The sequence below is a fragment of the Rothia nasisuis genome (assembly GCF_928381405.1).
Lineage (GTDB): Bacteria > Actinomycetota > Actinomycetes > Actinomycetales > Micrococcaceae > Rothia > Rothia nasisuis.
In genome coordinates this window covers 1-57,554 of record NZ_CAKMSB010000002.1, presented here as the reverse complement: position 1 = coordinate 57,554, position 57,554 = coordinate 1, and the positions used below count along the sequence as shown (strand labels likewise).

Here is a 57,554-nt window from a genome sequence, read left to right as displayed (position 1 = left end):
CCTGTAGGCATTGTCTACGGCTTCATGACTCACTTCGATGAATGGGCTGGTTTCCCCGCTATTTTGGCAACCGCCGTCATGTGTCTCTTCCTCTGGTACTTCCTCAAGTTCACCGATAAGAAGCACCCAGATATGCCCTATGAGAACCTTGAAGGCGAAATTGCCGATGGTGCTGGTGATTACGGTTTCTACTCACCCTGGTCCTGGTGGCCGCTCTTTATCGGCGCTGCCTGTACAATCGTAGTCTTGGGGCTCGCTATTGACTGGTGGATTGTCCTGATTGCCATTCCCTTTGCAGCGGCAGCTGTTCTAGGTTGGGTTTATGAGTACAACCGCGGCGATCACGCTCACTAAGGCAACCACATAGTTCCTGCTCTTTAGAGGGGTGGGGCCCGTACCAAATGGTACGGGCCCCACCCCTTTGGTTTGAGCCTGCAAGCTTTTAGATGCACCATGAGAGCGGAGCAGTTTTCTGAAGACGCCCACCCATGATCAGCAGCCGGAGAGAAAGTTAGAGGAGAGGGGCTGAACAGCTCTGGGCTGAACAGTGGAGGTGAGCTGGGCACGGGCTGCACGGAAGGCAGCTGGGCATAAAACTGAGCCGGTTTCTTGGTGGGTCAACCTTGGCTAATCAGGGCTGTATTGAGTTGGGTGTCACCGGCTTCTGGCAAGAGAGCTACCCGGTAGGAAGCTCAGTAGAGGTCACAAGTTGGTGAATCGGGTGGTTGTGGGTTTACGGTCGGTAGTGCTCAGGCTCAAATGCCCCACTTCTTACCGAAAGTGCCTCTCTAGCCGGTACTTTCGGTAAGGGGAGGGACATCCGGCAAGAGCAGACCGCCAGCAGGTGAATTTCAAAAGGTTCGTCACGCTACCCGCTTCTTAAGACAAAAGTGGGGCACCCCTTCAAAGGGGTGCCCCACACAAACTACAACCGTACTTTATTTTTCGATTGATTCGGTCTTATGACCGTCAACCTCATGTGCACCGTGGTGCTCATGGTGTGCTGCTTCGAGCTCCGCGGGGGTTACAGCAACTACACGGTCTTCGAACCAAATCTTTGAGAGACCTGCGCGGGTCTTCTCGATTAGGCCAACCTTGCCCTTCTTGTTGGGCTGAGCCGGGATAGGCTCAGGTGACTCGAAGGAGACCAGAGCGTAGCGGCGGTATTCATCGATGGGCTTGTGAACCTCAATGAATTCACCGTGGGGGAGCTGGACGACCTTGCCGGTTTCGATACCGTGCAGTACGAGCTCACGATCCTTGCGCTGGAGAGCCAGGCAGATGCGCTGAGTGATGAAGAAGCCAATCAGCGGACCGAATACGAAGGTAAAGCGGAGCCAGTAGGCAACATCGTTCAGCGATACGTGGAAGTGAGTTGCAATCAGGTCGGAGCTTGCCGCGATCATCAGGGCTGCGTAGCCGATGATGCCTGCTACGCCCACACCGGTACGGAAGGGGGCGTTGCGGGGGCGATCCAGAATATTGTGGACGCGGTTGTCCTTGGTGACCCACTGCTCGATCCAGGGCCAGAAGACCATGGCCATCATGACTGAACCAGCCATGAGAGCGAAGGGGAGAAGGACGCTCAGAACCCAGGTGCCGCCGAGGAATTCGAATTCCCAGGGCCAGGGCCAGACACCGGGCCACAGGCGCAGGGCGCCGTCACCGAAGCCTACGTACCAGTCAGGCTGGGTACCAGCCTGTACGGGTGAGGGGTCGTAGGGGCCGTAGTTCCAAATCGCGTTGATGGTGAAGGTTGCACCGAGGAAGGCGATGATACCGAATACGATGAAGAAGAAGCCGCCGGCCTTGGCTGCGTAGACAGGGCCTATGGGGAAGCCAACAACGTTGTTCTCGGTGCGGCCGGGGCCGGGGTACTGGGTGTGCTTGTGCAGTACAACCATGAACATGTGGATCGCCACGAGTAGCAGAAGCATGGCGGGGATGATCATGATGTGCAGGGTGTAGAGGCGACCAATCACGGCGGTACCGGGGAACTCGCCACCGAAGAAGAAGAGCGAGATGTAGGTACCAACCAGCGGGATTGACTTGAAAATACCGTCAACGATGCGAAGACCGTTACCTGAGAGTACGTCATCGGGCAGTGAGTAGCCGGTGAAGCCAGCCAAAATACCGATGATGAGCAGGGTGCTACCAACAACCCAGTTGAGTTCACGAGGACGGCGGAAAGCACCGGTGAAGAAGACGCGCAGCATGTGCACGGTCATGGCCATCATGAACATGAGAGCTGCCCAGTGGTGAATCTGGCGCATCAGCAGACCACCTCGAACATCAAAGGAGATATCCAGGGTAGATGCGTAAGCGGCAGACATGTGGGTGCCCTTCATGGGTACATAGGAACCGTCGTAGGTTACCGACACCATGGTGGGGTTGAAGAAAAAGGTTAGGAAGGTGCCTGAGATAATCAGGATAATCAGGCTGTAAAGTGCAACCTCACCGAACATGAATGACCAATGGTCGGGGAAGATTTTGCGACCGAATTCCTTGATGATACCTGAAGCACCAACACGCTGATCGACGTAGTGGGCGATGCGACCGGTAGAGGTCTTTGCCTTGTAATCAGACTGCATTGAAGTCGACATTATGCTTCACCTGCCATTTCCTTGATGTGCTTTGCACGCTCCCAGTAGCCGGGGCCGACGGGTTCGTGGAAGTCACTCTGGGCGACCAGGTAACCTTCGGAGTCAACCGCGATGGGCAGCTGGGGTAGGGCGTGGCCTGCGGGGCCGAAGATAACCTTGCACTCTTCTGCCGCGTCAAAGGTTGACTGGTGGCAGGGGCAGAGCAGGTGGTGGGTACGCTGCTCGTACAGAGCGATGGGGCAGCCTACGTGAGTGCATACCTTGGAGTAGGCGTAGATGCCGTCAACGTTCCAGTTTTCACGGCCGGGGGTGGTGTACTTGACGTCAGCAGGGTCCAGACGCATGAGCAGTACAACGGCCTTAGCCTTTTCCTCGAGGTAGCCGTTCTCGTGAGAGAGGCTGGCCAGGGTCTCGGGGAGGACGTGGTAGGCAGACCCCAGGGTGACGTCGGCAGCCTTGATTGGGGTACCGGAAGGGTCACGCACGAGGCGGACACCTTCGTCCCACAGGGTGTACTTAAGTACCGAGGGGTCGGCTGGCCCCAAATCCCGGAATAGGGTGACGAAAGTCAGGGGAGCGAGAATAACAGAACCGATGAGAGTATTACGGAGGAGGGGGCGACGTTTGATACCCGACTCTTCAATGATAGTCTCAACGATTTCCTGTGCCTCTGCACGGTCTTCTTCTGAGGTGACCGCGTGACGCTCTTCGACCATTTCATGGTCGGGCATCAGTGAGCGTGCCCAGTGGACGATGCCGATACCGATACCGAACATAGCAAAAGCGATGCCAAGACCAAGTAGCAGGTTCTGCAGTCGAAGCATGTTGTTAGCTTCGGGGTTCATGACATCGTAAAAGTTGCCAGTTACCTCAATACCGAAATAGCCGACCCAAAAGAGCAGAGAGCCCAGCATAGAGATGACAAAGAGCAGAACTACCTGTCGCTCAGCGCCTTTGGCTCGTTTGGGGTTGATGTCGGTAAGACGAGGGGCGTGCAGAGGAAGGCCCGGGTTCGGGAACTTCTCAGCGTTAGCCTCGTGAGAGGTAACTACGGCAGCTTTCTCGTGTGCGCCGTCACTATGGTTTCCCATGTGTTGCCTCAAATCTTCTTTGGTACGAAATTGGTGTGTGCGTGAGCTTATGCAGCTCGAGAGGTTAGCCAGAGAGTAAATGCAATGACGATGATTAGGCCTAGGGTCCAAATGAGCATACCCTCAGACACCGGGCCAAGTGAGCCAAGCTTGAAGCCGCCAACCGATGCGTTTACTTCCTGAGATTTCAGGTAGGTGATAACATCACGCTTTTCTTCAGGGGTGATATTTGCGTCGTTGAAGACGGGCATGTTCTGCGGACCGGTGGCCATTGCTTCGTAGATGTGCTTCTCTGAAACGCCCATCAGGGTGGGTGCAAATTTACCGCGGGTCAGTGCACCGCCAACGCCAGCAGCGTTGTGGCACATAGCGCAGTTGGCCAGAAATACCTTGGCACCGTTGGCCGCATCGCCCTTGGAAACGTCAAGGTATTCATCTTCAGGGATGGCAGGGCCGGCACCGAGTGAAGCAACGTAAGCGGAGAGCTGCTTGGTCTGCTCTTCGTTGAACTGGCCGGGCTTCATCTGAGCCTGAACGCCCTGCATCTGCATGGGCATGCGACCTGTACCTACCTGGAAGTCAACAGCTGCCGCTCCGACACCAATCAGCGCGGGGCCGTCTGCTGAACCCTCAGCCTGAGTGCCGTGGCAGGTGGCGCAGTTCGCCAGGAAGAGTTTCTGCCCTTCTGAGATATCTTCTGCTGTGTAGGTGGTGTTTGTCGCCGCCTGAGCCTCGTTAGTAGCCGTGGCAACTGCGTAGAGGCCGCCTGACAGGAGTAGGGCAAGGGCAAGCAACACGAGAGCTGCGAGCGGATGACGTCGCTTTTGGGAAAGTGCCTTCACGTCGTTGTTCCTTAGTGTGTGTGCTAGTTAGTTTACTTTTGCGGTTACCGGTTTACTTCAGGAAGTAGACGACGATGAACAAGACAATCCAAACGACGTCAACGAAGTGCCAGTAGTACGAAACAACAATTGCTGACGTTGCTTCGTAATGACCGAAACGCTTTGCCACATAGGCACGACCGATAATGAGCAGGAATGCGATGAGGCCGCCGGTCACGTGAAGAGCGTGGAAGCCGGTGGTGATATAGAAAGCCGACCCGTAAGCGCTGGAGGCGATGGTCATACCTTCAGCTACGAGGTTGGCGTATTCGTAAGCCTGAACAGATACGAAGAAAGCGCCCATGATGAAGGTCAGAAGGAACCATTCGACCATGCCCCATTCTCGGACGTTAAAGAGAGAACCGGTACGGCGAGGCTTGAGCTGCTCAGCCTTGAAAACACCAAACTGGCAGGTAACAGAGCTCAGCACCAGCACGATGGTGTTGGCAAGAGCTAGTGGGACTTCAAGCAGCGGAGTATTCTCAGCCCAAATATCGGGGCGAGATGCGCGTAGCGTGAAGTACATTGCGAACAGGCCGGCAAAGAACATGACCTCAGAAGCAAGCCAAACCACGGTGCCGACGGCTACCTGGTTGGGTCGATTCAGAGTGGCATGAGCCGACTTACTGGGAGTATGGGTTGCAGTTGTCACATAGACATTATGTCTGTAAAACCGCCCTCGAACCAAGAGATAAGAGGGTGTGCCGGGTGGTGTGTTGTAAATCCTGCCTCTGTCCCCTGCAATTTCGGGGTTTTAGAGCAGGGCGGTCGACACATCAAGGTGTAAAAGTTGCGTAATTGAAGTTTAAAGTATCCCCGAATCACTGCTTGCTTGAGAAAGCATTCGATTGACTCCGTCTCATCAAGTCGCATGACTCCTCTTTGAACCGTATGATGTGAGCTATGGCAAGCTCAATAAGTTGGAAATATCTGCTCAATCAACTCGTGGCGCAACAGGATCTCACGCAGGACGAAGTCTCTTGGGCGATGGATGAAATCATGACCGGGTCTACCCCAGAAGCCATTATCGGTGCGTTTTTGGTAGGGCTTCATGTTAAGGGCGAGACACCGCTAGAGTTAGCTGCGCTAGCCCAAGGCATGCTTGATAAGGCCGAGAGTATAGAAGTTACCCAGGACGCTGTTGACATTGTTGGTACCGGAGGGGATCAGCAAAACACCGTCAACATCTCCACCATGGCCTCCCTCGTTGCTGCCGGGGCAGGGGCACCTGTCATTAAGCACGGCAACCGCGCATCGACGTCGTCAAGTGGCAGTGCAGATGTTCTTGCCGAATTAGGTATCAACCTCAATATGAACATTAAGGATGTTGCAGGGTCAGTAGCTGCCACAGGAATCACTTTTCTGTTTGCACAGGTTTTTCACCCATCAATGCGGCATGTAGCCCCCGTGCGTAAATCATTGGGCGTGCCCACAGCCTTTAACTATCTTGGCCCCATGACCAATCCCGCTAAGGTCCGAGCCTCCGCTATTGGGGTTGCCGATGGTGATATGGCTGAAAAAATTGCCCACGTTTTTGCGTCACGCGGTGACCATGCGCTGATCTTTCGAGGTAGTGACGGGTTGGATGAAATCACTATCACGGGCCCATCGGTCATTTGGGAGACTCATGATGGGGGAGTGACACGTGAAGATTTTGCTCCTGAGAACCACGGGTTTACCCTAGCTTCAATTGAAGATCTTCGAGGGGGAGACGCAACCCATAATGCTCAAGTTGTACGTGAGACTTTGCAGGGGAGTGAGGGCCCTATTTTGGATGCGGTTTTACTCAACGCCGCAGCAGGAATTGTGGCCTACCGACCACAGGATGGCAGATCTTTTGAAGAGCGTTACGCCCAGGCCCTCAAGGATGCTCGCGAGTCAGTCACTAAAGGCAAAGCAGTCAAGGTCTTGAACGATTGGATTGCATATAGCCAGGCTCACTAGAAGTGTTGCAGGCGAGTAGACCTACCACTAGCGTCGACGGGCTACCAGCAAAGCAACTATTCGCCAGCCGCAGAGCAAAACCAACAGGGTGAGAGCTGAAACCACAATAAAAGCTGTTGCCGCAGTGTCGCCCATGGAAAGCCGAAGGCCAATACCTAATACCAGCGTAGTTACCCAGACCATGAAACCTTCCAGTAAAAGGGGAAGGGCTCTACGAGAACCGACGGCCCAAACTCCCAGGTGGGCAGCTGCAAGTGCCAGCACAAAGGGCGTTGCAGTGGGCAAAATTTGCCCTAAAGGTTCGTGATGGCTCGTAAGACCGATGGCTATAAACACAAGGACGAGGCCAACATCAAGCAACATGCGAATCGGCTGAGGTAAAGAGACAAATCGCTTGGTGGAAGTAGTCATGGATACCAGTCTAGTGCCGCTACACAAAGTTCCAGGCTAAAACTAGCCCTTGATTCTGCAGCAAGGAGGTGAGGGGAGCTTTTTAAGCTTTACTTTACATAATGTATATTATCGGCTTTACAGTATGGGTGATAACTGTGGAAACACTGGACTAGCATCACCTCAACCTGGAACAATGAGAGGTACCTATTTCACACGGAGATTCACATGATTCAATGGTTCACCGAGCATCTTTGGGCTTTCTGGTTAATGGCTGCGATTATCCTTGCACTCATCGAAATCCTGATGCTTGACTTTGTCTTTCTTATGATGGCTTGCGCTGCACTCTCTACCGCTGGTGCTGCCACCGTTCTAGATTCCTTTGTGGGCCAGGTTCTTATTTTTGCTGCTATCAGCCTGGCCCTCTTACTGGGCCTGCGCCCACCTCTTATCCGCAAGTTTCATCAGAGCTCACCCAACATATCCATGAACTCAGACGGCCTCATAGGAACTGAAGCCTTAATTACACAAACAGTGACTGCCGACACAGGGTTATCTCGTATTGCTGGTGATATCTGGACAACCCGCCCAGAACAAGATCAGGCGGTGCTCCCAGAGGGTACGCGTGCAACTGTTGTCGCCATTCGCGGTGCCACCGCCTATGTAGCTCCATTAAGCGCACCTAAAACTCACACCTAATACCCCCGAAGGCTCCATCATGAATGTTTCAACCTTAACTACAACTATTATTTTAATTGCCCTCATTCTGCTTGTCCTAGCCATTTTGCTCAGGGCCGTTCGAATCATTCCACAGGCGCGCGCTGGCATTGTTGAGCGTCTGGGCAAATACCACACTACTCTCAACCCGGGCTTCCACGTCACAGTCCCCTTCATTGACCGCGTCCTGCCCCTCATCGATTTGCGTGAACAGGTTGTTTCCTTTCCCGCCCAATCTGTCATTACCGAGGATAATCTGGTGGTAGGGATTGATACCGTTGTCTACTTTCAGGTCACTGACCCCAAAGCTGCAACCTATGAAATCACCAATTACATTCAGGCTGTAGACGAACTCACCAGCGCAACTCTACGTAACGTCGTCGGTGGCCTAAACCTCGAAGAAACCTTGACCTCCCGCGATCAAATCAACACTGAACTCCGCGGCGTCCTCGATAGCACCACCGGCCGCTGGGGAATTCGTGTATCTCGTGTAGATATCAAAGAAATTCAGCCCCCTCACTCCATCCAGGACTCAATGGAGAAACAGATGCGCGCCGAACGTGACCGCCGCGCAGCCATCCTCACCGCTGAGGGTCAGAAGCAGTCTCAGATTCTCACCGCTGAAGGTGACTCCCGCGCGGCGATTCTGCGTGCTGAGGGTGAAAAGCAGTCTCAGATTCTCACCGCTGAAGGTGACGCTAAGGCAGCTATTCTCCGTGCAGACGGCGAAGCCCAGGCTATTCAGAAAGTTTTCCGCGCCATTCATTCTTCGAATCCCAGCCAAAAATTGCTCACTTACCAGTACCTACAAACTCTTCCCAAGCTGGCCGAGGGAGATGCCAATAAGCTCTGGTTCATTCCCACGGAGCTGGGTGACGCATTGCGCGGTATAGGCAACGCATTTACGCCAGCAAACGCTGCCCCTGATATGGGAGATGAGGAGGATGAACAGGACGCGGCCACTCCCCCGGCCTCCCCGCTGGTTGACACTCCCGTAGTCAAGGTAACAGCTGAAGACCTCAACCCCAATCTGGATAAGCTCGATAGCGGCGTTGAAATTCCGGATGAGAACGGGCCTCTTCAACCCTAAATTCTCGTTTAGCGCATTCTGTGGCCCCTAAGGTAGGGGCCACAGCCGTTATAATGGTTTTTTGGCCGGTTGCTTCAGCCCCACTCAGGTTGAACCAGCCTCATCGTCATCGTATGGAGGAAAAATGAGCGATCGTAGCCTGCGCGGTATGCGCCTAGGTTCACAGTCTATGGAAACCGAATCGGGGGTGGAGCCGGCTCCCCGTCAGCGTGTGGAATACCGCACCGAGGACGGCGAACGAGTCTTCGTAACGTTTGCTCAGGAGGCTGAGATTCCCGCAACCTGGACTGCAAAATCCGGCAAGGAGGCATCCCTGGTCTCTGGTCAAGGCAAGGTTGAGGAGAACACCGATAAGCCCGTTCGAACCCACTGGGACATGCTGTTAGAGCGCCGTAGCGTTGAAGAGCTCGAACAAACCCTGCAGCAGCGCCTAGAAATTTACCGTGAGCGTCACGCCCTTTAAAAAATAAATGATGCTTATTCAAAACAGGAGCCTCACTGGAACAGCCCAGTGAGGCTCTTTGTGGAATTCATTTAGATTTTTCTTCCACGGTGGGGCCTGCGGACCCACCGTGGAAATTCACTGATACCATTTTTTGGGAACCCACTGTTGCTCAGCAAAGTTCAGGAGTGCCTGCTCTTGTGCCGGGATAAGCTCAGTATATAGCTCCGCCCGATTAGTATCTTTGTGAACGTTGACTCCTACTACCATCCAGCCATTATTCTCATGGTCATACAAACTAACGGTTGCTTCCTCAGCACTGTCAACCACATTAAACTTACGGAATGAATACCAGGTCGGCGTAGCCTTTAGCTCGAATTCGTAGCTATGCACCGGCCGCGTTGAACCATCAGGTAGCAACAGCAATAGAGGAGCCTTGTAATAATAGTAAGTTTTCGAGTTTTCGATCTTTGAAGTATGACTTCTATCTACGCGGGTCAGATATATCTGACCAATGAGGGCTGGATAATATTCAATCCAGCCGTTCTTCCACGCCGTTGCAATGCGCTCCCCTTCACGCTTTCCTCTGGAACGAAAATACAGGGGCAAGGCTATGAGGATGATGGCGGCCAAGCCAATAATCGGTGCAGCAAGAATTAACCTATTCAGCAGAGAACTAACCCAGAAGAGCACTGCACTTGCAAAAACCCCCGCTAAGCCCAGCATGATGAGAATAACAAAGAGAAATATGCTGGTGCTCGTCGGTGTGCTACCTGGTAGCGGCCCCGTATCACGAACCACCTCAAACGCTCCGCTACGTTCACGACGCGGATTAGGGTTATGGTAATAGTCAGCTTGTTTTGATGGAATCAGGGGGTTATGCGCTTTGACAAGCGGTGAAAGCCGACTTTTAGTGAGGTGTTTCAGCTCTATCATAGGGTGTCCTAAAGTTGATGTTCAGGGCGCACACTAGCTCATGCTTCAACTAAACCCAGCGTACCCTGCCGAGTAGCCGCTACCTTGAACTAGCTCCGTACATACAACATACTTCCAACCATAAGAGCATGTCACGTAGGCCCTTACCGTTTGATAGATTTCTTAAGTTTGGTCAGGCGGGATGTGAGACCCCATCGGGTTACCTTGGTCATGGAATCCACAATAATATTGCCGTCCATCTTAGAGCTACCAATTTCACGTTCAACAAAGGTGATGGGAACTTCTACGATGTTGAGACCCGCCTGCTCCGAACGCCAGGCTAAATCGACCTGAAAGACATAGCCTTTTGAATCGATACCCTCAAGGTCTAGCTGCAAAAGTGCTTCGCGCCGGAAGGCACGATAGCCTGCAGTGATGTCCTTGACCGCGGTTCCTAGAATAAGGCGGGTATACAGGTTGGCGCCGCGAGAGAGAACCTGGCGGTGGATAGGCCAGTTCTTAGTCTTCCCCCCGGGCACGTATCGTGAACCGATAGCTAAATCAGCTCCCTGCGCTATGGCCTGGAGCAGAAGGGGCAGTTGCTCAGGCTGGTGTGAGCAATCAGCGTCCATTTCGACGAGCACGTCATAGTCGGCGTCTAGACCCCATGCGAACCCTGCCAGGTAGGCACCCCCCAGCCCGTCTTTGACGGTACGGTGCAGAACGTTAATGTGAGAGTCAACCTGAGCCAGGCTATCGGCAAGTTCGCCGGTACCGTCGGGGCTGTTGTCATCAACGACCAGAATGTCGCACTCCGGAACCGCTGCTCTGAGGCGCTCTACTACGATGGGAAGGTTCTGTTTCTCATTGTAGGTAGGAATCACGGTTAGTACTCGCATGTAGTCTCCTTGAGATGGACCATCTGGTCTGATGGCTTTTTAAACCAAAGTCTCATTATATAGGTAGTAGTGGCGCGGCGCCCGCTCTTGCCCGCAGCCACAGCGGTGAGTCATCTGAGGGTAGAGCCGCTCCGATAGAGGGCAGTAAGCTGTGGCCGAGGCACATCACTTGACAGGACGGGTAGAAGCGGAGTTCGAGCACGCGGGTCGGTACTCCAGGCAGAGATACGCGAATCAGGCGTTTGCACCATAAGCTCAGTGATAGACCAGATGGCCAGGTGCGCAGGAGCTCCAGGCACAAGCTGACCGGCCAGAGGGTTAGCGACTCCCCCAGCCCGATAGACGGCACGAGTCATAGACTGAAAGGCCCCGCGAGCTGACACCGCAAGCTGTTCAGGTGCATTGACAGCGGCATTGATGAGCTCCCACCCCAGATGGGTCGGCTCTGTGCTCATCGGGTCTGAGCCGAGCATGACGGAGGCCCCTGCCGCCAGCGCCTGCCCGTAGGCCTGGCCTGAGTCTGTGTAGTCGGATGAGAAACCTAGTGATACTTGCAGGTTGATTGCCGTGGTCAGGTTACTTTCGTTAAGGCCCTTGAGCCCGTCAAGGCGAGGGCTAATGCGGACGCGCGTGAGCGGCTCAAGTTCTTTGAGGCGTTGCAGGGCGGCCTCTGCGGCCTGCTGATCTGCAGGAATAATCGAAAGGTTAAGTCGCCCTGCGCCAAGCTCCCCTAAAAGGGCGTCGGTCAGCTGGGCGGGATCATTCACATAAACACCGGCAAGTGAGCCCCCCAGCATGCTCTCAGCAACAGAAAGTTCAACTCGACCAGCAGGTACATAGAAGCGGGGCTCAACTCCCTCATACTCAGTAGGCCCCTCTGTCAGGTCGGTCAAAAAAAGGTTAGCTACGCTATACCCCCTCCCCTGTAGCCGACTCAGGAGGGCCGGGGCGTCCTTGTGAGCAACAGCCACCGCACCCAGCGCGAAGCTGGGAGTCACGAGTTGACCGGCAAGCTCGGTTGAGCTCATGGTGGGGTCAATGATGGAGCGAGCACCGGCGTCCTGGCCAATCCACTCCACCAGGCCACCGTCAATCACGAGGGCCGTGGCAAAAGAATCAGCGGGGCTGTATACAGAACCATCAAAGAAAACGTGGGCGGGCAAGAGGGCATTCCTTTCTCAAACACGATAAGAATTTAAAGCTGGGTAGCTACAACCCCACGGCGTAACAGGTTAATAGCGGCCTCGCACTGGGTACGCAGTTGCGGATGGGACGAGGCTACGTGTGCAATTTGGTCGAGAGAGTCGATTACCTGTTTGATCCAGCGTACAAAGTCGCCGGCGGCTAGGTCGGTACCGTCAATCGCCTGCCCCAGGGTTTTACCTCTGGCCCACTTGTAGGTGGGCCAGACCATACCAAAATCGAGTGAACCGGTGAGTGGCAGGTGGTACAGTTTCTCGGCGTCATTGAGATTGGACCAGTGGTTGAGCGCGGTTAACAGCGCCTGTTCAACACCCCTGTTGGGGTAGCGGGATAGCAGACCCAGCTCGTCCCGTTTCGCCTCATAGATAAGCGCCGATACAACGGCAGCGGTAGCAGCCGGGTCAAGCCCGTTGAGGAAGCCGTCCTCCAGGCACAGGGAGATCAGCAAATCCTTTTCACCGTAAATCCGGCGCAACGAGGCCCCACGGGCAGTCAGTACGCGGCGATTTTCAACCGTCTCAACGTAGCCGTAGGATGCCAGTAGCTGGGTGATACGTTCAAAGACCTGAGCGATGGTGTTGGTACGGCGCTCAATCTGGCGTCTCAGCCCGTCTGTCTCGCGTGAAAGACGGTACCAGCGCTCAGCCCATCGCGCGTGCAGTTCCCGGTCAGAGCACCCGTGGCAGGGGTGGTTACGCAGGGCCTTACGCAGTTCATCAATCTTCACTTCGTCGCTGTTTTCGCGCTGGTTGAAGTACTTTTTTTGCGATCCCTCGCGCGCAGGTAGCCCCTGGTAGAGGGCTTCACGCATGCGCGAGGCCATATCTCGTCGATCTTTGGGGGTTCTGCCGGTGAATTTCTTTGGCACCTTAATCTTAGAAATAGGTAGCACCGGCCCGTCCAAATAGCGTGGGTCTAGGCGGCGGAGTTGGGCCGCCTGAGTCAAGATAGAAGGGCGGGGGTCATCTAAAGATTCAGCACGAGCCAGTACCACAGCGGTACCAGCGTTACGGCCACGAGGAATTTCAATGACGTCGCCGGGTAACAGATCAAGGACGGACGCTACCGCCTGGCTCTGCCGCAACCGGTTTCTGCCTTTCTCGGCTTTTTTCTCTAAATCCGTTATGTCGCGCCGTAGCCTGGCATATTCGGTAAAGTCGCCTAGGTGGCAGGTCATAGCCTCCTCAAACCCTGCTAACGCCCTTTCATTTTTACGTACCCGCGAGGCGATACCTACCACCGACTTATCTGCCTGAAACTGGGCGAAAGAGCTTTCAAGAATTTTCTTGGTGCGCTCAGTGCCGAACTGGGCGATAAGGTTAGCGCTCATATTATAGGTTGGCTTGAAAGAGGAGTTTAGCGGGTAGGTTCGCTTTGAGGCCAGCCCGGCAACCTGTTGCGGCTCAAGACCGGGGCGCCACATGACTACGGCGTGCCCCTCAACGTCAATTCCGCGGCGCCCTGCACGGCCTGTCAATTGCGTATACTCCCCCGGCGTGATTTCTACGTGGGTTTCACCGTTAAACTTGGTGAGCTTTTCGAGCACCACGGATCGGGCGGGCATATTAATGCCCAGTGCTAGGGTTTCGGTAGCAAAAACCATGCGGACTAGGCCCTCAGAGAAAAGAGCCTCCACAACTTCTTTAAAAACCGGTAGCAGGCCAGCATGGTGGGCAGCTACACCGCGCATCAGCCCCTCTCGCCACTCGTAGAATCCCAGCACTGCCAAGTCGGTGGTGTCTAGGGACGCTGTGGCCTCGGCTATGTAGGCCCGGATGGTTTGGGCTTCAGCCTCGGTGGTCAGGCGAATATCTGCACTAATGCACTGAGATACGGCCGCGTCGCAGCCAATGCGGGAGAAGATGAAGCAGATGCCAGGAAGCAACCCGGCCCTATCGAGGGTTCGAATCATCTCGGGGCGGCTGATGCGCTGTGGCCGTGCAGGAACGGTTTCTCTGGGCGCGTCCCACTCCCGGTCGTACCCCAAGGGGCGGGAGCCACTCCCTCCTCTGCCTCTCTTCCCTTTTCCCAGCCGTGAGAAGGACTTACCGCGTGAGGGTCGGGGGCGGCGGCCTACCCTCATCAGCTCAGGGTTGACCTCGGGCATATCGGTGGCCGCAGCCGCGTCCTCGACCGTCGTATCACCGGCAAAAAGGTCCATAAGCTGGTTACCAACCAGCACATGCTGCCACAGGGGTACCGGGCGGTGTTCTGACACAACAATATCGGTCGACCCTCGCACAGCGTCGAGCCAGGCACCGAACTCTTCGGCGTTTGAAATCGTTGCTGAGAGTGCCACAACCACGATGGATTCAGGCAGGTGGATGATGCACTCCTCCCAGACCGCACCACGAGAGCGGTCGGCCAAGTAATGCACCTCGTCCATGATGACAAAACCCAGGTTGTCTAGAGTGGCTGAATCAGCGTAGAGCATGTTACGCAACACCTCGGTAGTCATGACGACCACGGGGGCTTCGGAGTTGATGGAGGTATCACCGGTCAGCAGTCCCACAGCGTCCTCGCCGTAGACTGCAACCAAATCGTTGTACTTTTGGTTGCTTAGGGCTTTGATGGGTGTGGTGTAGAAGGCTTTCTTGCCCTGCGCAAGCGCCAGGTGAATAGCGAACTCCCCCACAATGGTTTTCCCCGCGCCGGTGGGGGCGGCGACCAGCACTCCTCTGCCCTGCTCAACTGCGGCACAGGCGTCCCGCTGGAAGGTGTCAAGGTCAAAGCTCAGCCCCTGTTCAAACTGATGCAGGGCGGTCTTTGAGTGGGCAACGCGCTGTTGAGCGCGCAAATACTGTTCAGCGTAGCTAGTAGCCATAACCCCCATCTTATGCTGTGGGTAGGTTCATCAGAACGCTAAGGCCCATCTTTCGTTTGACTGCGAACAAAATAGCCCCGCCAAAGAGGCAGGGCTACCGTAGAAACTCGGTGCTTACGTGGCCTGTTGGTCCTTACGGCCCAGCTGATTGAGCTCCTCAAGGCTGGTCGGGCGGTTAATCTCGTCGTCGGTGAGTCCCTCAGCCAGCTTGGCGTTGCGGCGGTCGCGGCGCTTGTCATTGAGAATAGCAATTCCAATAGCAAGAAAGAAGAAAAACAAGAGCGGCACCATCAAATACACCATTGACATAATTTCGCCGCCAGGGGCTGCCATTGCAGCGAGTATTGCTACTAGCACAACAACCCAACGCCAGGACTTTAGTAATGTCTTGCCTCGAATAAGACCGATAAAGTTTAGTCCTACTAGGATAACCGGTAAGATGAACGCCAGCCCAAACGCCAGCATGAATTTAACGACGAAACTGATGTATACATCTGCGGTCAGAAAGTTAGTTGCACCATTAGGGCTAAATTGAGTAAGAGTCTGAACAGCTGACGGCAACAACAACCATGCCAAAGCTGTTCCAAGAAGAAACATCGGAATAGCTGTGAAGGTAAAACCCAGGGTATAAAGCTTCTCGCGTTTATACAGTGCCGGGGTAATAAAAGCCCAGAGTTGATAAATCCACACAGGGCTTGCTATGACAAGCCCGATGTATAGAGAAATTCTGATCATCTGATCAAACGGGGAAATAGCAGTTGAATAGTTCAAAGCGGCCGTACGGCCCTCTTCAGTGTTCAAGGCGGCAACCGGGGCGCTGATTGCAGTCATAAAGGGCTCATAAAGAAAGAAGCCAGCAACGGCGCAGATGACCGTAGCGATGGCGGCTTTGAGGAGGCGGATTCGGAATTCACGAAAGTGTTCGCTGAGGGCCATAGTGGCCTGGGGGTTCTTCTTCCGAGACTGTTTTTGAGCCATGATGCCTTCTGATGGATGCTATTTTCCTCCCACACTCGTGCCCCGGGAGGTGGCCGGGGCACGAGTAATTGAGGATTTATCGAACGCTCTAGAGCAGGATTAGATTTGGGTGCCCTTGTTCTGGTCAGGGTTGTTAATGACTTCACCTGATACAACACCGTTTGAATCAGTTGATTCAGCTGATTTCTTACTTGAGTCAGATTTCAGGCCATCGACTTCAGTTTTAAAGATGCGCATGGACTGCCCGAGGCTACGAGCCATACCGGGAAGCTTGGGGGCACCGAAAAGAAGGATGATAATGACTAGGAGAACAACCCAGTGCCAGCCTTGGATATTCACGATTGTTACCTTTCTTGGAGACGTTTGAGGTCTCCGACAAGTTGGGGCTGACCGAGTTCATCACGCCTAGTGTAGCGGCGGCGGGCCCGGTCGAGCGTTCGAGTATTTTTGCCTTGGACATAACGGGTGTAAGCGGCTGTGACCGGTGTAAAGATGGCTGGCTCCGACGCGCTTTCAAGCGGGCGGACGTAACTCGCTTCACCCAGTACACCGGTAATCGTGGCCTCCCACTGGCCCGCTGCGTCAAGCGCAACCTTGGCCTTGCGGAACACCCGGTACAGCAGCCAGGCTAGCAAACAGAGCGAGCCCAGCACGAGCACCGTCCACAAAACTATCCAAAACCACCAAGGCATAGTGACAATTATATAGCCCGTACTGGCGACTTGTAATGTTTATACCTGTGGGCTTGCTTTGTATTTGGTGTTTGAGCTCTCTGTTCACTGAAGCTTATTCAAAAATAATCAGACGAACCCAGGCTCGCAGCGAAGCCGCTGGGCTCCATCCAGCGCGACCCCGGGAAGCCGGGGCGAAGGCACTTTTGAATAAGCCTCACTGGCTGTTCGCTGTGGGTGATGCACGTAGCAGGCTGAGTAGCTCTAAGCAGAGAGCCTGCGGTTCAAGCACGCGGACGGTCGGCCCCAGCTCAATCAGTAGGCTCAAGGCCCATGATGTGTGCGCCAGGGGTAACCGATAGAAAACCCAGTGGGTCTCTTCTGCTGAAGCTGTTGCATAGCGAATCAGAGCAGCCTGAGTGCGTTCACGGTGGGCTGCCGGTAGAGACTTAGGTACGGCCAGGGTCAGCGTAGGGGCTGGGCGTACACCGGTGGTTAGTTCTTGTAACCAGACGCGGGGGGCTGCTGAGGGGTTCGCCGTCGTTTTCAGCCCGAGGGCTAAATGTCTGGCCGTCAAGCAGTTCAATATCGCTGGTCTTGTGGAGGTCGAAGGTGCGGTAGTCCTCAGCCTGCCTGCACCAGGCCCGCAGATAGCGGGGTCCGTTGTCAATCAGCAAGGCCTCCGGTTCAATTACCCGTTTGCTGCTACCTCTACGAGAACGATAGGTGATGTTAAGCGGGACTCTCTCACGCAGTGCCCGGGTGATAGCCGGGTCTACATCAGCGCCGTAGACTGCAACCTGCCTGGCTGGTTGGGCGGCCCCCGAGACTTCACGTGTATCTGGCCAGAGCTTAGCGTGCAGATGCCCGTAATAAGATCCGAAATCTGCGCTCGCAGCAAGATCCAGGGCCAGGCTCAGTACCAGGGATTCTGCCGCCGTCAGGCGTACGCCCGATACCAGAGCCTGATTACCGCTGACGGTGACGTTCCCCTCGGTGTCAATATCCACCGTAAGCGATTCGAAGCCTACGCTGGCAGCCAAACCCTCTAGTTGGGTTTGTGCCTTCGCTTCGGTGGTCAAAAAGAAATCTGCCAGAGTGGCAAGTGGCAGGCTTCCGGCGGATTCTACCAGCGACAGCATAAGCAGTAACCGAATAAGCTGATCTGAGGCTGACTCCCTGTTCCGCTGAGGCACCACAGGCTTCCAAGCCCCTTCCCCCTGTGGAGCTTCAACCCCAACAGCGTCAATGTGCCAGGCCAGTAGCTCTTCGCGTAGCCCCCGCTCAACCTCAATGATTTGAGCCTGATACACCGGGTCAACATCGGCCCACAACCTACGATCAATACAGTGGGTACGCCCGTTCAACACAGCACTGCGCGCTGACTCAAGCACACCAAAAGATTTCTCCACTTTCAGTGCCCTATCCAGCCCGCCCACCGGGCTACCCGCGTCCTCACCTTCTACCAATTCACTCACCCGTACCGTTGCTACCAGCGGCAAAATCTGGGAGGGCAGTGCAGCCAATTCCCGCTCCATCGAAAAATCATCAGGAACTGGCGGACCATCAATCGTCAAAATATGTATTGCGGCCATACGGTCAAGACGGAATAGGCGGCGGCTTCTCCGTGCCTTATCCCAGCCCATCAGGTACCAGTGACCGAATCGTAGCCCCAAGCCCCAGCAGAGTACCTTACGCACCTCACTGCCAGACTGCCCCGCACCGTCGTAGGTAAAACTAACCCCCTTCCCCTCCGCCAGCGCCATAAGACACTCGGCCACACCGGGTGGAGCCGAGAACCGCGGCGGCTCCCCTAGCTGGCCACCCAAACGGAGCCCAGTAGAAGCACCAATTTTCAGTAGCGCAGACCGGGCAAGCCTCTCAAGCTCCGTACCGTCCCAGGCCCGAGCGCAGTGCGTCAGAAGCGCCACATCTACGGCAGAGAACCCAGCTGTAGGCCCCGACACCTGCTGGAGCCGGTACACAAAACCCAATGGGGAATAATCGGCACGGGTTGCAACCAGTTCCACACCCAGTGCTCGCACCACCTGCTTATCACGCTCAAACATGCGCTCAAAAGCGCCTACGCTCCCGGCCCTACGGTAATCAGGCACACGGTCACGAATCTGATCTCGGTCAAGGCCCAGCTGGTGTGTAGAGAGCACATCAAGTAGAGCCACCGCGCGTTCAACTGCTTTAGACGTCACATACACAAAGATAGCCCCCGGCTCTTCCTCACCGGGGGCTAACACGCTGGTCTAATCATGCACAGAGTAACTGTACGACAGCTTGTTATTCTCTAACGTTTGGTGACATCGACCAGATCAACTACGAAAATCAGGGACTCGTTGGGGCCGATGGCAGCACCGGCACCGCGTGAACCGTAGGCCAGCTCACTGGGAATCTCCAGACGGCGGCGGCCGCCCACCTTCATCCCCAGTAGACCTTCGTCCCAGCCTCGAATAACCATGCCAACGCCTACCTGAAAGCGCAGGGGCTCACCGCGGCCCCACGACGAATCAAATTCTTCACCCGTAGAAAAAGCTACTCCTACGTAGTGGGCAGAGACGGTATCGCCGGCCTCCACCGACTCGCCTGCTCCCTCAATCTCATCAATAATGACGAGCTCCTCTGGAAGGCCCCCCTCAGGAAAGTCGACTTCGGGCTTGGACCGGTCAAGTTTTTGCTGGCCAAAAGACATGATTTCTCGTTTCTTAGTGGTGTATGTAAAGGCTAGTTACTGGCTGATTCGCTGGCGGACGGTGAAGCTGACTCGGTGGCAGCTTCACTCTCAGTCTCAGAAGAGGTGGCGGTCTCAGACGGAGTCGCGCTTGCTGAGGGGTCAGCGGTCGCTGTCTCGGTGGGGGTAGCCTCGGCAGTGGAGGTACGTGCAGGAGTTGCCCCAAGAATATCAACGACAAAGACCAGCGCACCCTCGGGCGCACCGGACGACGCGGCATCTTCACCATAGGCCAGCTCACTGGGTATAACCATCAGCACACGGGATCCGACGGTCTTGCCGACAAGGCCCTGCTTCCAGCCCTCAATAACGTTATTGAGCGAAAGAGCTACCGGGGTTGCCCCGTAGTTACCGTCGAATGAAGTTCCATCAGCCCAGGTCACACCCACATAATTGACGTAGAGAGTGTCGCTTTCAGTAACGGCGTCCCCGGTGCCGGTGATGAGGTCCTGGGTAGCCAGCTCGGTTGGAGCGTCACCGCGATCCTCGCTGAGGGTCAAGGTGGCGGTGCCGTCTTCGGCCTGCTCAAAACTCTGCACGCCGGGGGTATCTAGTTCGCTGGCTTCACCCTCGGCTTTGTTCATAATCTTATTGAGTACGGTGTAAACCTCAACGTTAGTAGCCGTGCCCGGTGAGACAGTGGGGGTTGCCTCTGCGGTAGAGGTGGAGTTCGGGTCAACATTGGTGGTGTAGGAGAAGTTCACTCCAACTTTGGATTCAACCAGCATGTTGTACAGCTCAGGTGCGGCATCCTTGAGGTTTTGGTCAACGGGAATCAACATGGGGGAATCGGTGAGGGTGGAGCCCAGCTGGCTGGCGTCTGAGCCATTGAAAACAGTGGCGTCAACGAGCAGGTTGTCGCCGTCAGAGATAGTTTCTCCACTGCCGTCCTCAATCTTGTACACTTCAGTGCCGTTGGCCGCGAAAGGAGTTTCGAAAGCAACCGAGGGGGCCGCGGTCGCACCGTTCATGGTGTAGTTGACATCAGAGAGTTTGCTACCCTCGCTTGAGCCACCGCAGGCTGACAGAGTCAGGGCAAGTATGGCGCTACCGGTAAGGAGTAGGGTTGACTTCTTCTTCACGTGGTTTCACTTTCGTTGGGGGTGCGCTGGATTAAGCAACGCTTTTCTTCACCGCGTACATACTAGCTGAAAGAGCTGGGTGAGGTCTGGGTACGCGCTGTGGTTTTGGTGCTGGGCTTGGCTTCGGGTGGGTGAGCGGCTCCCCTGCTTTGATTAGATAAAGGGTGGGGCCCAGCCCTCCTGCGGTTGAGTGCCCAGTGTAGCTAGAAGCGCATCGAGGGATTCATTCTCGGTGGCAAAGGGGTCTTTACAGGTGACGGTGAGGTGGGGAGCATTGTTAAGTTTGAGATGAACCCAGTCCACGGTGATGGGTTCTCCCGCTGCCCGAGCAGCATTAATGAAGCGACCGCGCAGGGCAGCACGGGTGGCCGGCGGATGCACCGCGGCATATGCAATTTCATCTGCCGCGATGAGTTGCTTGACGAGCCCTTTGCGGCTGAGCAGGCCGAAGACCCCGCGAGCTGGGTCAATGTCATGGTAAGCCAAATCGAGCTGCTGAATTTTGGGGTCATCGTAACCGCGTGCCCCGCGAGCCAGATAGGTATCGAGAAGTTTTTTCTTGATAGCCCAGTCAATTTCGGTATCAATGTGTGAGGTGCCACCGGTTTCAACGGCGGACAGGGTGCGCTCCCACAGGTTAAGGGCGTAGGAGACGTCGGGGTGATGTTCCCCGCGCTCCTCTATGTAGCGGGTGGCTGCGGCCAGGTAGGCTCGCTGGAGTGTGAGCGCGTTGGTTTCGGTACCGTCGGCCAGGGGAAAGGTCGCCCTGCCTGTGAGATCGTGGGAAATGATGCGCAGGGCCGTCGCAGTGTCTTTGATTTCAAAGTTATCTAGGGGGTAGTAGTCCTCGAGCATGCGAAGTACAAGGTCGGTTGATGCCAGTTTAAGCAGTGTGGTTGCCTGCGCCATGTTCGAATCCCCGTTAATGACGTGCATACGACGGTAAAGTGAGGCATCGGCGTGGGGCTCATCGCGGGTGTTAATGATGGGCCGAGCGCGGGTCGTGGCCGTGGATGACCCCTCCCAGATGTAGTCTGCGCGCTGTGAGAAAGAAAAGCTGGGTTTGCCAACTCTTCCGAGCGGACGCCCGCCCCAGTCTGGGGGTCCAGCGGGGTGAACCTTTCCCGCACCCACCAGAATCTGGCGGGTAACAAGGAAGGGAATCAGGGAACGCACCAGGCGGGAGAACTCAACCTTGCGTTCGAGCATGTAGTTTTCGTGGGAGCCAAAGGAGTTGCCCGCGGAGTCCACATTGTTCTTAAACAGGTACAGCGAGCCGTCAAAGCCCTCAGCTTCAAGCTGATCCTGGGCCTGATTGACCAGGTCGTTGAGCAGGAGTTCCCCAGCCTTATCCTGAATCAGTGCGTCTCTCACAGAGGCGGTCTCAGCGGTTGCGTACTCGGGGTGAGAGCCCACATCAAGGTAGAGGCGCCCCCCGTTGGGAAGAAAGACGTTAGAGGAACGCCAGGTATCAACTACCGGCTTGAAGAGCTTGCGGGCGGCCTCCTCAGGGGCCAGAGGCCCCAGCCCTTTGGGGACGTAGCGGATACCGAATTCGGTTTCAATCCCGAAGATTCTGCGTTCCATAATCTTATCTTTCTTCTCTAGCGTCATGCTGGGTGAGTATTGGTTTTACTGGCCTCCCTTTTGCACAAAACCCTTCACAAAGTCTTCGGCGTTCTCTTCAAGCACACCGTCAATTTCAGCCAACAGGTCATCAATGTCGGTAACTGCCTGTTGATTCACTTCGGTGCCCTGCTGGCTGATAGCTACTTCTTCAGTCTGCTGGGTGCCGGTCTGCTCGGTGTGCTGGCGCTGAATGCGTTCCATTTTTTCTCTTTTCTGTGGTAATCAGGCTGTGCTACGTGCTGTGGTAGGTGGCCTGAGTTTCAGGTGTGGTCGGAGAGGAGTGCAAGGAGCTGGTCTGCGTGCGGGAGCCCCAGATGAGGATCAACCTGCTCAGCGGTATAGGCGAGCGGATCATCCATGTGGATTCTCACCAGGTCAGGTGAAAGAGGGTTGCGTACCGAGAGGGTATCCCAGTTAGCGCCCACTACCTCATCGGGCCAGGTGGTGATGAGCCGCCCGCGCAGGTAGGCGCGAGTATCGCGCGGCGGGTGAGTAGCCGCGTCCGCAACCTGCTCCTGAGAGAACAGGGTTTTCATACGGCCCAGGGCGACCAGCTTATGGTAAAGGCTCTTCTGCGGGCGCACATCGGAGTATTGCAGGTCAATGGCGGCCAGCTTAGAGTCCCCCCAGCTACTCCCCTTAGCAACGTAAGAACTCATCAGGGCATACTTGGCAACCCAGTCTAGCCTGTCTGCAAGTGAGAACAAATCGTGCTCCAGCGCGTACAGGGTCTCATGCCAGAGTCCGAGGACTTCGACTGTTGCCGCATCTGCGGTTTTTTCGAGCTGCTGGGCAGCTGCCAGGTAGGCCCGCTGTATCTGCAGGGCGGTCATAGTGCCACCGGTAGCCAAAGGAAGTTCTGCGGTCAGGGACAGGTCATGGCTGACTGTGTGCATGGCTGCAACCGGGTCTGCCAGCTTAATGGTGGGTACGGCACCCGCTTCAACCAGATTCAACACCAGAGACATGGTACCGAATTTCAGAAGATTAGAGTAGTGCGAGAGGTTGGCGTCCCCGGTAATGACGTGCAAACGGCGGTAGCGGGCAGGGTCAGCGTGGGGTTCATCGCGGGTGTTGACCAGAGGGCGACGAATCGTGGTTTCAAGGCCCACAGTGCGCTCGAAGAAGTCGGCACGCTGGGAAAGTTGAAAGCCGGCCTGCTCCCCCGCTACGCCCAGGCCCACGCGCCCGGCTCCCACCATAATCTGGCGGGTGGCAAAGAAGGGAAGGAGGGCAGCAGCCAGGTACTCAAAGTCAACTGACCGGGTTACAAGGTAATTCTCGTGGGAGCCGTAGGACTGGCCCTTACCGTCGGTGTTGTTCTTGTACAGATTGACCGCGGGCATGCTGGTAGCAGGCTCAGTAGCTACCTGTTCGATAGCAGCAACGGTTTGGGCAGCAATAAAATCGCCGGCAGCATCCCACAGGACGGCATCGCGCGGGTTGGTCACTTCTGGTGAAGAGTACTCAGGGTGGGCATGATCCACGTAAAAACGGGCCCCGTTGGGCAGGATTGAATTCATAGTAACCGAGTCCCAGTCAATGCGCTCAGCGAAAAGACCGGCCTCGCTGAGAGCCTCAGCAGCGATGTCTTCACTGGTCAACACATGAGCGGTGTCAGTGAGCTGACTGGGATGCGCCGCTTCGCGCGCAAGCTCAAACCCGCGGGCATCAGCCAGAGGCGACTCCGAACCGTACTCCCACTCGGTCTGGGCCCTGGAGGCTAGTTTCTGTTTAAAGAGGGCGTCGTAGGTATTGACCACAAAAGCAGAGAGCACCACGGGGTTAGCCGAGGGCTTTGACGGAGCAAAAACACCGTACTCAGTTTCTGCCCCCATAACACGTTGAACGGTCATCTCTTACTGTTCACCCCCGGAGTCGTTCGGCTGAACCGCCCGAGCAGGGGCCGCGTTGACCACGCGCAAACGAATGTTGAGGGTGCTCAAAACGTCCTCAATTTCGGCAGCCTGCGGAACCTCAACTTGATCTTCAAACTCGACTCTGGCGGCCTCCAGCAGGTGCTCGGTTGTAATTCCCTCAGACCCGGTAGCCAGGTAAGACTTAATGGCCTGCTTCTTGGCATGATCAACAATATTCCGTATCACCGCGCCCGAGAGAAAATGGCCGCGTAACAGCCAGCGGCTAACCCCGTTTTCAAGGTCAACGCTGATGTAGCGATTCTCAGAGGAGGCTGAGAAAAGCTGGTCAACGACGGTTGAAATCATCTGCCCCACAGCCGCGTTCTTAGAACCTGCCCTTGCTATCTCAGACTCGTGAATTGGGAGCCCTTCAGTCAGGTAGAGGCTGAAGATTTCGGTTGCGCCCTGCTGGTCAGGGCGGTTGACGCGAATTTTTACGTCAAGACGGCCGGGGCGTAACACGGCCGGGTCAATCATGTCTTCGCGGTTGGTTGCACCAATAACAATCACGTTATCAAGCGCTTCAACACCGTCAATTTCTGACAGGAGCTGAGGAACGATAGTGGTTTCAACATCCGATGAGCGCCCGGAGCCGCGGGTTCTAAAAAGGGACTCCATTTCGTCGAAGAAAACCACAACGGGGTAGCCAGCGCGTGCCTTCTCGCGGGCCGCTGCGAAGATGTCGCGAATTTGCCGTTCGGTTTCACCCACATACTTATCGAGCAGTTCGGGGCCTTTGATGTTGAGGAAGTAGCCGGTCTTTTTCTGCCCCTCTGACCGTTCAGCGGCGCGAGCAGCTAGCGAGTTGGCCACGGCCTTCGCAATCAAGGTTTTGCCGTTGCCGGGAGGGCCGTACAGCAGAATTCCTTTGGGCGGGGTCAGCTGATACTGACGGTAAATTTCAGGGTGCAAGAAAGGGAGCTCAACGGCGTCACGAATCAAATCAATTTGGTCGCCCAATCCACCAATCTGGGCGTAGGTGATATCTGGAACTTCTTCGAGTACCAGCTCTTGGGCGTCTGTGGTCGGCACCCGGGAGGTAATCATCTGGATGCGGGAATCGTAGGTGACTGTGTCCCCCATGCGTAGCTCATCAGGGCTCAAATCGCCAGAGATTCTAGCCACGGCTTTAGCCTGGTTAGGCATATCGATGACCACACGCTGGGCATCAAGCACCTCGCGTACGGTGACGACCTCACCGTAGCCCTCAAACCCCAGCGATAGAACGGCCTGGGTTTGTTCGTCAAGGAGGACGGTCATGCCCGGCTTAACCTGGCCTATAGGCAACAGCGGTGAGCAGGTCACACGCACCAGGCGGCCACCCATGAGCACATCAAGGTGTTCTTCAATCTCAGCGGGAGTCTTACCGTCTGCCAGCTCCTGGTAGGTCATCGTAGCACCGTGTACCCCCAGCACCACGGCAGAGTTGAGCGGTGGTGAGACCTCCTGCGCAAGCGCAACCCGCAGGTGCTCAATTTCCTTCTTCGTTTTGGTGAGAGCGGCCACTAACTTCTGATTGCGCTCCCCGGCAGAACGTAGCTGCCGGTCTAGGGTTCGGCGGCTGTCGTTAGCTATGTTGAGCTGCCGCAGGATTCGCTCGTAATCAGCTGCAGAAACGGTTTTATGCTCGCTCATGGTTGCTTCTTTCTTCTGCTTGCCTCAACCAGGGCCGTTTCTCCCTATCAGTAGGCAGCAACGGCGCACTGATAAGTCTACTCGCCAGTCTGCCCTGTGCTTTTTTGCTCCGCGTTTGCCGTCTGGGTGGCAGAGGCAGCCTTCTCAGCCAGGTTCAGGGCATCCCGCCCCGCCCGGCGTAGCTTGCGGTCAGAGACGTTGCGCTCACCTAGGGCTGTGGGGGTCCAGGCGTTCATGTCTTCTTCCGAAAAATCAGTCTTCGAGGCGCGGCGCTTGGGGGCCAGGCGCTCAGCCCCGTCTGCCAGGCGGCGGGCGGTCATCAGAAAGCCGGTATGGGCCACCATGCGGTGGTCGGGGCGGACGGCCAGGCCCTCTACGTGCCAGCCGCGCACCATGGTTTCATGTGACTCGGGTTCGGTAAATCTGCCGTCGGCGCGAAGGGCCTCTGCTACGCGGGAAAGCTGGGTCACGGTGGCAACATAGCAGATGATGACCCCGCCAGGGGCGAGGGCCCTTGCTACGGCGTCCAGGCACTCCCAGGGGGCCAACATGTCAAGGACGGCACGGTCAACGCTCCCTGGCTGTTCGACCTCGCCAAGGGTCTCAGCCAAGTCACCCAGGGTCAGTGACCAGGCCGGATGCTGGCCGCCGAAGAAGGTCTCAATGTTGCCACGGGCAATATCGGCAAACTCTTCACGGCGCTCAAAAGAACGCAGGTGGCCACCGTCACCCACAGCGCGCAGAAGGGCAATCGAGAGCGCACCCGAGCCGACACCTGCCTCAATCACGCGAGCACCGGGAAAGATGTCTGCCATAGCCACAATTTGGCCCGCGTCTTTGGGGTAGACTACGGCAGCGCCGCGAGGCATGGAGAGCACAAAATCCTTATAGAGGGGGCGCAGGGCCTGGAATTTGTACCCCTCAGAGTTGGTGATGACGGTACCCTCAACCCTGTCGATCAGTGCGGAGTGTTTAAAGAAGCCACGGTGTGAATGGTACTCGCCGCCGCTCGTCAGGGTGATAGTGGTTATGCGGCCACGCTCGTCGGTCAGCTGGACCCGCTCACCCGGCCTGAAGGGTCCGCGGCGGTTGATGCTACCGGTGGGGGTGCTCATGAAGGTGTGTTCTCTTTTCGCTAGCGGTGTTTCTATCTATTGTCTCAGAAAAAGGCTGCGGTGGTCATGTTGTCTCATGAGGGGCTCTGGCGTTGGGCAAGAAGGGTATCGGTCATGTGCCGGGCCGTGATGATGCCCGTGTAGTGTTCGCCCTGCGAGCCGTGCTCACGCACCAACCAGACAGTGTCGAGTTGGTTGCCCTGCGGGTTGTTGCGGTAGTGGGCAAATCCGTTAAGCTCATCGACAGTGTCGAGGTAGCCAGCAGAGGCGTCAATAGGAACCGGGGCCAGGGGTAGGGCTATCGCCTCAAGCGGCTGACCAGGCAGAGTGGCGGCAGCCGCGCTGAGGGTTTGCGGCAAGATAACGCCGATTGGTTGGCCTCCGCGCTCTTCTTGCAGGAGTAGGGGCGAGTGCCCGTCCCACTGTTGAACGGCCTGTTCGATGGGTGCAGATGCCGGGGCCTGCTGGGTGGGCACGGCCAGCGAGGAGGCTCGTAGTGGGTGCGCCGGGTTGGAGTTATCGCCCAGGGCTTTCAGGGCGTAGCTGCTACCAGACCAGAGGTAAAAGAGCAGGGCAAGAGCCACGATTAGCATCCAGGTAGATCGCCAGATTCCGGTCAGTACCACCGCTGACACCAAGAGGGCTATGAGTAGAAGACCTGTGTAGGCTGTGACCCTGGTAGCCGTTGACCTTCTTCCGCTGAGTAGAAAGACCAGGGACTCAAGGGCAAAGCCGCCGTCGAGGGGAAAGGCTGGAATCAGGTTGAAGAGGCCAATTGCCAGATTGACCTGGGCCGCGAGTGTAAAGCCAAAGAAATCGGCTGTTCCGGTCACGTTCCATATGAGCTGGCAGAGCCCGGCCACGATAAAGTTCACTGCTGGCCCGCTCACCGCCACCCAGAAGGAGGCTCCCGCTGAGGTGGTTTGCATCTTGGTTTGCCCGCCCCAGATGGTCAGTGAGATGGACGAGATGCGGGCTCCGTGCGCCCGGCCTACTGTGGCGTGTGCTAGTTCATGTACGAACACTCCTGCCGCCAGCGTTACCGCTACCACGGTGGCTGCCAGGTAGCCCTGCGCGGTGGTGAGGGAGCTCCAGCTGGCTAAATTCATGCCGTACCCTACAATGACCAGTGCCATCAGTGGGAACCAGGAATAGCGCAGGTAAATCGGGGCGCCTGCAAAATGCCCAACACGAACTCCGGGGCTAGTAGGCATCGCGTCCCTTTCTGTGTAACGATTGCGTTCTGCGCGTGCGCTGAACTACCAGTCTATCCCTGTATTTGCCCTTCTGAACTTCCTGCAGGTTTGCGGCTATCGGGTAGTATGTGGGAGTGATGAATCAGCCGTTGCCCCTTGACGCTCTCCAGCATTTTGCCCAGCTCAACGCACCTCCGGAGCGTGCCCCCACGCTGCTTCTTGTAGGTCTTGAGGGGTGGAACGATGCCGGGGGCGCGGTTCAGGATGCTCTCACGGCGGTTCAGGATTACCTTCATTCCCAGCCTCGGGAAAGTTTCGCGAGTAGCGCCTACTACGATTACACCGTCACCCGCCCGCATCTCAGCACCGACGAGGATGGGAGCCCGACTGTAACGTGGCCCCAGTTCACTCTCACCGAGGGAATTTCTACGGCCGGCAGGCGGGTTTTGACCCTCACCGGGCCGGAGCCCTCCCTCAACTGGCATGAGCTAACGAGCAATGTGGTAGACCTGGTTCAGCATGAGCAGGTTGATTTGGTGATCTTGTGCGGATCTCTGTTAGATGAGATTCCGCACACCCTCGCGTTCCCGGTCTCTGTTACCTCGTGGGCGCCGGCTGCCCTGGAGCTTGATGGGGTGGCTCAGAGTACTTATACGGGCCCCACCGGTCTGATTGGTGTGCTTGCTCAAGCTCTTGGTGAGCAGGGTGTGCCCTCTCTTTCGCTCTGGGTGTCTGTTCCCTACTACCTCCCTGAGCCTCCCCACCCTAAGGGCAGTTTTGCTTTGCTGAGCACCCTTGAAGCTGTCTGCGGCATACCTTTGCCCCTGCATATTTTCTCTGACCGGATTATGGGTTGGGAACGCACCGCCGCTGATCTTTTGGACGATGAGCCTGAGCTCTCTAGTTTTGTGCGTACGCTTGAGTCAGCAGCGGAGGCTCGCGATGACCTGGACGGTTTGGGGCAGGTTGATATTGCGGCTGAGTTTGAGAGGTTTTTGAGAGGCCGTGACGGAGGTGAGCCCGGTCAGGCTCCTGGGGAACCCAGCTAGCCTATTGCCGGGCTTACCACAGCACCCTGCCCTCTGCACTATAGCTATAGTGCAGAGGGCAGGGCACTTCTTACTGCCTCAGCTTTGGGGTTGCTAAGACGGTCTGGTTAGGGACCATAGGGCGGTGGTACGTTCTTGCTCTTATTTTTTCGGATAAATAATACCGCAACGAGGGCACCGATGATGAGCAGGGCCAGGAGGGCTACCAGTGACATGACGAGCACGTTGCCCAAGAATCCATCGTTTTCTGACGTGTTGGCGAGGTTTTGCTCACTATCAGCGTCCTGGTCGGTAGCTGAGGAATCTGAGTCTGAGGTCGCCTGGTCTGCCGAGCCGCTCTTGGTGGTACCCGGGGCTACCCGGTCTGACAGGATGGGCTGGTCAGAGGGCTCAGGGCCGTTGTTTTCAACCGGGCGCCAGTCAGGGCCAATGGTGGGCTCGCCGTCCAACAGTACTGAAATCTCTACGGGCTGCTCGGCACCCTCCAGCCTCTCTGCGTTATATTCTGATAGGCCGACAGCTAAATAGTAGTTGCCAGCAAAAGAGGTATAAAGACCTCCCTTGTTAATTGTGCGGTTCATAAACTCAATGGGGCGATCAGGAGCGGTGATTTCAACGCCCCCATCAGTTCTACTATTAGTCGTACCCTCAGCGTAGAAGGGGTTCGTTAGTATGCTACTAACAGGTGCAGTTTCACCGGTCTCCCCCTCAGCAGATCGAACGGCCACAACGGGGCGCTGACCCCACTCAACCGGAATCTTGTAGTACTTCATCTCCCCCTGGACTACCGTGTCACTGTAGGTATTGCCAGAGGATAGCTCCTTGGCTTCGGCGTAGTTTTTACCGCCAACGATTTCTGAGGGCTGGCCGAAGCTCATGGAGGGAAGCGACTGCTGATTCAGGCCATACCAGCCCTCGTGAAGCTGCTTACGGTCATTATCTTTGATCACCGGCTCAAACTGAACCTCGACCTCTACCTGCACCTCATTATCAGCGTAGTCAGCATCAAAAGCTGATTCAGTAACATAAACACTGTTTTCAACAACCCACTGGGTCTGGTCACAGCTGGGATCCGGTTCTTCGTCAGAGGGAGCTCTAACCACTCCGAAGACTCCTGTTACCGGTTTGAAGTTGCTGGCGTGCACTGTTTCGAAGGAAGATGAATCTACCCTGAAGTCCTCCTCACAGGAGCCACTGGAGCTGTTACTAATTTCTTCAATATTAACATAAAGATCTTGCTCGCCTTCACCCTCTGAGTTACGGTTGGGGATGGCCTTGAGGGTGACAATCGCGTTGTGATTCTCGGGGATAGCCAGGCGGTAGTAGCGAGGCTTAGGGTCACCTGAGCTTGAGCTCAGGTCGGGAACAACGGAGGTGCGGTAGCGCCCCTCCCCCAGCCACATGGCGTCCTCAGGCTTATCGGCAAACTCAAACTCCGTACCTACCGTCTCATAGCCCACCAACTCACGGTGGGTCAGAAAGGTCATCGAATCAGCCAGCTGGCGGGTGTTCTCAGCAGAAATAAACTCACCGCCGGTGGCATCAGCCACACACTCCAGCTCCTTCTGAGCGGCCTCGTCCACCTTAAAACCAACTGTGAATGGTCAGGTCAAACCCCTGGCCGCCCAGCTTCTGAGCAACCTCACACACCGGAGGGGGCGCACAGGTATCAATACCGTCTGAAACCAAAATAATAGAGCGATCGCCGGTATCACCTAGCTCCTCAGCGGCAGCCAGCAGAGACTCCCCCATAGGGGTATAGCCACTGGCCGTAAAACCCGCAATAGACTTTTTCAGCTCCTGCTTATCACTCTTGCCCACAGGTGCCACCACCTCGATGTCCTTGCACCCTTCCTCTTTCGGCTCAGATGCGGGCACCTTCTGACCATAGACCATCATGCCCAGGTTGGCAGTATCTGGCATGGAATCAATAAGTTCAGTTGCGGCAGTCTTCGCAGCATCCAGCCGGGTACCGCCGTCAATATCGCTTTCAAGCATGGAACCCGAAAGATCCATTACCAGCATAGATTTCGCGTCCTTCGAGCTGACACTCTCGTCAAGATCCTGCGACGCTGCAGGGGGTAGCCCAACGAGGGCTAAAGCGCTGACAGCGGTAGCCGCCGCCAGAGTGCGTAATTTGTGTGATATAGGCATATCATCCTCCTGATAGTGGGTGCCAGCTCCCGCCACGGAGCGAACACCCATCATCTCTTGAAATATGTCATACCTAACACTAGCAAAGAACGAGCTTGTCAGAGACCATGAAAGCTAGCTAGCCACAAAAAATTTACGCAAACTTAGTCAGCTGTACACCTAACCTGGCTAAAAGCACGTCTGCCACCAGCTGCCCGCCAGAACCACCGCCATCAAGGGTGGTCAGCGCCCACTGATCCAGGGCAACCAGGGCCGCCGGGGCGTTGAGATCGTCGGCTAGATGCTCACGGACCGCCTGCACAAGTGCTAGTGCCGCCGCATCAGGTTCACCCTCAGCCACCCCAACGGCAGAGCGGTAAAGCTCCAAACGATTCTGAGCCTTAGTCAGCACCCCCTGCTCCCAGAACCAGTCCGTGCGGTAGTGATAATCCATCAGGGCCAAACGGAGAGCGGCAGGATCAACACCCGAGGCGCGCAGGGCAGAAACCAGCACCAGGTTACCCCGTGACTTGCTCATCTTCTCACCGTCAAGGCCCACCATACCGGTATGCATAAAATGGCGGGCCATAGGAGCACCGTTAAGAGCGAAAGAATGGCCCGCCCCTAAATCGTGGTGCGGAAAAATTAGGTCAGAGCCACCACCCTGTACCGAGAAGGGCGCACCCAGGTACCGGCCCGAAATCACGCTACACTCAATATGCCAGCCGGGGCGGCCCCGCCCAAGCACAGCAGCCTCCCAGGCAGGCTCACCGGGGCGCTCAACACGCCACAGCAGGGGATCAAGCTGGCTACGCTTACCGGGGCGCTGCGGGTCGCCGCCTCGCTCACCAAAAATTGTCAGCATCTCTTCCCGGCTGTAGTGCGCAACCTGCCCCAGCTCCCAGGCACCCGGCTGATCCCGCCCCATTGCCTCAGCGGCTTCAAGATCAAAGTAGACATCACCGTCGGGCTGCTGCACCCCGTGCTCATCAACAAAACCGGGCACAGTGTAGGCTACGCCCAGCTCCAACAGGCGCGCCACGGCACCAGCAACATCCGCTACAGAGTCCACAACGCTCACATAGTGGTCGGGAGCGATAATGTTCAGGGCCTGCATATCGGTGCGAAAGAGCTCAATCTGTTCCTCGGCTAAGTCTCTCCAGTCAACACCGGTTGCCTCAGCCCGCTCCAGCAGCGGGTCATCCACGTCCGTCACGTTCTGCACAAAGGTCACGGGGACGCCGGCATCGCGCCAGGCCCTATTCAACAGATCAAACGCAACATAGGTTGAGGCATGGCCCAGGTGCGTGGCATCGTACGGGGTGATACCGCAGACATACAGCCCAGCCCGTTCCTCACGCTCCAGCTGCACCCGGCCACCGGCCGCCGTATCAACAATAGTGGGCAACGGGGCCGTGCCCGGCAGTGACGGAATAAGAGGCTGACTCCAAGCGCGCATGAGAACCTTCCAAGACACAGGGCCACCAACGCAGCTACCCTGTACGTACATTACTTCTGCCTAAAACAATACCCGCCCAGAAGCCTATTCCGGGCGGGTAGAAAACGTGAGTCAGCTTATGCAACGAGTACGCCGGTGCCCAACAGAATGTACAGCACCAACCCCAGCGCGATGCGGTACCAGACGAAAATGCTATAGCTCTTGTTTGAAACGTACTTGAGGAACCAACCAATAATCAGGTAGCCCACCACAAAGGCAACCAGCGTGGCCGCCATCGTGGAGCCAAAGCCGTAATAGCCCGTAAAGCCGTCTGACAGGCTGCCCGCCAGCTTATACAGACCCGATGCAAAAACGGCAGGAACAGCGAGCAGAAAGGAGTAACGCGCCGCAGCTTCACGGGTGTAGCCCATCAGCAAGCCCGCCATAATGGTGCCGCCGGAGCGTGACACACCGGGCACCAGCGCCAAAGCCTGAGCAAACCCGTACAAGATACCGTGCTTGACGGTAAGATCCTTGAGCTGGCGCTGCTCCTTGCCAATGCGATCAGCAATACCCAAAAAGATAGCGAACACAATCAGCATGGTCGCGGTAATCCAGAGACTACGGAAGGTCGAATCAATGTAGTCCTCAAGCAGAATGCCCAAAATTCCAATCGGCAGAGAACCAATGATGATAAACCAGCCCATGCGAGCGTCCGGGTCTTTCTTATCGACCTTGCCCACCAGAGAACCAAACCAGTTCTTTAAGATGCGCACAATGTCTTTCCAAAAAAAGACCAAAACAGCTGTCTCAGTACCCAGCTGGGTAATAGCTGTAAAAGCTGCGCCTGGATCCTCACCGTTCGGCAAGAACTGACCCACAATACGAATATGTCCCGATGACGAAATCGGCAAAAACTCAGTTAGACCCTGGACCAGACCCAGGATGATTGCTTGTATCCATTCCACAGCTAGAAACTCTACGCGAGGAAGCACAAAAGCACAGCACCGCACGCGGTGCTGTGCTAGGAATAACAGGTTAGGCCCGTTACAGATTTGCTACTGACGCGGTTCCAGCACGTATTCCACCTCGTCATCGTCTTCATCATCGAAGTCGTAGTCAAAATCGTCTTCGTCCTCATCGTCATCCTCAATGAAAACCTCGAGCGGGGTAACTTCTTCGTAGGCTTCAAAGAGGGCCTCTTCGTAGCGTTCAAAGGCATTGGCGATGGCTACGTAGGTGTTATCAACAGACGCATCGTGTTCGCCCCGGCTATTGATAATGGCGTTCAGGTGCTCTTCAAGGGCGGCGGTCAGATGAGCCAGTTCGGCACGGGGGTTATTACTCATACAGTAGACGTTACCCTCTTTAGCCACAGGCACGAAATACCGGTAGCTAAATTTTTACTTAACACGGTGGCCCGGCTGTATACAGCCGGGCCACCGCAGGTGCGCTAGAAGGTACCTTTTAGAAGCCGAGAGTGGCCAGTGAAGAGTTGATGGCAGCAGCTGATGCGCGAAGGCGCTCAATTTCAGCGTCGGTCATGGGCACATCAAGGACGCGCTTGACCCCGTCACGGGAGACAACCGAAGGAAGCGACAGCGCAGCTTCGCCCTCGATGCCGTACCGTCCGCGCACCTGGGTGGCAACATTGAGCACGGCGTCCTGCCCCTGAAGAATAGCCTCGGCGATACGGGTTGCTGAAATACCGATAGCGTAGTTGGTTGAGCCCTTGCCCTCAATCACCTTATAGGCTGCGCGCATGGCTTCTTCGGCCAGCTGTTCTTTGACCTCATCGGTGAAAACCTTCTGACCGGAGTCATCAACCCACTCATCCAGGGGAACCATACCAATATTGGCTGCCGACCACACGGGGAACTCGGAGTCACCGTGTTCACCCACAATGTTGGCGTGCACAGACTTGATGGATACGCCAGCCTTCTCAGCGATAAGCCAGCGTAGACGGGAGGAGTCCAGCACGGTTCCCGAGGCAAAGCAGCGCTCGGTGGGTAGGCCGGTAATCTTCTGGGCTACGACGGCAAGCACGTCGCAGGGGTTGGTGACGATCATCAGGATTGCGTTGGGGGCAACTTCCATGACCTTGGGTAGCATGGATTTGAAGATGTTGACATTGGCCTCTGCCAGTTCTAGGCGGGGCTGGCCCGGCTTCTGGCGGGCACCGGCGGTGACGATAATCAGGTCGGCATCACGCAGGATTTCAACGTCACCAGAACCTGAGACCTCGGCCTCGTGGGCGAACATGGTGCCGTGGGCGATATCGAGACCCTCAGCTTCGGCACGTTCACCGGCGATGTCGTAGATAACGATTTCGTCAGCGGCACCGCGTAGGGTAGCTGCGTAAGCGGTGGCTGAGCCAACGCCACCGGCACCGATGACGCCGAGCTTGGTGTTCTTCTTTTCGAGGGCCATAGTGGGTTCCTTTCACAGAATCCGAGGGGTTGTAACTGGTTTTCTACACCACCAGTATGCCATGCAATTATGCGTTTTTGTGTGGGTTTACCTGTCTTTTACTGGGGGTTCTACCGACCTTTACTCACAAAACCCCACAAACCCACATATAGCCTTCCTGACCTTTTGTGCAAGGTCACACACGCTCTCATCGCTCCAATTGAGGTTAGTTCATGCAATGTGATGCAAAATAAACACAAGGCGACAATATTTTTGCAGAACTGCAAATAAACTGTTCCTATCACTCACCACGAACTAGGCCCCTTCTCAGTCAGTCGTCCGCACAGAGTAGAGCAAACAAACCATACAAATCCACGTACTTCTCCATGACCCGAAGGTTTTTCATGCCTACAACAACAGCTTCAGCGGAGCAAACGACCGCCTCAAATACACCACTTATGACACACCGGCAAATCATGCTGGTCATCGTAGGTCTAATGGCGGGCATGTTCCTCTCATCTCTTGATCAAACCATTGTTTCTACTGCCATCAGGACGATTGGCGATGATCTCCACGGCCTAGAACAGCAGGCCTGGGTCACCACCGCCTACATGATCACCTCCACCATCACCACCCCCATCTACGGCAAACTCTCCGACCTCTTCGGCCGCCGCCCCCTCTACCTCTTTGGCATCGTGGTCTTTATTCTGGGGTCGCTGCTCTCTAGCTTCTCTACCTCTATGGTCATGCTGGCCATCTTCCGCGCCTTCCAAGGTATTGGCGCAGGTGCGCTCATGTCGCTCCCCATGGCCGTCATGGGTGACATGCTAGCTCCCCGTGAACGAGCCAAGTATCAGGGTTACTTCCTAGCTGTCTTTGGCATCTCTTCTGTACTTGGCCCACTCACCGGCGGTCTCTTTGCTGGGACCGAGGAAATTCTCTGGATTACCGGCTGGCGCTGGGTCTTCCTCATCAACGTCCCCATCGGCATCATTGCCCTGGGTATCGTGTGGAAGTCCCTGTACCTGCCCCGCATCACCGACCTCACCCACAAGCCCCGAGTTGACTGGTGGGGTGCCACCAGCGTTGTAGTAGCCCTGGTTCCCCTTCTGCTGGTTGCCGAACATGGCCGCGAATGGGGCTGGACGTCCACCACCTCCATTACCTGCTTCATCGTCTCAGCCCTGGGCCTAGCTGCCTTCCTCGTCATCGAATCAAAGATGGGCCAGGACGCCATTCTGCCCCTGGCCCTCTTCCGCTCCGGTGCCTTCTCCATGTCGTCTATTCTGGGCTTCCTGGTGGGCTTTGGCATGTTCGGCGCCATGATGACCATCCCCCTTTACCTGCAGATCGTCACGGGCCTCACCCCCACCGAATCAGGCTTCGCCACCCTGCCCATGATGGCAGGCATCATGATTGCCTCCATCGTGTCGGGCCGCGTGGTGGCTAGCACCGGCAAGTACCGCATCTTCCCCGTCCTGGGTACTGCCCTGATGGTCGTGGCCTACTTCTATCTCACTTTCATGACGGCTGACCGCCCCTTCTGGTTCCTCATGATCGGCATGTTCATCATGGGCCTGGGCCTGGGCCAGCTCATGCAGTCCCTGACACTGGCCTCCCAGAACGCAGTTGCTCCCACCTACATGGGTGTTGCTTCCTCTGCTTCCACTTTCTTCCGTCAGATCGGCGGCACCATGGGTACCGCCGTGCTCCTGTCGATTCTTTTCTCGGCCATGTCAGGCAACATCATGAAGGCCATGGGCAATGAGGACGACCTTCGCGCAGGTCTCGATGCAGCTCTCACCCCCGCTGTGGCTTCTGCACCTGAGAACCAGGGAGTTATGGAACAGATGTGGAATCAGCTTGTGGAGCCGGCTCAGGCTTCTATTGCATCTGAGCTCTCAGCAGTTAGTGAGCAGGCTCGCGCAGCCGGTGGCGACGCTGCACTGGTCGCCGCAGCTGAACAGGCTCATGCTTCGGTGCAGGATGGCACCCTGGTTGTTGACTGGGCTGATGACGCGCAGCGCTCCTACTGGGTCGATCAGATCACCCCCACCCTGGCAGAACAGATTTCTTCGACCTCGACCGGGGGTGAGGAGTCTGGGGTTTCTACCTCGGATACTTCGTACCTCACCGGGGCAGATGCTCGCCTGACCCGCCCCTTCATGATTGGCTTCAATTCTTCAACCCTGTCGGTCTACTGGGTTGCTTTCTGCGCTACCCTGCTTGCCTTTGTTCTGACCCTCTTCTTCAAGACTCCCCCGCTGCGTGCAGCGTCAGGCCTGCAGGAAAGCGCCCAGAGCAACAAACAGGCTGAAGCTAACACTGAGCTCTAAGAACCTGCCAGCTGGTTAATACCAGCTTCTGCTAGACAGTCACCAGAGCAAAAGGCCGGGGCCTGCCACCAAAGGTTTGGTGGCAGGCCCCGGGCCTTTGCGCGCCTTCTAACTATACGGGGTTTGCCGAACGGGGCGCTCCGATTCCAGGATCAATCTTGATTGGGCCATCCTTGCCGGGGCGTACATCAAAATCAAAAATTTCGGTGGGGATGTAGACGGTGGCACAGGAGTTAGGAATATCAACAACTCCAGAGAAGCGACCCTCGATTGGCGCGGCACCGAGTAAGAGGTAGGCCTGCTCCGGTGAGTAGCCGAATTGGGTTAGGTAATCGATAGCGTGCAGAATTGCTCGCTGGTAGGCCAGCTGGGAATCCAGATAACGTTGATCTCCCTCCAAGGTCACGGAGGTGCCAGAGAAGGCCAGCCATTCTGAATATACGGGCCCTCCCCGGCCCGGCATGAAGATGGCATTTTCAGAGACGCCGTACTTTTCCATACCGCCCTTGATGATATCAACGTGCAGGTCAATGTAGCCGCCCATTTCGATGGCTCCGCAAAAGGTGATTTCACCATCACCCTGGGAGAAGTGCAGGTCACCCACTGATAGGTGGCCTCCCGGTACAAAGACCGGGTAGAAGATACGGGAGCCCTTGGTGAGGTTTTTGATGTCCTGGTTGCCACCATTTTCACGAGGAGGAGCAGTGCGTGCCGCTTCTGCGGCGACTCGCTGATACTGTTCTTCACTCAAAGAGCCGAGGAGGGCTCCGTCCGGTTCAGGCGGTAGAGCCAGGGGCGGGACGCGCAGTGGGTCAGTGGCAATCAAGTCACCCTCACGTTTATTCCACTTGGCAAGCAGCTGTGCTGACGGCGCAGTGCCCATGAGCCCGGGGTGCACGATACCGGTGAACTTCACACCAGGAATATGGCGCGAGGTGCATTCCCCGCCCTTGAAATCCCAGATAGCTTTGTAGGCGTCCGGGAATTGGTCGGTCAGGAAACCACCGCCGTTATTTTTTGCGAAAATTCCGGTGTAGCCCCAGCCCTGCCCAGCAAGGGGGCCCTCTTCTTGAGGAATGGGGCCGACCTCAAGAATATCGACAATGAGCAGGTCCCCAGGTTCTGCACCTTCAACAGCAAAAGGGCCTGCAAGGGCGTGGACAGTGTGGAGTGGGGCGTCTCGGACATCGTCGGCCGAGTCATCGTTTTTGATAAAACCGTCGAACCATTCTCGGCAGTCTGCCCGGAAGGAGGTGCCCGGCTTGACGGTTGCTACGGGTGGAATTTCTGGGTGCCAGCGGTTGTGGCCTAGTTTTTCTTGCTGGTCAAAGGGTTTGCTGGAATCGAGGGGAAAGAGGTTGACAGGCATGACGGGCCTCCTTAAGGACGAGGAAGTAGTCTGTGCTTGGGATTGAAGGTGATGTTAGGACGGGGTGTAGCGGTGGGCTTACCTCTCACAACTTGGGGCTCGTGGGCACTGGCTTGGGTTGATTCAAGCAGTCGCCCCTGCGGGGTGTTGAGGCGAGACAGTCCGACACCCGGCATGAGCTTGCGGGAGAGTTCAGAACAGGTTGGGCAGGGCACCGAACGAGGGGCGGTGTTCATGGGGTGGCTCTGTTCAAAAACTCCGCAGGCTGGGCATTTAAAGTCATACAGCGGCATAGCTTCCCTCACTGATTGGCCATCACCCTACTTATAGGTGACGCTTAACACAAAAATAGGTCTGCTCTATCCACGCCGTCAAGGGGTCCGCTGTAAATCTCTAGTGGCCACTGTGTTACGTTCCGCAGAAGCTGGTGAAAAAGCGGGATTCAGCGGGGGCGCTTTCAAGATAATCGAGGCCGTCACGGCGTTCAAAGGGGGTACTTACCGCTTCCAGCAGTTCCTCAAGCGGTTGCTGGTTTCCGCGCTCCATCTGCCGCAGGGCAGCATCGAGGGCTAAATTCCTGGGAATATAAACCGGATTATGGGCCAGCATGAGCTTCTCAGCGCGCTTCGAGCTGGTATCCGTAGCCTCTCTCAGCTCACCCCACCGGGCCAGCCAGGCCGACCGCTCTTCCTCAGGCAGCAGGCAGATTCCCTCAGTCAAAGACCTGAAAAATCCTGTAAAGTCCAGAGCATGGCGCGCTAACAGCCCCAGCGTCAGCTGCCCAAACCTGCCTACCTGAACGCGGACGTCCTTATCCACCCCGTCCATCTCAAGCCCGAGCTTGGCCGCGAAAGCCGCTATTTGCAACTCGACAATCTCATCTTCAAAGTCAGAGATGACCTCGGTAGCCAAGTGTATTGCCCGATTAGGGTCTCGGGGGTCAATGATATCGAGTAGGGTTTCAGCAAACCGGGAAAGATTCCAGGCCGTAATGCCGGGCTGGTGGTTATAGGCATAGCGCCCCTGGCGGTCAATTGAACTAAAGACCTTATCGCGCTCAAAACCATCAATGAAAGCGCAGGGGCCGAAGTCGATAGCTTCACCAGAGATAGTCACATTATCGGTGTTGAGCACCCCGTGTACGAACCCGAGCGCCTGCCAGCTGGCCACCAGGTGAGCCTGCCGCTGCGCCACAGCACGAAGCAGGGCCAAGGCCCGCTCACCGTGCGTCTCCCCGGTGTCACGATTTGGAAAATGACGAGCTAGAGCATAGTCGACCAGCTGAGTTCTTACCTCAGGTTCGCAGTGATACTGGGCGAATTGGAATGTGCCCACCCGCAGGTGACTAGCGGCGACGCGTAGGACTAGGCCTGCCGGCTCTGGCTCAGGTGCGCGACGCCGCACCTTTTCACCGGTTTCAAACACAGCCAGTGCCCTGCTGGTGGGCAGACCAAGCGCATGCAGGGACTCCCCGATGACAGCCTCCCGCCAGGCCGCCGACAGCGGGGCCTTGCCGTCCGAACCGGGGCGGGAGAAGGACGTCCGCCCGCTACCTTTAAGGTGCAGGTCAACACAGGAGGACCCCGAGCTGGTGGGGGTCACATCGCGCCCAGGAACTGCCAATTCGCCGATAAGGTGGGCGCGTCCGTCACCCAACACCGGCGATAGCTGACCGAACTGATACCCAGAGTAGGCCAGGGCGTAGGTGGGGGCCTCTCCCCTGCCCGTCATCCAGGCTAGGCCAGCTTCGCTACGAAGCCAGGCAGAGTCTAGCCCCAGGTCATGAGCAAGCTTCTCGTTAAGCCAGGCCAAGCGGGTTCCCGGTGAAATGTCCGGCTGGGCCTGGTGCGCCAAGTCTGGGAAGCTCTCACTGTAGGTATGTTCAAGGAGCGGAGCGGACGCGCGGGGTTCGGTGGGTTGCATAGGGCCAGTCTATCGCCCGGTATTTCAGTGATTGGAGCACTGTCAATAAAAAACCAGCCCCTGTTAGCAGAAGCCGGTTTCTTTTGTATCCCATAAGGGTTTTTCTTGTGCGCGAGGGGGGACTTGAACCCCCACCCTCTAATACGAGGACTAGCACCTCAAGCTAGCGCGTCTGCCTATTCCGCCACCCGCGCAAGGAGCCACACAAGCCCAAAGGCCTGCAAGCAACGAGTACCAACTATACCTGTTCCCTCACTGCCATGCAAAATATTTGCTCCCTAAAGTCGGGCAGCTCATCACTGAGAAGAGAGAGCTTCAACATCCCATGGACCGCTCAATTCACATTTTGCTGATAAACACCCCCAAATAAGAACCCAGCGGTCCATGAAGCCAAACACAAAAAATCCCCGGCTCCATAGAACCGGGGATTACCCTTGTGCGCGAGGGGGGACTTGAACCCCCACCCTCTAATACGAGGACTAGCACCTCAAGCTAGCGCGTCTGCCTATTCCGCCACCCGCGCAAGGAGCCACACAAGCCCAAAGGCCTGCCAGCAACGAGTACCAACTATACAGCGCTTTAGGGCCGGGTGCAAACCCTCAGATTCACCCCGATACAGGGTCTGCCAAGAACTCAAAGGTAGACGCGCTAGGCCCAGCTAGCGCACGCCCCTATCATAGGTGATGTGAATAACGAGAACCTCACCCAGCAAGAGGCCGCCCTGCGCGCCCGTACTATCAGCGTTGATACCTACGATGTGCATGTTAATCTCGCCCATGCCACCGCTGATTTTGAAACCTACCCGGTTGCTACCACCGTGCGTTTTACTGCTACCGAAGGTGCTAGCACTTTTATTGATTACATTCACCAGTCTGTTGAATCGGTGAACTTGAACGGTGTTTCGCTACCGGTCGATGAGGTCGTTGAGGGCTCCCGCATCGCCCTGCCTCATTTGCAGGAGCGGAACACCCTCACCATCAGGGGGCGATCATACTTCAGCCGATCGGGTGAGGGCCTGCATCGCTACATTGACCCCGCTGATGGCAAGATTTACCTTTACACTCAGTATGAGCCCGCCGACTGCCGCCGAGTATTCCCCAACTTTGAGCAGCCCGACCTCAAGGCTGTTTTCAATTTCCGTATCACTGCCCCCAAGAACTGGGTGGTCAGCTCCAACGGTGAGCTGGAGCGGCATATCGATGACCCGTCGGATTCATCAATTTCTCAGCGGGTATTCAAGCCGACTGCCCGTATTTCCACCTACATCACGGCCATTGTGGCCGGCGAGTACTTTACCGCTTTCGATACCTACACCCCCGCGTCCACTGTTAATTCCGGGCCTATCCCCTTGGTTGCCTACTGCCGTCAGTCTCTTAAAGAGCATTTTGACTACCAGAACATTTTTACTGTGACCAAACAGGGCCTGGACTACTTCCAGAACCTCTTTGATTACGCCTACCCCTACCCCAAGTACGAACAGGCTTTTGTACCCGAATACAACCTGGGGGCCATGGAGAACCCCGGCCTGGTCACTTTTACGGAGAACTATATTTTTGTCTCAGGTGCTGACCAATCCCAGTTTGAAGGGCGCGCTAACGTCATCTGCCACGAAATGAGCCACATGTGGTTCGGCAACCTGGTTACTATGAAGTGGTGGAATGACCTGTGGTTGAAAGAATCATTTGCTGACTTCATGGGGCACCTGGGAGCGTCTGAGGTTGGTGGTTACAAGGACGCCTGGGTCACCTTCGCGAACTCACGCAAGGCATGGGCTTACCGTCAGGATCAGTTGCCAACAACTCACCCGATTATGGCTGACATCCCGCATCTCGAGGCCGCCCGCCAGAACTTTGATGGCATCACCTACGCCAAGGGCGCGAGCGCCCTTAAGCAGTTGGTGGCCTATGTCGGTTTTGAGCGGTTTGTTGAGGCTACTCGTCTTTACTTCAGGCGTTTTGCTTGGGGTAATACGGTTTTGGACGATTTTTTGGGTGTGCTGGGTGAGGTCTCTGATCGCGATATGCGTTTGTGGGCTGATGCTTGGTTGTTGACGCCGGGTTTGTCTGAGTTATCGTGTGAGCGGCTCAGAGGTGGTGATGGTGAGGTGTCTGGGCTAGTTCTTCGTCAGGTTTTGCCGCCTCAGGTTTCTGTGGGTGTGGGCCGCCCGCACCGGTTGAAGGTGGGTACTTTTGTGCTGGTGGGCGGGCGCTTACAGGCTACTGGGCTGATTCCTGTGGATTTTCCGGCTGGTGTGTCTGAGGTGTCTGTTGGGTTGGCGGGTGAGCAGGTGCAGCTGGTGGGTGAAGCTGATCTGTTGCTGTTGAACGCTGAGGATTTGACGTATGCCAAGGTTGCCCTGTCTGAGGCTGATGGGTTGGATGTGGCTCTGGCTCATGTTTCGTCTTTAGAGGACGCTCTCTCGCGTGGCCTTGTGTGGGGTTCGTTGTGGGGTATGGTGCGTGATGGCAGGTTGGCTTCTCATCGGTTTGTTCAGGCTGTGTGTCAGGCTGTTGCTCTGGAGCGGTCGGCTACGCTCCTTGCAAATATTGTGAATCAGGCACAGGCAGCGATTTCGCTGTATACGGCTGAGCCTTTGCGTGCTGAGCTGTGGGATGCTTTCTCTTCGGCTCTGGGGCAGGCGCTTGAGCTGGTGGGGGCCGGTAGTGATGAGCAGCTGATTGTTGTGCGGGCGGCGTTGGCTGCCTCGGCTCACTCTGATGTTGGGGCGGATTTGGTCAAGGACGTTGCCCGTGGGGCTTTGGGGCCTGTTGAGGGTGAGCTGGTGGAGGCTCCTGGCCGTACCTACGATCAGGGTTTGGGGTGGAAGGCTTTGGGTGCTCTGGCGGTGCGGGGGCAGGTGTCTGTACAGGAGCTTGAGTGTGCCCGCGCCTATCGTCCTTCAGCGGTTTCGGAGCGGGGTTTTGCCTTTGCCTGCGCCGCGTTGCCTACTGAGCTCGCTAAGCATCAGGCTTGGGTCTCGGTAACGGGTGATGTTTCTCTTTCTAATGATTTGCTTTCTGCTACAGCTGCCGGTTTTCAGCAGGGATCAGAAGCCCTGCGCGCGGGGTATCGTGAGAGGTTCTTTGACATGCTCCTTTCAACCTGGGCCGAGCGTTCTGGCGGTATGGCTACTCGCGTGATACGCGGTCTCTACCCTCAGGTGGAACTGGCTGGGGGTGATGCGAGCGCTCACCCGGTCGTCCTTGCTACTCGATGCTGGCTTGCGGAGAGCCAGGGCGCTCCTACAGCCCTGGTGCGGCTTATGCGTGAGTTGCTTGATGATGCTCAACGTATTTTGCGTGCCCAGAAGTTCAACTCTTAGAGTGCTTTGGTGGGTGTGTTCAGGTAGGGGTGGGCCCTCTTCGGTGACTCTTTGAAAATCTGTGGAGAAAGCCGGTTGTGCTGGGGGCTTTGCTCACCATAACCGGCCGTATCTGTGAGAAGCTATAGAGAGTATGATTCGATGGGAGAAGGAGCCTCAAGTGACCGACTACGTACTGGGCGATCGCGGCACAGTTCAGGTCATCACCGATGACTTTTATGATGCTGAAATTCTTCATATTTTTGAAGAGCTGTTGATTGATCGTGAGCGCGTATGGCACGGTATGGCCCGTCTTATTCCTGAGCCTGATAATCCCTATCAGCCCAATGCTATTGCGGTCTATGTGGACAGTCTTAAAGTGGGGCGTCTTTCTGCTGAAGATTCTGCGACCTATTGGAACCCTATTACGCGTGTTGTGGCTTCTGGTCATAGCCCGCTGGCTCGTCTGCAACTCACCGCGGTCTTGCGCGGGGTAACCGGTGCGACCCACATTGAGAGTGGTGGCTTGCTTTCGCTGAGCGCACCGGGGTCGCTCTTTCCGCTTAACGCTGTGCCGCCCCAGGCCGCGCTGCTTCCGCAGGGAGCGTCAATGAAGGTGCTTGATGAGAAGGATCACTCGGAGTATCTGCATTCCATCCTGCCTTCTTCGGGTGAGGGTCGCATGATTCTTTCTTTGGAGAATAACCAGATTATGCATGCGGACGGGCGTGTGGTTGAGTCTGTTGATGTGTTGCACGACCGTAAGGTTATTGGCCGCTTATCGACTCAAATTTCGGAGCAGCTAGCCCCCGTGATTCGTTATGTTTCTGAGCGCGATAAAGTCGCTAGCGCCTGGGGTACGATTCGTGGCAATGCCTATGAGCTCTCTGTTACAGTGCAGGCAGAGCGCACCGCAGAGATTCCAGCGGCGTGGTTTGATGAGCTGCCCAACTATTTACCGGAGTTGGTACCGCCTGCATCGTCTTATGACGTACCTGCCGCCTACCGGGCCACTGAGGGTGAAACCTTCAGGGCAACATCGTCGAAGAAGAAACGGTCACTGGCGCCGTCGTCGAGCCATGTACCTGCCGAAACGGCCGGTGCTGTGGAGCAGTCAGCGGCCGAAGGTCTAAAACCGCGCCCCTCTGCCTCCCTTGGGCTACAGCGGGTCTCTGTGCTCTTAGGGCTCATGGGCGGCCTGGTGCTTATTGTTGGCCTTGTTGTTATTTTTTTTGAGCCTCTATTGGGCATCCTGGGTGTTGTTTTGGGGGGTTCTATTGCCTTCATGGCTCTCTTTTTTGGGCGCGATAACTCCTACACCGCAGAGGAAGTCTCGGCCGACCCGCTTGAGCACTAACCCTTTCTAGGTAGCTGGTAAATAGAGCTAGGGCCCCAACCTTCACACGAGGCTGGGGCCCTAGCTCAAAGGCCAACAATCCTAGCGCATCAACAGCGAGAGCTATTGAGTGACAGCTCCACCGTAGGTGGAAATAAAGTTGGGCATGGTCTCGGACTGCAGGGAGTTGGCAAGCGCACTCGTTGCATAGGCATCGAGAATCACGATGGACTGCCCATCCCAGGACCAGCCGGTACCAGCATTAGGCAGGGTCATCGTTACCAGCTGGGTGTTACCGTTGCGCAGAACGGGTTGAGCGATTCCCACTATGGCGGTCGGTGACAGGCCGGAGTCAACGGTCATGTAGGGAGATACTGATTCGATAACATTGAGAAGTTTAGAAGCCGAGGCGAGAGCCCCATCGGCGCGCAGCTGGTTGTAGACACCGCGCAGGAAGGCGCGCTGGTTACGCACGCGCTGGTAGTCGCCGTCAGAGAAAGCGTAACGTTGACGAACGAACTCGAGTGCCTGGTCTCCGTTGACCGTTTGTGAGCCAGCGGCAAAGCTGTAATTGTCAGTGGAAAAGCTGAGAGGCACGTCAACCGTGACTCCACCCAGCGTATCAACGAGAGACTTGAAGCCTTCAAAATCAATTTCAGCAACGTGATCCATGCGCACGCCCAGTAGCTGTTCAACGGTCGCAACCTGTAGGTCTACGCCGCCGTAGTTCAGCCCAGCATTCACCTTATGGGAACCGTAGCCGGGTATGTTTACCCAGGTGTCACGCATAATCGAGATAAGGTAGGCGGCTGACCCGTCCTCAGGAATGTGCAAAACCATGATGGTATCTGCACGGGCACCGGTGACGTGGGCGGCCTCAGCGCCGGTCCGCTGGTCAGAGCCCAACAGAAGAATATCGGTTGCCGCAGTGTCTACCGGGCGCCCGGTAACTACGCCGCCTTCGTAGATGTCAAGAATACCGTTACCGTTGGCATCACCTTCGGTGATATTGCTGGCTAAGCTCTCACCGTCAGCGTTGGTCATCTGCTTTTCAGCGTCCTTGGCCCGGTCGACCATAGCCTGCAGCTCGTCGCTGTGCACGGAGCTCACAGACCCGTCTTCGTTGGGCATAGCGTTGTCAAAGGTCTGTGACCGGTTCCAGGCCTGGTTGACCAAGAACAGGTAGCCGCCGATGGCCACCACGGGGATAAGCAGAAGGATCAGCAGGGTAACCCAAAGGGCCTTTCTCTTCTTCTTTTTCTGAGGTTCTTCGACCGTATCTGACACGGTACCTCCCATAGGTTTCTCTCAAAAAGGCGCGCCGCAAGAGGGGGGCGACGCGTTGGGGTGAATCGAACCTAATTTTACGCAGTGAACCTGCAAAACACCCCGCAACGCGTGTAAAAACCACGGGTTACGGGGTGTGATATTAAGCTGTAGGAGCCTTACTAGGCTAGGCTTTCTTGCCGAAGTTTGCGAAGCGAGCGTTGAAGCGCTCAACACGGCCTGCGGCGTCCATGATGCGCTGCTTACCGGTGTAGAAGGGGTGTGAAGCCGATGAGATTTCAACCTCAACGAGGGGGTACTCGTTACCGTCCTCCCATTTTTCGGTCTTCTGAGAAGTCATGGTTGACTTGGTCAGGAAAGTCTCGCCGGATGCGAGATCACGGAAAAGTACGTAGTTGTATTCAGGGTGGATGCCAGCCTGCATAATGTTTACCTTCTTCGTGCCCTGGATTTTGCCAGTGCATATCTTGTTGCTACCGGGGCGGGTGCCTACCGGTGGTTGTGGTTTACAACCGAGGCTCTACTCTACCACCTTCGGGCGGGTTTCCCAGAAGGCTACGGCTGAGGCGGCCGCTACATTCAGAGAATCTACGCCGTGGCTCATAGGGATGATGACCGTGTGCTGGGTGGCTGCCAGGGTGGAGGGCGCCAGCCCGTGCCCTTCGGTCCCTAAGATGAGGGCCAGTTTCTTATCCTCCCGGGAGGCCAGCTCAGGCAGGGTCAGTGAGTCGTTCCTGAGCGCGAGCGCGGCGGTGGTAAAGCCTGCTTGGTGCAGGGTTTCTAGGGCACCCGGCCAGGACTCTAGGCGGGCCCAGGGAACTTGGAATACGGTGCCCATGGACACGCGAATGGAGCGGCGGTAGAGCGGGTCAGCGCAGCGTGGGGTCACCAGCACCAGATCAACGCCCAGGGCTGCTGCGGAGCGGAAGATTGCCCCGACGTTAGTGTGGTCGACAATGTCTTCGAGTACGGCTACCCGCCGGGTGTCTTCTAGTAGGTCGGTGAGCGGAGCAGGTTCAGGTCTCGCCATGGCGGCTAGGGCGCCGCGGTGGAGGGCGAACCCTGTGACTTGTTCAAGGGCGTCCTCGTCTCCTACATAGGCGGGGATGTGGGGGTGGTCTTGGAGGACGTCGATGAGGTCATCGGCCCATTTGGTGCTCATGAGAAAGGAGATGGGCTGGTGGCCTGCGGCCAGGGCACGGCGGATGACCTTGGAGGATTCAGCGATATAGATGCCCCACTCTGGTTCTTTGAGAGAGCGGAGTTTGACGTCGGTGAGCTGGGTGTAGTGGCGGGTCGCTGCCTCTGATGCTTCTGACAGGGGGCGCACGGACGGTAGGGCTGCTACGCGCGCCTTACGTTCAGCCAGTTGGGCCGCGGTGAGCTGTTGTGGTTTCATACTCTGGTGGTTGAGGACGCCGGTGCGGAGCTGGCCTGCCCCTAGCGGTTTGTTCCGGTGGTGGCAAAAGCCGAGTAGCGGCCGGAGTCATGGACGGTTACATCTAGATTTAGCCCGTACGCGGACGAGATGTTTTCTTGGGTCATGACCTGACTGATGGGGCCAGCTGCCACCACCTCGCCTTCGCGCAAAAGCAGGGCGTGGGTGAAACCTGTTGGGATTTCTTCAAGGTGATGGGTGACCAGAATGGTGGTGGGGGCCTGGGGGTCAAGAGCCAGGGCGGTAAGGCGGGCTACCAGGTCTTCGCGGCCTGCGATGTCCATACCTGCTCCGGGTTCGTCAAGTATCAGCATTTCGGGGTCGGTCATCAGGGCTCGGGCAATCAGCACGCGTTTCTTTTCGCCTTCTGAGAGCGTGCCGAAGGGGCAATCGGCCAAGTGGGCTACTCCCCAGTCTTCAAGCAGAGCCCTGCCCTGATTGTCGTCAAAGGAGTCGTATTCTTCGTTCCAGCGTCCTGCCACTCCGTAGGCTGCGGTAATGACCACGTTAAGTGCTGTTTCATTGCCGGGAATCTGGGCGGCCAAAGGCGCTGAGGAGAGACCGATGCGGGGGCGTAGTTCAAAAACATCTACCGCGCCAAGAATTTCGTCCAGAATGTCTACCTCACCACGGGTGGGGTGCAGGCGGGCAGCGGCGATGGAGAGCAGGGTGGTTTTGCCTGCGCCGTTGGGGCCAAGGACGACCCAGCGTTCGCCCTCTTCAACTGACCAGGAAACATTATGGATGAGATTTTTACCGCCGCGGGTGACAGTAACCTTATTAAGTTCGAGAACTGATGCCATGGTTCACAACTTTAGTAGATAATGGTGGCTATGAGTACTTCTGTGAATATTGTTGCTATTTCTCGCGCGGACGCCCCCATTATTGCTACCGAGGAGCAGCTAGTGGCCGCTCTGCAGGCGGTGGAGGGCCTGGAACTTGAGTCCGGGCTCTTGATGGAGGTTCCTGCCTCTCGTGTTGAGCGTGAGGCTGAGGGCCCGGCTTATTCGGTTTATCTGGCTTCTGCTGGGTGGGAGCGCGGTGGCGTTGAGGACGCCCGCGGCGCCCTAGGGCTGCTCAATGGGGCGCGCTCGCTGGGTTTTGACCTGAATGTGGTGCCCGCTGAGCTAGCCAATGATGAGAAGAAGCTGCTCATCATGGATGTTGATTCCACCCTGATCCGCCAGGAGGTCATTGACGAGCTAGCTGCTGCGGCAGGGCGCGGCGCTGAGGTTGCTGAGGTCACCGAACGCGCTATGCGCGGGGAGCTAGACTTTGAGGCTTCCCTGCGTGAGCGGGTAGCTACCCTTGCTGGCCTGGATGAGTCGGTGATTGACGAAGTGGCCTCCCGGTTGCTCTACTCCCCCGGTGCCACCAAGCTGGTTGAGGTCTTTTTAGCAGCTGGCCACGAGGTATGCGTTGTATCCGGTGGTTTCGTGCAGGTACTCTCCCCACTGGCAGGCTACCTGAACCTTTCCAAGGCGCGGGCTAACGTCCTTGACATCATCGAGGGCAAGCTGACCGGCAAGGTGAGTGGTGAGGTGATTACCGGTGAGGTCAAGAAGGAGTCGTTGAAGGAGTGGGCTAAGGAGTTTGACGTTAAGTCCGCCCAGACCATTGCTGTGGGCGATGGTGCCAACGATGTGCTCATGATTCTTGAGGCTGAGCTGGGCGTTGCTTTCAACGCTAAGACCGCCCTGCTTGAGGTGGCCGACGCCCAGATCAATACCCTGCGCCTGGACGCGGTGCGCCACTTCGCTGGGCTCTAAAAGCAGGGGCAGGATGAAGGTATCATGATTCAGCAGCCAGTTGCAGGACGGCAAATACTGATTCTTTCAACAGGGATTGTTGGCTTAGTCGTAGTTCTCTTCGGAGCACTACTCATCGCCGGAAAACTACTTGAAGTTACAGCTGATTCATTGTGGGTGCTGCTCACGTCTACACTTGCGCTGCTTAGTACTTTACTTGCAGTGCTAATGGTTTCATCCTATAGAAAATGGAAAATTCCTGCCAATGAACTTGGGCTAATCAGGCCAAGTATGAAATTTCTACACCTGCTATGGCAAGGCCCAGTGATATTAGCAGTAGCTGTGTCACTCCAGATACTGACAATGCTTCTTATCGCAAAAGGACAAGCGAAAAGTAACTCTTCCAATTCTTTTGATGATTTGCTTGCGTCTACCCCAAATCTAGGACTAGTAGTTCTTTTTGCGGTAACGATGTCGGTGCTGACACCAGTATGGGAAGAACTATTTTTCAGAGGTTTTATGTTCAGCTGGCTAAACGCCAAGTTAAACGTTTTTCTGACCATCCTTGCTATTGGTATTGTCTTCGCCCTCGTACATGGGATGGTTCTTCTTACGCCTTACTATCTCGTGATAGGTGCTGGTCTGACATGGCTTCGCTATTTTCACGGAAACATATGGGCGCCATTGGCAATGCATATCACGCTCAACAGCCTGGTTGTAGTAATCGCTCTTGTTTCTTATATCTAGCTAGATAAACAAAAAGGACGCTGGTAGGTGGATACCAGCGTCCTTTTACGTTAGAAAGGGTTAGGTTTGGCAGGCTCGCAGCGAAGCTGCTGGCTCGGATGAAGTGAGCGAGTGCGAGCGCGCGAGCACACAAGAGCGAACGGAATCCGCCGTCAGGCGGGGCGTGAATCGCTGGTGATGAGCACCGAGATTCCGAGCGCGCGAGGAAAATAAATCTCGGTGAGAATTTGGCGAGCTTGCGAGCCAGCTTGTGAACCAGCGAGAGGGTCGGCAGCGAGCGCGAGCCTGCGAAACCTTTTGATCCTAAAGCTACTTGATGAAGCCGCCCGCGCCGCCGACCAGCTCGATGTGGCCGGTTTCAACATCGGCGGTCACCATCTTTGCTACTTCCTGGGCGAACTCGTTGACGGTGTAGAGCTTGCCGGCCTCTTCGCGGCGGGCCTCAATAGCGCCGGGGTGCAGGCGGTTGAGCAGGGCTGCGGTGACGGTGCCCTCGATCATGTCGGCGGAGACGACCACCAGGGAGATGCCCTTATCGGTGAGGGCAGGAATTTCTGCCAGCAGGGCGTCCTCACCGGCACGCTTGGACTCAGCTACCGGCTTGTACTCGGGCATGGTTTCTACTTGGCGGATGAAATGGGCCTGGTGGCTGGTCACGAAGACGATGCGGCCGCCCTCAGTCATTTTTTCGGCGGCTAGGCGGGCTAGGCGCAGCTGGGAGTCGCGGTTGAGCACCATGGCGTAGTCATCGGGCATACCGGCTTCCATACCACCGGAGGCGTTGAGGATCAGATAGTCCAGGGAGCCAAAATTCTCAATGGCGGCATCAACCAGGGTTGCGGCGTCCTCAGCCTTGGTGACGTCGCCCTGCACTGCAACGGCCTTGCCGCCGGCCTCTTCGATGGCGGCAACAATCTTGGTGGCACGCGGTGCCTTGGAGCGGTAGTTGACGATGATGTTAGCGCCCTGGGCGGCCAGGATCTGGGCGGTATCTGCCCCCACGCCACGGGAGGAACCGGTGATGATGATGGTTTTGTTCTGAAGTGACATTCTTAGTCCTTTTAAGCGTTGTACAAATGATTACTGCGGAGGGGTAAAGGGCGGTAGCTCCCCCGGCAGCCGACTGGCTGGGGCTGGCATGAATCGCCTGTGAGCGATAGCGAACCGGCGAGAAGGTTAGTCGGCAGAGGGGAGCTACCGCCCTTCGCTGGCACACACCGGCCAGGCTGCTCTTGTTTACCCCGTTAGTGCCCCATACCCATGCCGCCGTCAACGGGATGGAGTGCCCGGGTGCGAGCGCGCGAGCACTCAAGAGGGCACGGAATGTGATTCCCATTAGTGCCCCATACCCATGCCGCCGTCAACGGGAATCACAGCACCCGAGATATATCCTGCGGCGTCGGAGGCCAGGAAGAGGGCTACGTCGGCGATTTCTTTGGGTTCGGCGAAGCGGCGGGCAGGGATGGAGTCGGTGTACTGCTTTTTTAGCTCATCAGGGAGCTGCTCGGTCATGTCTGTTTGGATGAAACCGGGGGCGATGACGTTGGCGGTGATGTTACGGGCGCCGAGTTCGCGGGTGATGGAGCGGGCCATGCCGACGAGGCCTGCCTTGGAGGCTGAGTAGTTGACCTGGCCGGGGTTGCCGTAGAGGCCGACGACGGAGGAGATGAAAATGATGCGACCGCCCTTGTTTTTGAGTAGGCCCTTGGTGGCGCGTTGGGCGACGCGGAAGGCGCCGGTGAGGTTGGTGTCGATGACGGAGGTGAAGTCGTCTTCTTTCATGCGCATGAGCAGGGTGTCTTTGGTGATGCCTGCGTTGGCGATGACGACGCCAACGGGGCCGAATTCTGCTTCGACAGCGGTGAAGGCTGCGTCGATGGAGGCTGCGTCGGTGACGTCTGCTTTGACGGAGAAGAAGTCGGCGGGGGGTTCTCCGGAGCGGTAGGTGATGGCGACGTTGTAGCCGGCTTTTTTGAATTCGGTGGCGATGGCGTAGCCGATGCCGCGGTTGCCGCCGGTGATGAGTACGGTCTGCTTGGTCATAGTTTTCCCTTGCTGTGGGATTCGAGTTCTTGCCCCATCTTACGCGATTTAGCGGGGTGTGGTGGTTTGTGCGCTGAGAAGCGTGTTATGTGGTCTGGGCGGTCTAAGTTGTTGACGTGGACGCCCGCGGGGGCGGGGGTAGACTGGTGGGGTGAGTTTTACCCGAGCGGGGAGGTGCGCTATGGGACAAAAGTATTGGACGGCTGAAGATTTAACCGCTGCCGGTTATGCAACAGGCGAGTCTGAGGTTTTTGAAATCACGGACGCTTCTGAGCGGCAGTCAGTGGGGGTGAGTTCACGAGCTAAGGTTTACGCCTTCAAGATGTTTTTACGCATTGTGTGCATTGTTGCTGCGGTGTCTCTGGGGGGCGTGTGGATGTGGATATTTCTCATTGCTGCTGCGCTGTTGCCTTGGTCTGCTGTGGTTGTTGCTAACGGTGAGACAAGGCAGAGCGGTGGCGGTTTTTCGGCCATGCTTCCGCCGGAGCAGCAGGCTGCGATTGCAGAGGCGCAGGCTGACCGCGTTGCGCGGTCGGCGCAGGCACAGAGCAGTGAGCCCGGGGCCGGTCAGCAGGAGCCCGGTGATGTTTCTGCTGAGCCTGTGGTGATTGATGGTGAGATTGTTATAGAAGATTGTGAAGGGGCCGGACGCTCGGGGGCGGTGCGATGATGGATATTTTGGGTTTGTTGGGAGCAGGTGGCTCCCTGTCTGGTGCGACTGGACCGGGCTTTGTGAAGTGTAGCCGTAAGGGGTGCTCAGACCAGGCAGTTTTTGAGGTGCTGTGGAACAACCCGAAAATTCATGAGCCTTCTCGGCGCAAAAGCTGGGCGGCGTGCGCTGGCCATGTGGACTATCTCCAGGATTTTCTGGTGGCCCGTGGTTTCTGGAAGGAAACGGTGCCTCTGGGTTAGGGTTGTTGCTTGTGAAGAAGTACGGTTTTTTGCTTTCGGGTAAGTGGGTTGGCCTGTTTGTGCTCACTGTTGTGGCATCGCTGGTGTGCCTTTATTTGGCGAATTGGCAGATGAGCCGTAAGGAGGCTCTGGATTTTTCGAACGAGCGTATTTCACAAAACTATGATGCTGCTCCCCTGGATCTTAGTCAGCAGCCTCACCTTTTTGCGTCCTCCAATCCCGAGTTGCGCTGGCAGCCGGTCACCATGACCGGCACCTATCTACCCGAGCATCAGTATCTGGTGCGCAATCGCCCCTCTAAGGGGGTGAACGGCTATGAGGTGCTGGTTCCTTTTCGAACAGTTGACGGCCCTCTTGTGGTGATTGACCGTGGGTGGGTTGAAGCGGCTTTTGGTGATGCTGGTGCCACGGCGCAGTCAGTTCCTGCGCCTCCGTCTGGTGAAGTTACTGTTACCGCTCGTGTGGTTGAAGGTGAGATTGATACGGGTGGTTCACCTATAGCGGGTCAGCTCACCAGCATTGATCTTGCTGAAATGGCCCAGCTGACCGGTTTGCCGCTAGATACGGCTAATTATGGTGTTCTAGCTAGCGAGGATCCGGCGCCAGCGTCCGCACCGGTTGCCCAAGAGAAGCCTGAGGAGGACTACGGGCCTAACCTCTCGTACTCGGTGCAGTGGTACTGCTTCGCGCTCATGTTTTATATCGCCTTCTTCTGGTCAGCCCGGCAGAAGGTGCGCAACGACGAGCTGGATGCTCAGGTCATTGCTGAGTTGGAGGCCTACTATGGCCAGTTCTATGACGAGGCTGGTAACTACATCGGCGAAGAAGATGAAGAGATTATTCGCCGCCGAATGGAGTTTGTAGATGATATGCCTGCCCATATGAAGTCAATCGTTCGCCCCAAGGTTTCTCGGCGGGGTGCCAGGGTGACGGATGAAGAGGAAGAGGACGCTATCGTAGATGGTCTTCTGTGAGCGGGTGATTTTCTACTAGGGAAGTATAGTGTTGTAGCTGGCGTAAACTAGCCTGAATTAGAACACATATTCGACTCTGTGTTAAAGTGGTGCTTTACCTGATTTCGTCGAAGGGCTCACACCGCCATGATGGGTTATTCCCATTCTGTTTCTGCCGCTGCGGCCTGGTTGGCACTCAATGAGGCCGGGGTGCTGGGCATTGAAGACCCTACCGCGCTGGCAGTTACCACACTAGCCGTTGCGGGTGCCGGGGTGCTGCCCGATATTGACCACCATAACGGCACCATTGCACATTCCATACCGCCGGTCAGCCGCTGGGTGGCGCGGCTTGTGGGGAGTGTAGCGGGTGGGCACCGCAAGGGCACCCACTCAATCCTAGGTTTGGCGGCCTTCTGGGCGGTGGCCTTCAGCGCTGACCGATTAACCTATGCCGGTATACCCGTTCTGGCACTTGCCCTGGCAGGTTTTGCCGGCGGACTGGTTCTACGCACCTTCCGTGCACCGGGCGGCTGGCTGGGTGCCGGGCTTATTGTTGCCGGAACCTTGTACACCAACTCGCTGGCTCTGATGCCCTGGGCTGTACTTACCGGGGCAACCGCTCACGTCATCGGCGATGCCCTTACCACCCGTGGGGTCAATTTTTTGTGGCCAGCTACCGTCAAGCCGATGGTGGCTAGCAAGCTGTGGCGTAAGAGCGGATATATGGCCCTGCCTCTCTTAGGAGATTCCGGTAGCACCCGTGAGAACCTGTTGACGGGCATCCTATTGCTCTATATCGGCAGCTATGCGCTGGCCTTCTTAGGGCTGCTCCCCGCTTTCCCTCACCAGTTCTTGCCTCTCGTGTGGGGCAGGCTCGTCACCTAGTCCGGCCAATGATGCTGAGCAAGTAACGCTGTGACAATGACGTTGAGGGGCCGAGTGCTTGTGCACCCGGCCCCTCAACGTCATCACCCGTTAATCACTATGTTGTCACTCATCGATATAGGGGTTAGAAGGAAAACAATATGCGTCAGGCGAACCTATCTGTTCGAGCCCTCTGAAGATAGAGGGAAAATTAGTCCTCGGTCCAGAAAACGTCGACTTCTACGCCTTCTTCAGCGATTTCAGGGTAACGTACGTCGTGTGATTCCAGCATTGAATCATTCCTTTCAAGGTTCTACCTAACGTCAATGTCAGGTGTCTGGGCCACCTCATCTGTGAGGTGGTTTTCTTGATGTAGCCCTAACGGGCGCTTAACCTGCCGGGCTACTACTAACTGTACGCCGGGTATCCTCATGCTTTCTAGCCCTCACGGCCTGTTATCAAATCGTGACCTTTGTTTATAGGAAGAAAACCCAACAAACACACAGAAGGGAAAAATTCAATGTGGCGAGCTCAACGATGGGAGTACGTAAGAAACGGACACAAAGAGGTCAGTTGTCCGTACAAACAGACTAGACTCATATTTCCCTATCAAGCCAGAGAAATCAGGTCTTGGTAGTCCTTGCTCCACAGGTCTTCAACGGCATCCGGCAGAAGCAGAACCCGCTCGGGGTCAAGTGCCTCAACGGCACCCTCATCATGAGAGACCATCACAATAGCACCCCGGTAATTCTTGAGCGCATTGAGAATTTCTTCGCGCGAGGCCGGATCAAGGTTGTTAGTAGGTTCATCGAGCAGGAGCACGTTGGCGGACGAGGCCACCAGAGTCGCCAACGAAAGGCGGGTCTTCTCGCCACCAGAGAGCACACCTGCAGGCTTATCAACGTCATCGCCCGAAAAAAGGAACGAACCCAAAATAGTACGAACCCGGGTGTCATCAAGGTCTGGGGCAGCTGATTTCATGTTCTCAAAGACCGTGCGGTCGTGATCCAAAATTTCGTGCTCCTGAGCAAAATAGCCCACCTTAGCCCCGTGCCCATAGTTCACCTCACCGGTATCAGGAGCGGTGGTCTTGGCCAACATTCGGAGCAAAGTGGTCTTACCGGCACCATTAAATCCCAGCACCACTACACGGGAGCCCCGGTCAATAGCCAAATCCACGTCGGTAAAAATCTCTAGGGAACCATAGCTCTTAGACAGCCCCTCAGCAGAAAGCGGCGTCTTACCGCAGGGTGCAGGGTCAGGAAAGCGAATAGCCGCCACCTTATCAACCTGCCGCTCTTCTTCAAGTCCGCGCATCAGCCTTTCGGCGCGCTTGATCATCTGCTGGGCGGCAACCGCCTTGGTTGCCTTAGCGCGCATCTTATTGGCCTGCTCCATCAAGGCACTGGCTTTCTTCTGGGCATTGGCGCGCTCGCGCTTGCGGCGCGCTTCGTCCTGCTCACGTTGTAGCAGATAGTTCTTCCAACCCATATTGTAGATATCGATGACGCACCGGTTGGCATCCAGGTAGAAGACCTTGTTGACGACCAACTCCATAAGCTCAACATCGTGCGAGATAACCATAATGCCACCCTGGTAATTCTTCAAAAACTCACGCAGCCAGACCACAGAGTCTGCATCTAAGTGGTTGGTTGGCTCATCGAGCAGCATGGTATCTGCGTTGGCAAAGAGGATGCGGGCCAGCTCAACGCGGCGGCGCTGGCCGCCTGAGAGGGTGGATAGGGGCTGGTTGAGGACGCGCTCAGGTAGGTCTAGGTTGGCGGTGATAGTTGCCGCCTCCGACTCGGCAGCGTAACCACCACCGGCGATGAATTCGGCCTCAAGGCGATCGTAGCGGCGCATGCCCTTGGCGTGCTCCGCGGAATCTTCGCTGGCCATCATTTCTTGGGCCTGGCGCATCTTGCGGGCCACCCCGTCCAGGCCGCGAGCCGAGAAGATACGATCCTTAGCCAGCTGGGTCATGTCATCGACCTTGGGGTCCTGCGGCAGATAGCCAATAGTGCCGCCGCGAGTGACAGTGCCATCAGCAGGCAAAGTCAGACCGGCAAGCACCTTGGTCATCGTGGTTTTACCGGCACCGTTACGGCCCACCAAGCCAACCTTATCGCCCCTATCGATGCGAAAGGTGACACCCTCCATGAGCAGGCGAGCGCCAGCTCGCAGTTCGAGGTTGTTAGCTGACAGCACGGGTCTGCTCCTTGGGTGGGGGTCGGTTGGCCAGCTATCTATCTTACCGCCCTTGAGTGGTGCAGGTCGATGCTGGCGGGGGCGGCCAAGGGGGTG

Annotated in this window: 52 protein-coding genes and 2 tRNA genes (1 of these 54 running past the window's edge); 14 read left to right on the top strand and 40 right to left on the bottom strand. The window is 56.3% G+C overall.

Annotated elements, in window-relative coordinates; translation table 11 throughout:
* On the top strand, window positions 1-354 hold the 3' portion of the coding sequence (locus L6966_RS01760) for a cytochrome c oxidase subunit 4 (RefSeq protein ID WP_083091041.1). The gene continues 48 nt to the left of window position 1, outside the view; 354 of the gene's 402 nt are visible here — the last part of the coding sequence; its start codon lies beyond the left edge, outside the window; the stop codon is at window positions 352-354.
* Window positions 355-938: 584 nt separating this feature from the next.
* Here L6966_RS01760 and qcrB read toward each other — a convergent pair.
* Genes qcrB through ctaE form a run of 4 tightly spaced genes read right to left on the bottom strand, consistent with a single transcriptional unit; the run spans window position 939 to window position 5,227 of the window.
* The gene (gene qcrB / locus L6966_RS01755) at window positions 939-2,603 is read right to left on the bottom strand and encodes a cytochrome bc1 complex cytochrome b subunit (protein ID WP_237224928.1); all 1,665 of its coding nucleotides are present in this window, start codon (window positions 2,601-2,603) and stop codon (window positions 939-941) included.
* Entirely contained in the window at window positions 2,603-3,694 is a 1,092-nt protein-coding gene (gene qcrA, locus L6966_RS01750; RefSeq protein WP_237224929.1) for a cytochrome bc1 complex Rieske iron-sulfur subunit, read from the bottom strand. Before qcrA ends, qcrB begins: the two co-directional genes overlap by 1 nt.
* A gap of 47 nt (window positions 3,695-3,741) precedes the next feature.
* Window positions 3,742-4,536 (bottom strand): cytochrome bc1 complex diheme cytochrome c subunit, encoded by a 795-nt coding sequence (gene qcrC / locus L6966_RS01745; protein WP_083091038.1) that lies wholly within the window; start codon window positions 4,534-4,536, stop codon window positions 3,742-3,744.
* 52 nt (window positions 4,537-4,588) lie between these two features.
* Entirely contained in the window at window positions 4,589-5,227 is a 639-nt protein-coding gene (ctaE, locus tag L6966_RS01740; RefSeq protein WP_083091037.1) for an aa3-type cytochrome oxidase subunit III, read from the bottom strand.
* A gap of 251 nt (window positions 5,228-5,478) precedes the next feature.
* On the opposite strand from ctaE, the gene trpD reads away from it, so the two are divergent.
* Complete coding sequence (trpD, locus tag L6966_RS01735; RefSeq protein ID WP_083091036.1) at window positions 5,479-6,519, top strand: anthranilate phosphoribosyltransferase; 1,041 nt, start codon at window positions 5,479-5,481, stop codon at window positions 6,517-6,519.
* A 27-nt stretch (window positions 6,520-6,546) separates the two neighbouring features.
* Here trpD and L6966_RS01730 read toward each other — a convergent pair whose 3' ends face one another.
* Window positions 6,547-6,930 (bottom strand): DUF3054 domain-containing protein, encoded by a 384-nt coding sequence (locus tag L6966_RS01730; RefSeq protein WP_237232780.1) that lies wholly within the window; start codon window positions 6,928-6,930, stop codon window positions 6,547-6,549.
* Window positions 6,931-7,137: 207 nt separating this feature from the next.
* On the opposite strand from L6966_RS01730, the gene L6966_RS01725 reads away from it, so the two are divergent.
* From L6966_RS01725 to L6966_RS01715, 3 genes are all read left to right on the top strand, one after another.
* Window positions 7,138-7,608: an NfeD family protein gene (locus L6966_RS01725; protein ID WP_237224932.1), complete on the top strand. Its 471-nt coding sequence runs from the start codon at window positions 7,138-7,140 to the stop codon at window positions 7,606-7,608.
* Between the two features lie 19 nt (window positions 7,609-7,627).
* Window positions 7,628-8,716 (top strand): SPFH domain-containing protein, encoded by a 1,089-nt coding sequence (locus tag L6966_RS01720; RefSeq protein ID WP_083091033.1) that lies wholly within the window; start codon window positions 7,628-7,630, stop codon window positions 8,714-8,716.
* Window positions 8,717-8,840: 124 nt separating this feature from the next.
* Window positions 8,841-9,179 carry an RNA polymerase-binding protein RbpA gene (locus L6966_RS01715; RefSeq protein ID WP_083091032.1) on the top strand — a complete coding sequence of 113 codons (339 nt, stop codon included), beginning with the start codon at window positions 8,841-8,843 and terminating at the stop codon, window positions 9,177-9,179.
* 117 nt (window positions 9,180-9,296) lie between these two features.
* On the opposite strand, the gene L6966_RS01710 is transcribed toward L6966_RS01715, so the two are convergent.
* The 17 genes from L6966_RS01710 to L6966_RS01635 form a co-directional block, all read right to left on the bottom strand.
* Window positions 9,297-10,094, bottom strand: coding sequence for a hypothetical protein (locus tag L6966_RS01710; RefSeq protein WP_237232779.1), 798 nt, complete (start codon window positions 10,092-10,094; stop codon window positions 9,297-9,299).
* Between the two features lie 143 nt (window positions 10,095-10,237).
* Window positions 10,238-10,972, bottom strand: coding sequence for a polyprenol monophosphomannose synthase (locus L6966_RS01705; protein WP_237224934.1), 735 nt, complete (start codon window positions 10,970-10,972; stop codon window positions 10,238-10,240).
* Window positions 10,973-11,082: 110 nt separating this feature from the next.
* Complete coding sequence (locus L6966_RS01700) at window positions 11,083-12,135, bottom strand: hypothetical protein (RefSeq protein ID WP_237224935.1); 1,053 nt, start codon at window positions 12,133-12,135, stop codon at window positions 11,083-11,085.
* 32 nt (window positions 12,136-12,167) lie between these two features.
* Window positions 12,168-15,008 carry a DEAD/DEAH box helicase gene (locus L6966_RS01695; protein ID WP_419721872.1) on the bottom strand — a complete coding sequence of 947 codons (2,841 nt, stop codon included), beginning with the start codon at window positions 15,006-15,008 and terminating at the stop codon, window positions 12,168-12,170.
* Between the two features lie 105 nt (window positions 15,009-15,113).
* Window positions 15,114-15,977, bottom strand: a complete 864-nt coding sequence (tatC, locus tag L6966_RS01690; protein ID WP_237224937.1) for a twin-arginine translocase subunit TatC — start codon at window positions 15,975-15,977, stop codon at window positions 15,114-15,116.
* A 99-nt stretch (window positions 15,978-16,076) separates the two neighbouring features.
* On the bottom strand, window positions 16,077-16,316 hold the full coding sequence (gene tatA / locus L6966_RS01685) for a Sec-independent protein translocase subunit TatA (protein WP_143539064.1): 240 nt from the start codon (window positions 16,314-16,316) through the stop codon (window positions 16,077-16,079).
* A 5-nt stretch (window positions 16,317-16,321) separates the two neighbouring features.
* The gene (locus tag L6966_RS01680) at window positions 16,322-16,669 is read right to left on the bottom strand and encodes a hypothetical protein (protein WP_143539063.1); all 348 of its coding nucleotides are present in this window, start codon (window positions 16,667-16,669) and stop codon (window positions 16,322-16,324) included.
* 196 nt (window positions 16,670-16,865) lie between these two features.
* Window positions 16,866-17,054: a WCX domain-containing protein gene (locus L6966_RS12160; protein WP_473828093.1), complete on the bottom strand. Its 189-nt coding sequence runs from the start codon at window positions 17,052-17,054 to the stop codon at window positions 16,866-16,868.
* Window positions 17,055-17,097: 43 nt separating this feature from the next.
* Window positions 17,098-18,855: a helix-turn-helix transcriptional regulator gene (locus L6966_RS01675; RefSeq protein WP_237224938.1), complete on the bottom strand. Its 1,758-nt coding sequence runs from the start codon at window positions 18,853-18,855 to the stop codon at window positions 17,098-17,100.
* A gap of 92 nt (window positions 18,856-18,947) precedes the next feature.
* On the bottom strand, window positions 18,948-19,349 hold the full coding sequence (locus L6966_RS01670) for an FKBP-type peptidyl-prolyl cis-trans isomerase (RefSeq protein WP_237224939.1): 402 nt from the start codon (window positions 19,347-19,349) through the stop codon (window positions 18,948-18,950).
* Window positions 19,350-19,381: 32 nt separating this feature from the next.
* Window positions 19,382-20,470, bottom strand: a complete 1,089-nt coding sequence (locus L6966_RS01665; protein ID WP_237224940.1) for an FKBP-type peptidyl-prolyl cis-trans isomerase — start codon at window positions 20,468-20,470, stop codon at window positions 19,382-19,384.
* A gap of 153 nt (window positions 20,471-20,623) precedes the next feature.
* Window positions 20,624-22,057, bottom strand: a complete 1,434-nt coding sequence (gene pafA, locus L6966_RS01660; RefSeq protein ID WP_237232778.1) for a Pup--protein ligase — start codon at window positions 22,055-22,057, stop codon at window positions 20,624-20,626.
* A 45-nt stretch (window positions 22,058-22,102) separates the two neighbouring features.
* Window positions 22,103-22,300, bottom strand: coding sequence for a ubiquitin-like protein Pup (locus L6966_RS01655; RefSeq protein WP_237224942.1), 198 nt, complete (start codon window positions 22,298-22,300; stop codon window positions 22,103-22,105).
* 59 nt (window positions 22,301-22,359) lie between these two features.
* The gene (gene dop, locus L6966_RS01650; RefSeq protein ID WP_237224943.1) at window positions 22,360-23,955 is read right to left on the bottom strand and encodes a depupylase/deamidase Dop; all 1,596 of its coding nucleotides are present in this window, start codon (window positions 23,953-23,955) and stop codon (window positions 22,360-22,362) included.
* A gap of 3 nt (window positions 23,956-23,958) precedes the next feature.
* Window positions 23,959-25,653, bottom strand: a complete 1,695-nt coding sequence (gene arc / locus L6966_RS01645; protein WP_083091018.1) for a proteasome ATPase — start codon at window positions 25,651-25,653, stop codon at window positions 23,959-23,961.
* Between the two features lie 77 nt (window positions 25,654-25,730).
* The gene (locus L6966_RS01640; protein ID WP_237224944.1) at window positions 25,731-26,768 is read right to left on the bottom strand and encodes a tRNA (adenine-N1)-methyltransferase; all 1,038 of its coding nucleotides are present in this window, start codon (window positions 26,766-26,768) and stop codon (window positions 25,731-25,733) included.
* A gap of 74 nt (window positions 26,769-26,842) precedes the next feature.
* Window positions 26,843-27,982 (bottom strand): site-2 protease family protein, encoded by a 1,140-nt coding sequence (locus L6966_RS01635; RefSeq protein WP_237224945.1) that lies wholly within the window; start codon window positions 27,980-27,982, stop codon window positions 26,843-26,845.
* Between the two features lie 119 nt (window positions 27,983-28,101).
* Here L6966_RS01635 and L6966_RS01630 point away from each other — a divergent pair, with 119 nt between their 5' ends.
* Entirely contained in the window at window positions 28,102-29,013 is a 912-nt protein-coding gene (locus tag L6966_RS01630; RefSeq protein ID WP_237224959.1) for a PAC2 family protein, read from the top strand.
* Between the two features lie 107 nt (window positions 29,014-29,120).
* Here L6966_RS01630 and L6966_RS01625 read toward each other — a convergent pair whose 3' ends face one another.
* The 6 genes from L6966_RS01625 to L6966_RS01600 all read right to left on the bottom strand — a co-directional run bounded on the left by L6966_RS01625 (window position 29,121) and on the right by L6966_RS01600 (window position 35,014).
* Entirely contained in the window at window positions 29,121-30,563 is a 1,443-nt protein-coding gene (locus L6966_RS01625; RefSeq protein ID WP_237224946.1) for a hypothetical protein, read from the bottom strand.
* Between the two features lie 34 nt (window positions 30,564-30,597).
* Window positions 30,598-31,167 carry a VWA domain-containing protein gene (locus L6966_RS01620; RefSeq protein WP_237224947.1) on the bottom strand — a complete coding sequence of 190 codons (570 nt, stop codon included), beginning with the start codon at window positions 31,165-31,167 and terminating at the stop codon, window positions 30,598-30,600.
* Between the two features lie 133 nt (window positions 31,168-31,300).
* Window positions 31,301-32,605: a cysteine--1-D-myo-inosityl 2-amino-2-deoxy-alpha-D-glucopyranoside ligase gene (mshC, locus tag L6966_RS01615; RefSeq protein WP_083091012.1), complete on the bottom strand. Its 1,305-nt coding sequence runs from the start codon at window positions 32,603-32,605 to the stop codon at window positions 31,301-31,303.
* A 116-nt stretch (window positions 32,606-32,721) separates the two neighbouring features.
* Window positions 32,722-33,552, bottom strand: a complete 831-nt coding sequence (locus L6966_RS01610; protein ID WP_237224948.1) for an undecaprenyl-diphosphate phosphatase — start codon at window positions 33,550-33,552, stop codon at window positions 32,722-32,724.
* A 90-nt stretch (window positions 33,553-33,642) separates the two neighbouring features.
* On the bottom strand, window positions 33,643-33,933 hold the full coding sequence (locus L6966_RS01605) for a hypothetical protein (RefSeq protein ID WP_083091335.1): 291 nt from the start codon (window positions 33,931-33,933) through the stop codon (window positions 33,643-33,645).
* 118 nt (window positions 33,934-34,051) lie between these two features.
* A complete protein-coding gene (locus tag L6966_RS01600; protein WP_237224949.1) occupies window positions 34,052-35,014 on the bottom strand; it encodes an L-lactate dehydrogenase in 963 nt (320 codons plus the stop codon).
* Between the two features lie 383 nt (window positions 35,015-35,397).
* On the opposite strand from L6966_RS01600, the gene L6966_RS01595 reads away from it, so the two are divergent.
* Window positions 35,398-37,329, top strand: a complete 1,932-nt coding sequence (locus L6966_RS01595; RefSeq protein WP_237232777.1) for an MDR family MFS transporter — start codon at window positions 35,398-35,400, stop codon at window positions 37,327-37,329.
* 112 nt (window positions 37,330-37,441) lie between these two features.
* Here the strand turns inward: L6966_RS01595 and fmdA are convergent, their stop codons facing one another.
* The 5 genes from fmdA to L6966_RS01575 form a co-directional block, all read right to left on the bottom strand.
* Window positions 37,442-38,698 carry a formamidase gene (fmdA, locus tag L6966_RS01590; protein WP_083091008.1) on the bottom strand — a complete coding sequence of 419 codons (1,257 nt, stop codon included), beginning with the start codon at window positions 38,696-38,698 and terminating at the stop codon, window positions 37,442-37,444.
* An 11-nt stretch (window positions 38,699-38,709) separates the two neighbouring features.
* A complete protein-coding gene (locus L6966_RS12155) occupies window positions 38,710-38,991 on the bottom strand; it encodes an FmdB family zinc ribbon protein (RefSeq protein WP_083091007.1) in 282 nt (93 codons plus the stop codon).
* A 115-nt stretch (window positions 38,992-39,106) separates the two neighbouring features.
* Window positions 39,107-40,621, bottom strand: a complete 1,515-nt coding sequence (locus tag L6966_RS01585) for a protein adenylyltransferase SelO family protein (protein ID WP_237232776.1) — start codon at window positions 40,619-40,621, stop codon at window positions 39,107-39,109.
* 108 nt (window positions 40,622-40,729) lie between these two features.
* A tRNA-Leu gene (locus L6966_RS01580) sits at window positions 40,730-40,815 on the bottom strand.
* A gap of 243 nt (window positions 40,816-41,058) precedes the next feature.
* Window positions 41,059-41,144: transfer RNA gene (locus L6966_RS01575), tRNA-Leu, on the bottom strand.
* A 162-nt stretch (window positions 41,145-41,306) separates the two neighbouring features.
* On the opposite strand from L6966_RS01575, the gene pepN reads away from it, so the two are divergent.
* Together pepN and L6966_RS01565 are read left to right on the top strand one after the other, a co-directional pair.
* Window positions 41,307-43,943, top strand: a complete 2,637-nt coding sequence (pepN, locus tag L6966_RS01570; protein ID WP_237232775.1) for an aminopeptidase N — start codon at window positions 41,307-41,309, stop codon at window positions 43,941-43,943.
* A 160-nt stretch (window positions 43,944-44,103) separates the two neighbouring features.
* Window positions 44,104-45,279 (top strand): HIRAN domain-containing protein, encoded by a 1,176-nt coding sequence (locus L6966_RS01565; protein WP_083091004.1) that lies wholly within the window; start codon window positions 44,104-44,106, stop codon window positions 45,277-45,279.
* Between the two features lie 102 nt (window positions 45,280-45,381).
* Here L6966_RS01565 and L6966_RS01560 read toward each other — a convergent pair whose 3' ends face one another.
* The 4 genes from L6966_RS01560 to L6966_RS01545 form a co-directional block, all read right to left on the bottom strand.
* Entirely contained in the window at window positions 45,382-46,545 is a 1,164-nt protein-coding gene (locus tag L6966_RS01560; protein WP_143539086.1) for an LCP family protein, read from the bottom strand.
* A gap of 166 nt (window positions 46,546-46,711) precedes the next feature.
* Window positions 46,712-46,969 carry a type B 50S ribosomal protein L31 gene (locus L6966_RS01555; protein WP_083091002.1) on the bottom strand — a complete coding sequence of 86 codons (258 nt, stop codon included), beginning with the start codon at window positions 46,967-46,969 and terminating at the stop codon, window positions 46,712-46,714.
* A 96-nt stretch (window positions 46,970-47,065) separates the two neighbouring features.
* Entirely contained in the window at window positions 47,066-47,944 is an 879-nt protein-coding gene (locus L6966_RS01550) for a TrmH family RNA methyltransferase (protein ID WP_237232774.1), read from the bottom strand.
* A 41-nt stretch (window positions 47,945-47,985) separates the two neighbouring features.
* On the bottom strand, window positions 47,986-48,786 hold the full coding sequence (locus tag L6966_RS01545; protein WP_083091000.1) for an ABC transporter ATP-binding protein: 801 nt from the start codon (window positions 48,784-48,786) through the stop codon (window positions 47,986-47,988).
* Between the two features lie 30 nt (window positions 48,787-48,816).
* Here L6966_RS01545 and serB point away from each other — a divergent pair, with 30 nt between their 5' ends.
* Window positions 48,817-49,752, top strand: a complete 936-nt coding sequence (gene serB / locus L6966_RS01540; RefSeq protein WP_237224952.1) for a phosphoserine phosphatase SerB — start codon at window positions 48,817-48,819, stop codon at window positions 49,750-49,752.
* A gap of 24 nt (window positions 49,753-49,776) precedes the next feature.
* A complete protein-coding gene (locus L6966_RS01535) occupies window positions 49,777-50,478 on the top strand; it encodes a CPBP family intramembrane glutamic endopeptidase (protein WP_237224953.1) in 702 nt (233 codons plus the stop codon).
* A 309-nt stretch (window positions 50,479-50,787) separates the two neighbouring features.
* On the opposite strand, the gene L6966_RS01530 is transcribed toward L6966_RS01535, so the two are convergent.
* Together L6966_RS01530 and L6966_RS01525 are read right to left on the bottom strand one after the other, a co-directional pair.
* Window positions 50,788-51,528 (bottom strand): SDR family oxidoreductase, encoded by a 741-nt coding sequence (locus tag L6966_RS01530; protein ID WP_237224954.1) that lies wholly within the window; start codon window positions 51,526-51,528, stop codon window positions 50,788-50,790.
* 285 nt (window positions 51,529-51,813) lie between these two features.
* On the bottom strand, window positions 51,814-52,521 hold the full coding sequence (locus tag L6966_RS01525) for a beta-ketoacyl-ACP reductase (RefSeq protein ID WP_237224955.1): 708 nt from the start codon (window positions 52,519-52,521) through the stop codon (window positions 51,814-51,816).
* Between the two features lie 181 nt (window positions 52,522-52,702).
* On the opposite strand from L6966_RS01525, the gene L6966_RS01520 reads away from it, so the two are divergent.
* The 3 genes from L6966_RS01520 to L6966_RS01505 all read left to right on the top strand — a co-directional run bounded on the left by L6966_RS01520 (window position 52,703) and on the right by L6966_RS01505 (window position 55,271).
* Window positions 52,703-53,191: a DUF3099 domain-containing protein gene (locus tag L6966_RS01520; RefSeq protein WP_083090996.1), complete on the top strand. Its 489-nt coding sequence runs from the start codon at window positions 52,703-52,705 to the stop codon at window positions 53,189-53,191.
* A gap of 253 nt (window positions 53,192-53,444) precedes the next feature.
* Window positions 53,445-54,407, top strand: coding sequence for an SURF1 family cytochrome oxidase biogenesis protein (locus L6966_RS01510; protein ID WP_237224956.1), 963 nt, complete (start codon window positions 53,445-53,447; stop codon window positions 54,405-54,407).
* A 126-nt stretch (window positions 54,408-54,533) separates the two neighbouring features.
* Window positions 54,534-55,271 carry a metal-dependent hydrolase gene (locus L6966_RS01505; RefSeq protein ID WP_237224957.1) on the top strand — a complete coding sequence of 246 codons (738 nt, stop codon included), beginning with the start codon at window positions 54,534-54,536 and terminating at the stop codon, window positions 55,269-55,271.
* Between the two features lie 588 nt (window positions 55,272-55,859).
* On the opposite strand, the gene abc-f is transcribed toward L6966_RS01505, so the two are convergent.
* Window positions 55,860-57,410 carry a ribosomal protection-like ABC-F family protein gene (abc-f, locus tag L6966_RS01500; protein ID WP_419721875.1) on the bottom strand — a complete coding sequence of 517 codons (1,551 nt, stop codon included), beginning with the start codon at window positions 57,408-57,410 and terminating at the stop codon, window positions 55,860-55,862.
* Window positions 57,411-57,554 lie beyond the last annotated feature (144 nt).

Bases quoted from the DNA above. Each gene is read 5' to 3' on its own strand.
- qcrB (WP_237224928.1), bottom strand. From the start codon at position 2,603: ATGTCGACTTCAATGCAGTCTGATTACAAGGCAAAGACCTCTACCGGT.
- qcrA (WP_237224929.1), bottom strand. From the start codon at position 3,694: ATGGGAAACCATAGTGACGGCGCACACGAGAAAGCTGCCGTAGTTACC.
- trpD (WP_083091036.1), top strand. From the start codon at position 5,479: ATGGCAAGCTCAATAAGTTGGAAATATCTGCTCAATCAACTCGTGGCG.
- L6966_RS01730 (WP_237232780.1), bottom strand. From the start codon at position 6,930: ATGACTACTTCCACCAAGCGATTTGTCTCTTTACCTCAGCCGATTCGC.
- L6966_RS01725 (WP_237224932.1), top strand. From the start codon at position 7,138: ATGATTCAATGGTTCACCGAGCATCTTTGGGCTTTCTGGTTAATGGCT.
- L6966_RS01720 (WP_083091033.1), top strand. From the start codon at position 7,628: ATGAATGTTTCAACCTTAACTACAACTATTATTTTAATTGCCCTCATT.
- L6966_RS01715 (WP_083091032.1), top strand. From the start codon at position 8,841: ATGAGCGATCGTAGCCTGCGCGGTATGCGCCTAGGTTCACAGTCTATG.
- L6966_RS01710 (WP_237232779.1), bottom strand. From the start codon at position 10,094: ATGATAGAGCTGAAACACCTCACTAAAAGTCGGCTTTCACCGCTTGTC.
- L6966_RS01705 (WP_237224934.1), bottom strand. From the start codon at position 10,972: ATGCGAGTACTAACCGTGATTCCTACCTACAATGAGAAACAGAACCTT.
- L6966_RS01695 (WP_419721872.1), bottom strand. From the start codon at position 15,008: ATGGGGGTTATGGCTACTAGCTACGCTGAACAGTATTTGCGCGCTCAA.
- tatC (WP_237224937.1), bottom strand. From the start codon at position 15,977: ATGGCTCAAAAACAGTCTCGGAAGAAGAACCCCCAGGCCACTATGGCC.
- L6966_RS01680 (WP_143539063.1), bottom strand. From the start codon at position 16,669: ATGCCTTGGTGGTTTTGGATAGTTTTGTGGACGGTGCTCGTGCTGGGC.
- L6966_RS01670 (WP_237224939.1), bottom strand. From the start codon at position 19,349: ATGTCTTTTGGCCAGCAAAAACTTGACCGGTCCAAGCCCGAAGTCGAC.
- pafA (WP_237232778.1), bottom strand. From the start codon at position 22,057: ATGGAACGCAGAATCTTCGGGATTGAAACCGAATTCGGTATCCGCTAC.
- L6966_RS01655 (WP_237224942.1), bottom strand. From the start codon at position 22,300: ATGGAACGCATTCAGCGCCAGCACACCGAGCAGACCGGCACCCAGCAG.
- dop (WP_237224943.1), bottom strand. From the start codon at position 23,955: ATGACCGTTCAACGTGTTATGGGGGCAGAAACTGAGTACGGTGTTTTT.
- arc (WP_083091018.1), bottom strand. From the start codon at position 25,653: ATGAGCGAGCATAAAACCGTTTCTGCAGCTGATTACGAGCGAATCCTG.
- L6966_RS01640 (WP_237224944.1), bottom strand. From the start codon at position 26,768: ATGAGCACCCCCACCGGTAGCATCAACCGCCGCGGACCCTTCAGGCCG.
- L6966_RS01635 (WP_237224945.1), bottom strand. From the start codon at position 27,982: ATGCCTACTAGCCCCGGAGTTCGTGTTGGGCATTTTGCAGGCGCCCCG.
- L6966_RS01630 (WP_237224959.1), top strand. From the start codon at position 28,102: ATGAATCAGCCGTTGCCCCTTGACGCTCTCCAGCATTTTGCCCAGCTC.
- L6966_RS01620 (WP_237224947.1), bottom strand. From the start codon at position 31,167: ATGCCTATATCACACAAATTACGCACTCTGGCGGCGGCTACCGCTGTC.
- mshC (WP_083091012.1), bottom strand. From the start codon at position 32,605: ATGCGCGCTTGGAGTCAGCCTCTTATTCCGTCACTGCCGGGCACGGCC.
- L6966_RS01605 (WP_083091335.1), bottom strand. From the start codon at position 33,933: ATGAGTAATAACCCCCGTGCCGAACTGGCTCATCTGACCGCCGCCCTT.
- L6966_RS01600 (WP_237224949.1), bottom strand. From the start codon at position 35,014: ATGGCCCTCGAAAAGAAGAACACCAAGCTCGGCGTCATCGGTGCCGGT.
- L6966_RS01595 (WP_237232777.1), top strand. From the start codon at position 35,398: ATGCCTACAACAACAGCTTCAGCGGAGCAAACGACCGCCTCAAATACA.
- fmdA (WP_083091008.1), bottom strand. From the start codon at position 38,698: ATGCCTGTCAACCTCTTTCCCCTCGATTCCAGCAAACCCTTTGACCAG.
- L6966_RS12155 (WP_083091007.1), bottom strand. From the start codon at position 38,991: ATGCCGCTGTATGACTTTAAATGCCCAGCCTGCGGAGTTTTTGAACAG.
- L6966_RS01585 (WP_237232776.1), bottom strand. From the start codon at position 40,621: ATGCAACCCACCGAACCCCGCGCGTCCGCTCCGCTCCTTGAACATACC.
- L6966_RS01555 (WP_083091002.1), bottom strand. From the start codon at position 46,969: ATGCAGGCTGGCATCCACCCTGAATACAACTACGTACTTTTCCGTGAT.
- L6966_RS01550 (WP_237232774.1), bottom strand. From the start codon at position 47,944: ATGAAACCACAACAGCTCACCGCGGCCCAACTGGCTGAACGTAAGGCG.
- L6966_RS01545 (WP_083091000.1), bottom strand. From the start codon at position 48,786: ATGGCATCAGTTCTCGAACTTAATAAGGTTACTGTCACCCGCGGCGGT.
- serB (WP_237224952.1), top strand. From the start codon at position 48,817: ATGAGTACTTCTGTGAATATTGTTGCTATTTCTCGCGCGGACGCCCCC.
- L6966_RS01535 (WP_237224953.1), top strand. From the start codon at position 49,777: ATGATTCAGCAGCCAGTTGCAGGACGGCAAATACTGATTCTTTCAACA.
- L6966_RS01530 (WP_237224954.1), bottom strand. From the start codon at position 51,528: ATGTCACTTCAGAACAAAACCATCATCATCACCGGTTCCTCCCGTGGC.
- L6966_RS01525 (WP_237224955.1), bottom strand. From the start codon at position 52,521: ATGACCAAGCAGACCGTACTCATCACCGGCGGCAACCGCGGCATCGGC.
- L6966_RS01520 (WP_083090996.1), top strand. From the start codon at position 52,703: ATGGGACAAAAGTATTGGACGGCTGAAGATTTAACCGCTGCCGGTTAT.
- L6966_RS01505 (WP_237224957.1), top strand. From the start codon at position 54,534: ATGATGGGTTATTCCCATTCTGTTTCTGCCGCTGCGGCCTGGTTGGCA.
- abc-f (WP_419721875.1), bottom strand. From the start codon at position 57,410: ATGGAGGGTGTCACCTTTCGCATCGATAGGGGCGATAAGGTTGGCTTG.